The sequence below is a fragment of the Aquitalea sp. LB_tupeE genome (genome assembly GCF_013391415.1).
In the GTDB taxonomy this organism is placed as follows: domain Bacteria; phylum Pseudomonadota; class Gammaproteobacteria; order Burkholderiales; family Chromobacteriaceae; genus Aquitalea.
On record NZ_JACAXB010000028.1, the window covers coordinates 1 to 55899 of the forward strand.

Annotated in this window: 56 protein-coding genes (1 of these 56 only partly in view); 39 read left to right on the forward strand and 17 right to left on the reverse strand. The window is 59.0% G+C overall.

The window, feature by feature from the left end; translation table 11 throughout:
- From HWX34_RS14195 to kynB, 3 genes are all read right to left on the reverse strand, one after another.
- The coding region (locus tag HWX34_RS14195) for an amino acid permease (protein ID WP_178972860.1) at window positions 1-377 on the reverse strand (377 nt) is incomplete at its 3' end.
- 131 nt (window positions 378-508) lie between these two features.
- Window positions 509-1759 (reverse strand): kynureninase, encoded by a 1251-nt coding sequence (kynU, locus tag HWX34_RS14200; protein WP_178972861.1) that lies wholly within the window; start codon window positions 1757-1759, stop codon window positions 509-511.
- A 28-nt stretch (window positions 1760-1787) separates the two neighbouring features.
- Complete coding sequence (gene kynB, locus HWX34_RS14205) at window positions 1788-2426, reverse strand: arylformamidase (protein WP_304506141.1); 639 nt, start codon at window positions 2424-2426, stop codon at window positions 1788-1790.
- 132 nt (window positions 2427-2558) lie between these two features.
- On the opposite strand from kynB, the gene HWX34_RS14210 reads away from it, so the two are divergent.
- The 4 genes from HWX34_RS14210 to arfB all read left to right on the forward strand — a co-directional run bounded on the left by HWX34_RS14210 (window position 2559) and on the right by arfB (window position 5565).
- A complete protein-coding gene (locus HWX34_RS14210; protein WP_178972863.1) occupies window positions 2559-3029 on the forward strand; it encodes an Lrp/AsnC family transcriptional regulator in 471 nt (156 codons plus the stop codon).
- 166 nt (window positions 3030-3195) lie between these two features.
- Complete coding sequence (locus tag HWX34_RS14215) at window positions 3196-4440, forward strand: nitronate monooxygenase (protein ID WP_178972864.1); 1245 nt, start codon at window positions 3196-3198, stop codon at window positions 4438-4440.
- 137 nt (window positions 4441-4577) lie between these two features.
- Window positions 4578-5183, forward strand: coding sequence for a hydrolase (locus HWX34_RS14220; protein WP_178972865.1), 606 nt, complete (start codon window positions 4578-4580; stop codon window positions 5181-5183).
- A complete protein-coding gene (gene arfB / locus HWX34_RS14225) occupies window positions 5158-5565 on the forward strand; it encodes an alternative ribosome rescue aminoacyl-tRNA hydrolase ArfB (protein WP_178972866.1) in 408 nt (135 codons plus the stop codon). Before HWX34_RS14220 ends, arfB begins: the two co-directional genes overlap by 26 nt.
- A gap of 15 nt (window positions 5566-5580) precedes the next feature.
- Here the strand turns inward: arfB and HWX34_RS14230 are convergent, their stop codons facing one another.
- Both HWX34_RS14230 and infA read right to left on the reverse strand, forming a co-directional pair.
- The gene (locus tag HWX34_RS14230; protein WP_178972867.1) at window positions 5581-6780 is read right to left on the reverse strand and encodes an EAL domain-containing protein; all 1200 of its coding nucleotides are present in this window, start codon (window positions 6778-6780) and stop codon (window positions 5581-5583) included.
- Window positions 6781-7147: 367 nt separating this feature from the next.
- Window positions 7148-7411, reverse strand: a complete 264-nt coding sequence (infA, locus tag HWX34_RS14235; protein ID WP_045845245.1) for a translation initiation factor IF-1 — start codon at window positions 7409-7411, stop codon at window positions 7148-7150.
- Window positions 7412-8018: 607 nt separating this feature from the next.
- On the opposite strand from infA, the gene HWX34_RS14240 reads away from it, so the two are divergent.
- Both HWX34_RS14240 and HWX34_RS14245 read left to right on the forward strand, forming a co-directional pair.
- Complete coding sequence (locus HWX34_RS14240; RefSeq protein WP_178972868.1) at window positions 8019-9539, forward strand: amino acid permease; 1521 nt, start codon at window positions 8019-8021, stop codon at window positions 9537-9539.
- Window positions 9540-9754: 215 nt separating this feature from the next.
- On the forward strand, window positions 9755-10450 hold the full coding sequence (locus tag HWX34_RS14245; protein ID WP_255496773.1) for a MarC family protein: 696 nt from the start codon (window positions 9755-9757) through the stop codon (window positions 10448-10450).
- Here HWX34_RS14245 and HWX34_RS14250 read toward each other — a convergent pair.
- A complete protein-coding gene (locus tag HWX34_RS14250; protein ID WP_178972870.1) occupies window positions 10436-11029 on the reverse strand; it encodes an ACP phosphodiesterase in 594 nt (197 codons plus the stop codon). The genes HWX34_RS14245 and HWX34_RS14250 overlap by 15 nt on opposite strands.
- Window positions 11026-11616, reverse strand: coding sequence for a HutD family protein (locus HWX34_RS14255; protein WP_178972871.1), 591 nt, complete (start codon window positions 11614-11616; stop codon window positions 11026-11028). The genes HWX34_RS14250 and HWX34_RS14255 overlap by 4 nt, the downstream gene beginning before the upstream one ends.
- A 278-nt stretch (window positions 11617-11894) precedes the next feature.
- On the opposite strand from HWX34_RS14255, the gene yiaY reads away from it, so the two are divergent.
- The gene (gene yiaY, locus HWX34_RS14260) at window positions 11895-13025 is read left to right on the forward strand and encodes an L-threonine dehydrogenase (protein WP_178972872.1); all 1131 of its coding nucleotides are present in this window, start codon (window positions 11895-11897) and stop codon (window positions 13023-13025) included.
- A gap of 57 nt (window positions 13026-13082) precedes the next feature.
- Here the strand turns inward: yiaY and HWX34_RS14265 are convergent, their stop codons facing one another.
- The gene (locus tag HWX34_RS14265; RefSeq protein WP_178972873.1) at window positions 13083-13997 is read right to left on the reverse strand and encodes a LysR family transcriptional regulator; all 915 of its coding nucleotides are present in this window, start codon (window positions 13995-13997) and stop codon (window positions 13083-13085) included.
- A gap of 93 nt (window positions 13998-14090) precedes the next feature.
- On the opposite strand from HWX34_RS14265, the gene HWX34_RS14270 reads away from it, so the two are divergent.
- On the forward strand, window positions 14091-14867 hold the full coding sequence (locus HWX34_RS14270) for a TSUP family transporter (RefSeq protein ID WP_218645195.1): 777 nt from the start codon (window positions 14091-14093) through the stop codon (window positions 14865-14867).
- 72 nt (window positions 14868-14939) lie between these two features.
- On the opposite strand, the gene HWX34_RS14275 is transcribed toward HWX34_RS14270, so the two are convergent.
- Window positions 14940-15245: a glycine zipper domain-containing protein gene (locus HWX34_RS14275; RefSeq protein ID WP_178972874.1), complete on the reverse strand. Its 306-nt coding sequence runs from the start codon at window positions 15243-15245 to the stop codon at window positions 14940-14942.
- A gap of 290 nt (window positions 15246-15535) precedes the next feature.
- Window positions 15536-15865, reverse strand: a complete 330-nt coding sequence (locus HWX34_RS14280) for a DUF2249 domain-containing protein (protein ID WP_178972875.1) — start codon at window positions 15863-15865, stop codon at window positions 15536-15538.
- A 125-nt stretch (window positions 15866-15990) separates the two neighbouring features.
- On the opposite strand from HWX34_RS14280, the gene HWX34_RS14285 reads away from it, so the two are divergent.
- The 9 genes from HWX34_RS14285 (at window position 15991) to HWX34_RS14325 (ending at window position 24383) form a co-directional block, all read left to right on the forward strand.
- A complete protein-coding gene (locus HWX34_RS14285) occupies window positions 15991-16320 on the forward strand; it encodes a helix-hairpin-helix domain-containing protein (RefSeq protein ID WP_178972876.1) in 330 nt (109 codons plus the stop codon).
- Complete coding sequence (locus tag HWX34_RS14290) at window positions 16317-16955, forward strand: paraquat-inducible protein A (protein WP_178972877.1); 639 nt, start codon at window positions 16317-16319, stop codon at window positions 16953-16955. The genes HWX34_RS14285 and HWX34_RS14290 overlap by 4 nt, the downstream gene beginning before the upstream one ends.
- Window positions 16937-17578 carry a paraquat-inducible protein A gene (locus tag HWX34_RS14295; protein ID WP_178972878.1) on the forward strand — a complete coding sequence of 214 codons (642 nt, stop codon included), beginning with the start codon at window positions 16937-16939 and terminating at the stop codon, window positions 17576-17578. Before HWX34_RS14290 ends, HWX34_RS14295 begins: the two co-directional genes overlap by 19 nt.
- A complete protein-coding gene (locus tag HWX34_RS14300) occupies window positions 17565-19235 on the forward strand; it encodes an intermembrane transport protein PqiB (protein ID WP_255496779.1) in 1671 nt (556 codons plus the stop codon). Before HWX34_RS14295 ends, HWX34_RS14300 begins: the two co-directional genes overlap by 14 nt.
- Window positions 19232-19834, forward strand: coding sequence for a membrane integrity-associated transporter subunit PqiC (locus HWX34_RS14305; RefSeq protein WP_178972879.1), 603 nt, complete (start codon window positions 19232-19234; stop codon window positions 19832-19834). Before HWX34_RS14300 ends, HWX34_RS14305 begins: the two co-directional genes overlap by 4 nt.
- Before the next feature lie 259 nt (window positions 19835-20093).
- Complete coding sequence (locus tag HWX34_RS14310; RefSeq protein WP_178972880.1) at window positions 20094-21059, forward strand: DMT family transporter; 966 nt, start codon at window positions 20094-20096, stop codon at window positions 21057-21059.
- Window positions 21060-21484: 425 nt separating this feature from the next.
- Window positions 21485-22213: a pseudouridine synthase gene (locus HWX34_RS14315; protein ID WP_178972881.1), complete on the forward strand. Its 729-nt coding sequence runs from the start codon at window positions 21485-21487 to the stop codon at window positions 22211-22213.
- A 74-nt stretch (window positions 22214-22287) separates the two neighbouring features.
- Window positions 22288-23256: an alpha/beta fold hydrolase gene (locus tag HWX34_RS14320; RefSeq protein WP_178972882.1), complete on the forward strand. Its 969-nt coding sequence runs from the start codon at window positions 22288-22290 to the stop codon at window positions 23254-23256.
- A 68-nt stretch (window positions 23257-23324) separates the two neighbouring features.
- On the forward strand, window positions 23325-24383 hold the full coding sequence (locus tag HWX34_RS14325; protein WP_178972883.1) for a hypothetical protein: 1059 nt from the start codon (window positions 23325-23327) through the stop codon (window positions 24381-24383).
- Here the strand turns inward: HWX34_RS14325 and HWX34_RS14330 are convergent.
- Together HWX34_RS14330 and HWX34_RS14335 are read right to left on the reverse strand one after the other, a co-directional pair.
- A complete protein-coding gene (locus HWX34_RS14330) occupies window positions 24375-24755 on the reverse strand; it encodes a putative zinc-binding protein (protein ID WP_178972884.1) in 381 nt (126 codons plus the stop codon). The two genes, HWX34_RS14325 and HWX34_RS14330, sit on opposite strands and share 9 nt — an antisense overlap.
- A gap of 58 nt (window positions 24756-24813) precedes the next feature.
- Complete coding sequence (locus HWX34_RS14335; RefSeq protein WP_255496781.1) at window positions 24814-26031, reverse strand: alkaline phosphatase family protein; 1218 nt, start codon at window positions 26029-26031, stop codon at window positions 24814-24816.
- Between the two features lie 74 nt (window positions 26032-26105).
- On the opposite strand from HWX34_RS14335, the gene HWX34_RS14340 reads away from it, so the two are divergent.
- Window positions 26106-26453 (forward strand): YkgJ family cysteine cluster protein, encoded by a 348-nt coding sequence (locus HWX34_RS14340; protein ID WP_045845228.1) that lies wholly within the window; start codon window positions 26106-26108, stop codon window positions 26451-26453.
- A 218-nt stretch (window positions 26454-26671) separates the two neighbouring features.
- Here HWX34_RS14340 and HWX34_RS14345 read toward each other — a convergent pair whose 3' ends face one another.
- Together HWX34_RS14345 and HWX34_RS14350 are read right to left on the reverse strand one after the other, a co-directional pair.
- Window positions 26672-27853, reverse strand: coding sequence for an acetyl-CoA C-acetyltransferase (locus tag HWX34_RS14345; RefSeq protein ID WP_045845227.1), 1182 nt, complete (start codon window positions 27851-27853; stop codon window positions 26672-26674).
- 82 nt (window positions 27854-27935) lie between these two features.
- Complete coding sequence (locus HWX34_RS14350; RefSeq protein ID WP_370459755.1) at window positions 27936-29636, reverse strand: PHA/PHB synthase family protein; 1701 nt, start codon at window positions 29634-29636, stop codon at window positions 27936-27938.
- A gap of 446 nt (window positions 29637-30082) precedes the next feature.
- Between HWX34_RS14350 and HWX34_RS14355 the strand changes: the two genes are divergently transcribed.
- The 3 genes from HWX34_RS14355 to HWX34_RS14365 are packed head-to-tail and all read left to right on the forward strand — an operon-like array spanning window position 30083 to window position 32389.
- Window positions 30083-30736, forward strand: coding sequence for a fumarylacetoacetate hydrolase family protein (locus HWX34_RS14355; RefSeq protein ID WP_178972886.1), 654 nt, complete (start codon window positions 30083-30085; stop codon window positions 30734-30736).
- Window positions 30733-31143, forward strand: coding sequence for an RNA-binding S4 domain-containing protein (locus HWX34_RS14360; protein WP_178972887.1), 411 nt, complete (start codon window positions 30733-30735; stop codon window positions 31141-31143). The genes HWX34_RS14355 and HWX34_RS14360 overlap by 4 nt, the downstream gene beginning before the upstream one ends.
- 58 nt (window positions 31144-31201) lie before the next feature.
- Window positions 31202-32389, forward strand: a complete 1188-nt coding sequence (locus tag HWX34_RS14365; protein WP_178972888.1) for an MFS transporter — start codon at window positions 31202-31204, stop codon at window positions 32387-32389.
- On the opposite strand, the gene HWX34_RS14370 is transcribed toward HWX34_RS14365, so the two are convergent.
- On the reverse strand, window positions 32329-33108 hold the full coding sequence (locus HWX34_RS14370) for a helix-turn-helix transcriptional regulator (protein WP_178972889.1): 780 nt from the start codon (window positions 33106-33108) through the stop codon (window positions 32329-32331). The genes HWX34_RS14365 and HWX34_RS14370 overlap by 61 nt on opposite strands.
- A 240-nt stretch (window positions 33109-33348) precedes the next feature.
- On the opposite strand from HWX34_RS14370, the gene leuC reads away from it, so the two are divergent.
- From leuC to HWX34_RS14445, 15 genes are all read left to right on the forward strand, one after another.
- Window positions 33349-34755 carry a 3-isopropylmalate dehydratase large subunit gene (gene leuC, locus HWX34_RS14375; RefSeq protein WP_178972890.1) on the forward strand — a complete coding sequence of 469 codons (1407 nt, stop codon included), beginning with the start codon at window positions 33349-33351 and terminating at the stop codon, window positions 34753-34755.
- A 21-nt stretch (window positions 34756-34776) separates the two neighbouring features.
- The gene (locus HWX34_RS14380; RefSeq protein WP_178972891.1) at window positions 34777-34929 is read left to right on the forward strand and encodes an entericidin A/B family lipoprotein; all 153 of its coding nucleotides are present in this window, start codon (window positions 34777-34779) and stop codon (window positions 34927-34929) included.
- A gap of 26 nt (window positions 34930-34955) precedes the next feature.
- Window positions 34956-35600 carry a 3-isopropylmalate dehydratase small subunit gene (leuD, locus tag HWX34_RS14385; protein ID WP_045845220.1) on the forward strand — a complete coding sequence of 215 codons (645 nt, stop codon included), beginning with the start codon at window positions 34956-34958 and terminating at the stop codon, window positions 35598-35600.
- Window positions 35601-35613: 13 nt separating this feature from the next.
- Window positions 35614-36375, forward strand: coding sequence for a class I SAM-dependent methyltransferase (locus HWX34_RS14390; RefSeq protein ID WP_178972892.1), 762 nt, complete (start codon window positions 35614-35616; stop codon window positions 36373-36375).
- Between the two features lie 42 nt (window positions 36376-36417).
- The gene (leuB, locus tag HWX34_RS14395; protein WP_178972893.1) at window positions 36418-37482 is read left to right on the forward strand and encodes a 3-isopropylmalate dehydrogenase; all 1065 of its coding nucleotides are present in this window, start codon (window positions 36418-36420) and stop codon (window positions 37480-37482) included.
- 141 nt (window positions 37483-37623) lie between these two features.
- Window positions 37624-38730, forward strand: a complete 1107-nt coding sequence (gene asd / locus HWX34_RS14400) for an aspartate-semialdehyde dehydrogenase (protein ID WP_178972894.1) — start codon at window positions 37624-37626, stop codon at window positions 38728-38730.
- A gap of 139 nt (window positions 38731-38869) precedes the next feature.
- On the forward strand, window positions 38870-39871 hold the full coding sequence (locus tag HWX34_RS14405; RefSeq protein WP_178972895.1) for an aspartate-semialdehyde dehydrogenase: 1002 nt from the start codon (window positions 38870-38872) through the stop codon (window positions 39869-39871).
- Window positions 39872-40114: 243 nt separating this feature from the next.
- Window positions 40115-42370 carry a FimV/HubP family polar landmark protein gene (locus tag HWX34_RS14410; protein ID WP_370459750.1) on the forward strand — a complete coding sequence of 752 codons (2256 nt, stop codon included), beginning with the start codon at window positions 40115-40117 and terminating at the stop codon, window positions 42368-42370.
- A 153-nt stretch (window positions 42371-42523) separates the two neighbouring features.
- Entirely contained in the window at window positions 42524-45208 is a 2685-nt protein-coding gene (locus HWX34_RS14415) for a FimV family protein (protein WP_178972896.1), read from the forward strand.
- A gap of 202 nt (window positions 45209-45410) precedes the next feature.
- On the forward strand, window positions 45411-46199 hold the full coding sequence (gene truA, locus HWX34_RS14420; protein WP_178972897.1) for a tRNA pseudouridine(38-40) synthase TruA: 789 nt from the start codon (window positions 45411-45413) through the stop codon (window positions 46197-46199).
- Between the two features lies 1 nt (window position 46200).
- Window positions 46201-46824, forward strand: coding sequence for a phosphoribosylanthranilate isomerase (locus HWX34_RS14425; protein WP_178972898.1), 624 nt, complete (start codon window positions 46201-46203; stop codon window positions 46822-46824).
- Entirely contained in the window at window positions 46811-48013 is a 1203-nt protein-coding gene (gene trpB, locus HWX34_RS14430; protein WP_045845215.1) for a tryptophan synthase subunit beta, read from the forward strand. The genes HWX34_RS14425 and trpB overlap by 14 nt, the downstream gene beginning before the upstream one ends.
- 18 nt (window positions 48014-48031) lie before the next feature.
- A complete protein-coding gene (gene trpA, locus HWX34_RS14435) occupies window positions 48032-48820 on the forward strand; it encodes a tryptophan synthase subunit alpha (protein ID WP_178972899.1) in 789 nt (262 codons plus the stop codon).
- 83 nt (window positions 48821-48903) lie between these two features.
- Window positions 48904-49773: an acetyl-CoA carboxylase, carboxyltransferase subunit beta gene (accD, locus tag HWX34_RS14440; protein WP_178972900.1), complete on the forward strand. Its 870-nt coding sequence runs from the start codon at window positions 48904-48906 to the stop codon at window positions 49771-49773.
- A gap of 112 nt (window positions 49774-49885) precedes the next feature.
- A complete protein-coding gene (locus HWX34_RS14445; protein WP_370459752.1) occupies window positions 49886-51295 on the forward strand; it encodes an FAD-binding oxidoreductase in 1410 nt (469 codons plus the stop codon).
- Between the two features lie 364 nt (window positions 51296-51659).
- Here HWX34_RS14445 and HWX34_RS14450 read toward each other — a convergent pair whose 3' ends face one another.
- Together HWX34_RS14450 and tsaD are read right to left on the reverse strand one after the other, a co-directional pair.
- A complete protein-coding gene (locus HWX34_RS14450) occupies window positions 51660-53573 on the reverse strand; it encodes an ATP-binding cassette domain-containing protein (RefSeq protein ID WP_178972902.1) in 1914 nt (637 codons plus the stop codon).
- Between the two features lie 42 nt (window positions 53574-53615).
- On the reverse strand, window positions 53616-54641 hold the full coding sequence (gene tsaD / locus HWX34_RS14455; protein WP_178972903.1) for a tRNA (adenosine(37)-N6)-threonylcarbamoyltransferase complex transferase subunit TsaD: 1026 nt from the start codon (window positions 54639-54641) through the stop codon (window positions 53616-53618).
- A gap of 122 nt (window positions 54642-54763) precedes the next feature.
- Here tsaD and HWX34_RS14460 point away from each other — a divergent pair, with 122 nt between their 5' ends.
- The 3 genes from HWX34_RS14460 to flgC all read left to right on the forward strand — a co-directional run.
- Window positions 54764-55180 (forward strand): OsmC family protein, encoded by a 417-nt coding sequence (locus HWX34_RS14460; protein WP_131359267.1) that lies wholly within the window; start codon window positions 54764-54766, stop codon window positions 55178-55180.
- A gap of 256 nt (window positions 55181-55436) precedes the next feature.
- A complete protein-coding gene (gene flgB, locus HWX34_RS14465) occupies window positions 55437-55847 on the forward strand; it encodes a flagellar basal body rod protein FlgB (RefSeq protein ID WP_178972904.1) in 411 nt (136 codons plus the stop codon).
- Window positions 55848-55849: 2 nt separating this feature from the next.
- Window positions 55850-55899 carry the 5' end (the start) of a flagellar basal body rod protein FlgC gene (flgC, locus tag HWX34_RS14470; RefSeq protein ID WP_045845208.1) on the forward strand. It continues 361 nt past the right edge of the window, so the window shows 50 of its 411 coding nt (coding positions 1-50); its start codon is at window positions 55850-55852; its stop codon lies off the right edge, out of view.

The window sequence follows — 55899 nt, forward strand, 5'->3', positions numbered from 1 at the left end:
TTGGGGAACCAGTACTGCATGTATTCGGCCACCGCGGTGACTTCGGTTCCCACCGCCATGACGATGCAGGTCCAGTAACTGTAGCGCACCAGGAAACCGGCCAGCGGGCTGATGTAATGCTCGGCAAATGCACCAAACGAACCGGATGTGGCATGGGCGATGGTCATTTCCGCCAGGCAGCCCATCAGTAGCAGGGTAATCAGCCCGCCGATGGCGTAGCTGAGCAAGACGCTGGGGCTGGCAAAGCCGATGGCAAACTTGCTGCCCAGAAACAGGCCGGTGCCAATGGCACCACCGATGGCGATCATGCTCATCTGCCGGCCGCTCAGCCGGCGTTGCAGTCCGCTTTCGCGCTGCTGGATGTGGTCAAAACTCATGGTTTCTCCTTACCTTCCCTTGGTGGAGCGGCGCATTTCTCTTGGACGTGGCGCGGCCTGGATGCGCTCGGCTCCGCTGATGGTGTGTTGCAGGGTGAGAACCGCCAGCCGGGCGGCTGGCGGGGTGTGGCTCAGGTCACGGCGTGACGCTGCTTGAAGCGCGGCTGGTCCCAGCTGGCGCTGTCCAGGATGTCGCGCAGGATTTCCACGGCATCCCAGATATCGGTATGGCTCAGATAGAGCGGCGTGATGCCAAAGCGCAGCACTTCCGGCTCGCGGTAGTCACCGATCACCCCGCGGTCGATCAGTGCCTGCATCACGGCATAGCCCTCGGGGTGGCGATAGCTGACATGGCTGCCACGGCTGGCATGTTCGCGCGGGGTGATCAGCGTCAGCGGATGGTGGGCGCAGCGCTGTTCCACCAGCTGGATGAACAGGTCGGTCAAGGCCAGCGATTTCTCGCGCAGTGCCGCCATGCTGGTTTGCAGCGTGGCGTCCAGCCCGCATTCCACCAGCGACATCGACAGGATGGGCTGGGTGCCGCACAGAAAACGGCGGATGCCCTGGGCCGGCTGGTAATCGACTGCCATGTCAAACGGGCGCGAGTGGCCCCACCAGCCGGACAAGGGTTGCCAGAAGCCATCCTGATGGCGGGCCGCTACCCAGATGAAAGCGGGGGAGCCGGGGCCGCCATTGAGATATTTGTAGGTGCAGCCGACCGCGAAGTCTGCCTGGGCGGCGTTCAAGTCTACCGGTACCGCGCCTGCCGCATGGGCCAGGTCCCAGATGGTGAGCACGCCATGCTGATGGGCCTGGGCGGTGACGGCAGCCATGTCATACATGGCACCGGTACGGTAATTGACGTGGGACAGCAGCAATACCGCCACGTCTTCGTCCACTGCCTGTTCCAGCGACAGGTTGTCGTCGATCAGCCGCATTTCGTAGCCTTGCTGCAGCAGGTCTATCATGCCCTGGATCATGTACAGGTCGGTGGGGAAGTTGTCGCGCTCGGACACGATGACCTTGCGCTGCGGGGCTGCTTGCTGCTGGATGCGGATGGCGGCGGCCAGTGCCTTGAAGATATTGAGCGAGGTGGTGTCGGTAATCACCACTTCATCCTTGCTGGCACCAATCAGCCCGGCCAGCTTGTTGCCCAACCGGCGCGGCAGTTCGAACCAGCCTGCAGTATTCCAGCTGCGGATCAGGCCCACCCCCCATTCCTGGCGCAATACTTCCAGGCTGCGTCCCTCGGCACTATTGGGCAGCACGCCCAGCGAGTTGCCATCCAGATAGATGACATGGTCCGGCAAGCTGAATTGCTGGCGCAGGGCGGCCAGTTGATCCTGGCGGTCGGCGGCCAGGCAGTGCTCACGGGTCAGCATCGGTCTCTCCTTTGTGGTGCTGTGTTTGTTATCGGGGCAGGATTGTGCGCAGTACGGCGCGCACCGGACTGGCATCCAGGTTGATCAATTTCAGTGGCAGGGCGATCAGCTCGTAGTCGCCGGGTGGGGTCTCGTCCAGCCACAGGTTTTCCAGAATCGCCATGCCGTGGTGGGCAACGGCGTGATGGGCGTCCAGCGTCTTGCTGTCTGCCGCATCCAGCGAGGCGGTATCCACGCCGATCAGCCGCACGCCTTGCTGGCCCAGCCAGTGGATGAGTGCCGGGTTCATGGCACAGAACCCGGCATCCCATTGCTGCGGAAACTGCCGGTAACAGCGGATCAGCAGCCGTGGAGGCAGCGGGCCTGGCTGGTCTGCCAGTGCCTGCTGCAGCCGGAGCAGGGTGAGCAAGGGCGCGGCATCCAGGCAGTGCACCACGCGGCAGGGGCCAAGGTAGGCATCCAGATCAACCCGGCCAATGGGCAGACCGTCCGCCTGGTAGTGCAGCGGGGCATCGGCATGTGCACCACTGTGTGGCGACAAGGTCAGCCGGGCGACATTGACCGGGCAGTGTGCATCCAGCTGCCAGGCCGGGCTTTCCTGTAGCGGGGTGTCTCCTGGCCACACTGGCATGCCGGCATACAGCGGTGGGCTGATGTCATACAGCATGGTGCTCTCCATGGGTTAGGCAATTCATGTTAGCACCATGATTCTTTTGAAAAATTGCAATTTCAACTTGTGGTTCTGTAATATTTCGCAGAATATTCAACTAATTTGTTTACATAAGAAAGGAAATTGCAAATGCAGCTGGATGCCATTGATGTGCGGATTCTTTCTGCATTGCAGCACAACGGCCGGCTCAGCAATCAGGACCTGGCCGACCAGGTGGCGCTGTCACCATCGGCCTGTCTGCGCCGGGTGCGTGCGCTGGAGGAGGGCGGCTTGATACGCGGCTATCATGCCGAACTGAACGCGCTGGCCCTGGGCTTCGAGCTGGAAGCCATCGTGCAGGTGACGCTGGATCGTAGCCGCGATGACTGGCATGACGAGTTCTTGCAGCAGATCGAAGCGTTCGAGGAGGTGACTGCCGCCTTTGTGGTGACTGGCCCGTGCAATTACATCCTGCAGGTGCGCTGTCGCAGTTTGCCGGCGTTTTCCGAATTTATTGTCGAGAAGCTGAACAAAGTGCCTGGCATGCGTGATTTCAGTTCTTTTATCGTGCTGAAAATCGTCAAGGACACGCGCGACCGCTTGCCGTTGCGGCCCATCTGAACCGGATGGCAGTGGCCGTAACAATGTGGGCCTATGCTGTCTGATAAGCGACTGTCTGTCGTATCGGCTGTAACTTACCTGTGGTGTGAGCAAAAACTCTAGAAAAGTGGATTTTGTGGCGGAGGTTGGGGGATAATGCCGCCCAGCCAAACTGAGGTGCATCAAAATGAAGTGTGTTGACGATTTCCGCCTGCGTCTGGGCAAGCAAGAACTGGTTCCCATCATGGTGGGCGGCATGGGTGTGGACATCTCCACCGTCGCCCTGTCGCTGGAGGCTGCCCGACTGGGGGGTATCGGCCATATTTCCGATGCCATGGTACCCACGGTGACGGACCGTCGCTTCAACACCAAGTTTGTCAAAGACAAGCTCAAGCAATACAAATTCAACGTCGAAAACGCCGACAAGTCGGTGGTGAAGTTTGATCTGGACATCCTGGCCGAAGCCACCAGGCTGCATGTCGGCTCGGCCATGGAAGCCAAAAAGGGCGACGGGCTGATTTTCATCAACTGCATGGAAAAGCTCACCATGAACGCGCCCAAGGAAACCCTGCGCGTCCGCATGCAAACCGCCATGGATGCCGGTATCGACGGCATTACCCTGGCCGCTGGCCTGCATCTGGGTTCCTTTTCGCTGATTGAAGATCACCCGCGTTTCCGCGATGTGAAGCTGGGCATCATTGTTTCGTCCCTGCGCGCCTTGCAGCTGTTCCTGAAGAAGTCTGCCCGTACCGGTCGTCTGCCGGACTACGTGGTGGTGGAAGGCCCGCTGGCTGGCGGCCATCTGGGCTTTGGCATGGACTGGGCGCAGTACGATCTGGCCACCATCGTGGCGGAAATCCATGCCTGGATGCAGGCGGAAAAGCTGGATATCCCGCTGATTCCGGCTGGTGGCATCTTCACCGGCAGCGATGCGGTCGGCTTCCTGGAAAACGGTGCCAGTGCCGTGCAAGTGGCCACCCGCTTTACCGTCACCCGCGAATGTGGTCTGCCGGAAAAAGTACAGCAGGAATACTTCAAGGCCACTGAGGACGATATCGAGGTGAACCAGCTGTCGCCGACCGGTTACCCGATGCGCATGATCAAGTCCTGCCCGGCCATTGGCGATGGCATTCGTCCCAATTGCGAGGCTTACGGCTATCTCTTGGACGCCAATGGCAGCTGTTCCTATATCCAGGCTTACAACCGCGAAGTGGCCGCCCATCCGGGTGAGCGCCGCATCAAGGTGATGGACAAGACCTGTCTGTGTACCCACATGCGTAATTTCGATTGCTGGACTTGCGGTCAGTACACCTACCGCCTGAAGGATACGACCCGTCGCAATGAAGACGGCAGCTACCAGATTCTCAGCGCCGAGCATGTGTTCAAGGATTACCAGTTCAGCAAGGATGGCAAGGTAGCCCTGCCGGATTGATAAGGTACACAAACCCGGTCTGGCTGGACCGGTAGTGGAGAATGGCGAAACGCTGCGGCGCTTCGCCATTTTTCTTGTTGAAGCGGTACTGGCAGTAGTATTGTCAGAGCCTGTCTTGTCACTGTTTGAGGATTGCCATGACGGAACATCTGGACCCCGCCACCACCGCCCTGATTCTGATCGACTTGCAACAGGGCATCCTGGGTTTTGCCAAACAGCCTTATGACACCGAGCAGGTGCTGGAACATTCTGCTGCACTGGCCAAGGCGTTTCGTGCTGCCGGTGCACCGGTGGTACTGGTGCGGGTAGGCTGGTCGGCGGATGGCGGCGATGCCCTGCAACTGCCGACCGATCTGGTGCCACCGGCCACGCCGGTGCCGGATAACTGGCTGCAACAACCGGCCGAACTGGAAGTGGCGGCCAGTGATATCCAGATCATCAAGCGGCAGTGGAATGCGTTTTACGGCACCGAGCTGGATTTGCAGCTGCGCCGCCGTGGCATCCGCACCATTGTACTGGCTGGCATTTCCACCCATATCGGGGTGGATTCCACCGCCCGTTCCGCCTGGGAGCGCAATTACGCCGTGGTGCTGGCAGAAGATGCCATGAGCTGCCAGGTGCTGGAGTGTCACCAGTTTTCCGTCAAGCACATTTTCCCGCGCCTTGGCCGGGTGCGCAGTACGGCCCAGGTCTTGCAAGCCCTGGCAGCCGGGAAGGATGGCAGTGAGTCGTTATCCGCTTGATCCGAACCAGATTGAACTGACGGCGATCCGGGCGCAGGGTGCCGGGGGGCAGAATGTCAACAAGGTGTCTTCCGCCATTCATCTGCGTTTCGATGTGATGGCGTCCAGCCTGCCCGATCACATCAAGCAGCGGCTGCTGGCAATGGCCGATGCCCGGCTGAGCAAGCAGGGCATCATCATCATCAAGGCGCAGCAGCACCGCACACAGGAGTTGAACCGGGATGATGCGCTGGCACGGCTGCAAGCCATGGTGGATGCGGTTTCTCACCAACCCAAGGCCCGGCTGTCCACCCGGCCTACCTATGGCTCACGTCAGCGCAGGCTGGAGGGCAAGTCCCGGCGTAGCGGTATCAAGGCCTTGCGTGGCCGGGTGGATGACTGAAGCACCAAGGAAGGCTCAGGCGCGACGACTGGATTGGCAGCTGGGGAAAATGTGCTTGGCCAGTTCTTCAGCCGGAACCGGTTTGCACAGCAAAAAGCCTTGTAGTTCGATATCCGGATGGTGCGCACACAGGTAGTCCAGGTCCTGCGGGCTGTCTATGCCTTCCGCCACCATGCGCAGGCCCAGTTCACGTGCAATATTGGCCATGCCGGCAATGATGCTCTGGCTGCGCGCATCCTGATGGATGTCCTTGATCAGGATGCGGTCGAACTTCAGCTCGGTCAGTGGCAGGTTCTTGATGTGTTCCAGCGTGGTGTGGCCGGTGCCAAAGTCATCCAGTGACAGCTCGAAGCCACGCATGCGCAGGCGCAGCAAGGTTGCCAGCGTGTGGCCGAAATTGGTGAAGGCCATGGTTTCGGTGATTTCTAGCACGATGCGGTCAAACGCCAGGCCGCGCGATTCCACTTGTTCCACCAGCCAGTCCAGAAATTCCCGGTCATCCAGCAAGCGGCGCGACAGATTGATAGACAGTCGCAAGTCCTGTGTTTCCGGGCCGCGCATCAGCAAGTCCAGGCTGGTTTGCACGATACGGTGGGTCAGCAGCGAAATGAAGCCCTCGTGTTCCAGCATGCCAATGAACTGGTTAGGCCCCAAAATGCCCATGGTGGGATGACGCCAGCGCGCCAGGGCTTCGATTTGCACCGCCTTGCCCTGGCGCAAGTCGTAAATGGGTTGATAGAAGGCACAGAACTGGTTGTGGGCCAGCCCGGTGATGATGTCTATCAGCGGCAGGCTGCTTTTGTTGTCGATGATGTCCTTTGGCAAGTCCAGCAAGCGGGTGATTTCGGTCAGGAACAGATTGTCATCAATCGGTTTGGCCAGATGGCCAATACCGGTGAAGCCCAGCTCCTGCGCGGCACGCACGCTATTGGCCAGCAAGTCGGGCGAATGTCCGCTGATCAGCAGCAATGACGGAATGTGCGGTTGGCGCGACAGCTGTTCCACCAGCTCGATGCCATCCATGCCTGGCATGTTCAGGTCGGTAATCACCAGGTCCAGCCTGGGTATCTTGCGGCTGAGCTGGAATGCCCAGGTACCATCGGCGGCTTCGTGGATGATGGCATTGGGAATTTGCTGGCACAGCGCTTTGAGTAGCTTGCGCTGGCTGCTGCTGTCTTCGGCGAGCAGGATCTGTCTTGGCGGTTTGCGGTTCATGGCAGGCGCGCACGGCAGTGGATATTTCTCAATCTAAGCAGGTGTCATGCGATCTTTCCAGTTAAAAAACCGTGAAAGCTCAAGTCCTTTAAGGGAATTGCTGGCCTGTTATGCTGGCTTTAATGGATTGTTGAAAAATAATGGCAATACCATGAAGGCCAGTGTGTATATTCTGAACCCGAGAGATGAGTGCGGAGGCGGGAGAAAATGACGTACGCCCGGCATCTCGCCACAGGGTGGGCGAATGGTTCCGGGCGGTGCATGATGCAATGCGGCTGGCTGGACGGGCTTCAAGCCCGCAAGCAAGCGGCACAAGACTGCGCGACCTGCTCAGGTGGGCTGAAGGTCGCGAGACGAGATGACTTGCTTAGCGACGCTTGAAATGCTGCGGTGCCTGGCCGCCGACCGGTGCGGTCGGGTGGCGGAAGTTGATGCGACCCTTGGTCAGGTCGTACGGCGACATTTCCACGGTCACACGGTCACCCACCAGTACGCGGATACGGTGCATTTTCATTTTACCCGAGCCATAGGCCAGGATTTCCACATTGTTGTCCAGGCGCACGCGAAAGCGCGATTCCGGCAGCATTTCAATAACGACGCCTTGCAGTTCGATCATGTCTTCTTTGGACATTAACGATTCCTTTCAGTGTAACGGGGGGGCCAATAGCCCATGCGGCAGTCCCTCACGGAGCGCCGCATGATCTGCGATAACAGATTGCTTCTATCGATAACCAAGCAGGTAAGACTGGCAGCACACACGCTAGTGTGCCGTTACCAAGGCAAGGCAGACGGATTGAAACCCCGGTTGGGGAACGGTCCGGAAGGAGGCAGCGCGCATTATACGGCTAAATGGCTGATTTGTCAGCATAAATGAACAGTGAAGCTGCATTTGCTGCTGTATGCACTGTGTCAGCAGCAAAAACACTTATGCATCCGCAGCTTAGCCGCTGTTGTTTGCATGCCGCACCGCTTGTTGGCAACGGCTGTGGGCCTGGCCTGGAGGCATGCTGTCCTGCAGTGCAGGTGGTGCCGGCTAGTGGCAAGTTGGTAAAGACAAATACTTGATTTATGTCACAAAAGGAAAATTCAACATTCATATTCTTACAATTCAATACAAAAATGCACTGGATTATTCTTTCTTGAGCTGACATCCTGTAGGGTTTCGATTATCACGTTTTGCTGATATTCAAATCGAGGCAAAACGTTATCAGTTGTAAACTCTGTAGTAGGACAGACTTATGGAAAACAATAGAGAAGGCGAAGGACTCCGGCGCAGCCTGCAGGCGCGTCATTTGTCCATGATCGCCATTGGCGGCTCCATCGGCACCGGCCTGTTTCTGGCATCCGGCGCCACGGTAGCCTCGGCCGGGCCGGGTGGGGCCTTGCTGTCGTATGCCCTGATCGGGCTGATGGTGTATTTCCTGATGACCAGCCTGGGGGAAATGGCGGCTTTCATGCCGGTGTCCGGCTCTTTCCAGGTGTATGGCTCGCGTTTTGTCGATGCGTCCTTCGGCTTCGCCCAGGGCTGGAATTACTGGTATAACTGGGCGGTCACCATTGCGGTGGAACTGGCCGCGGCGGCCATCGTCATGCATTACTGGTTCCCGCATGTGCCGGGCGTGGTGTGGAGTGCGCTGTTCCTCGCCATCATTTTTGCCCTCAACTATTTCTCGGTGAAGGGCTTTGGCGAGGCGGAATTCTGGTGCTCCATGCTCAAGGTGGTCACCATCATTGCCTTTATCATTGTCGGTTTCATGATGATTTTCGGCATCATGACCAATCCGGACAGCAGCCGTTATGCGCCGGGCCTGAATGTGTTCATGCATGGTGACGGCCCCTTTGTTGGCGGTATGGCGGCGTTTGTCAGCGTGTCGATGATTGTGGGTTTTTCCTTTCAGGGCACCGAGCTGATCGGTGTGGCTGCGGGCGAATCCAGCCATCCGGCCAAAACCATTCCGCGCGCCGTGAAGCAGATTTTCTGGCGCATCCTGATGTTCTACATGCTGTCCATCCTGATCATCGGTTTCATCCTGCCGTATAACGACCCGATGCTGCTGAAGAATGATGTGCAGGACGTAGGTGCCAGCCCGTTTACCCTGGTATTCAGCCGAGCCGGTCTGGCGCTGTCCGCCAGCCTGATGAATGCGGTCATCCTGTCGGCCATTTTGTCGGCGGGGAACTCTGGCATGTATGCCTCCACCCGCATGTTGTACGTGATGGCGCATAACAAGATGGCACCGGCCTGGTTCGGCAAGCTCTCCGACAGTGGCGTGCCACGCAATGCCCTGTACGCCACTACGGTTGTGGCGGGCCTGTGCTTTCTTTCCTCGCTGTTTGAAAGCAATGCGGTGTACCTGTGGCTGCTCAACTCTTCCGGCATGACCGGCTTCATTGCCTGGCTGGGTATTGCCGTGTGTCATTACCGCTTCCGTCGTGCCTACGTACAGCAAGGATATGATCTGGCTGACCTGCCTTATCGTGCGCGCTGGTTCCCGCTGGGGCCGCTGTTTGCCTTTGCGCTGTGCATGTTGATCATGCTGGGGCAGAACTACGCTGCATTCACCAGTGCCAAGGTGGACTGGAACGGTGTGGTGGCCACCTATATCGGCATTCCGCTGTTCCTGATCCTGTGGCTGGGCTACAAATGGAAACATGGCAGCACGCTGATTGCGCTGGACAAGATTGCCCTGGCCGAAGCGCACGCCCAGCTGGAGCATTCCGAGCCCAAGGCCCGACTGGCCGGACAGATGGCTGACTGACAAGGAGATGACACTGGACGAGGCCCGGCTCTGCCGGGCCTTTTTCATGACCATGCCATGCTGCGCAACAAATTTTTTGGCGGCCTGCGCTGTATCCCGGCGATGTGCACGTTACAATCGCCGCGCATGGCACTGCACGACAAGATGCAGCACACGCGACACACCACCCCCACCAAGCAGGCCAAACCTGCCCGGAGAACAACAACATGGCCTTGATGTCACTTTTTTTCAGCAAGTACCTGTTTGTACTGGCTGCCTTGCTTCCCATCATCAATCCGCCAGGATTGGTGCCCATTTTCATTTCGATGACCGCGCGCAACAACAAGCAGCAGCGTGCCTTCCTGGCGCGCCGCATTGCGCTGTACTGCTTTTTGCTGCTGCTGGGCAGCATGTATGTAGGCAGCTTTGTGCTGGAATTTTTCGGTGTTTCACTGCCGGTGGTGCAGTTGTCCGGTGGCTTGCTGATTTCGCTGGCAGCCTGGCGCATGCTCAATGACAACCCGGCGGAGAGCAATCAGCCCTCCACCGAATCGGCCCGTCAGGAAAATCGGGATGAACTCAAGCAGCGGGCCTTTTATCCGCTGACTTTTCCGCTGACCGTAGGGCCGGGTTCCATTTCGGTGTCCATTACGCTGGGTGCGTCGATGTCGGTCGCCGGCAAGCCCATGGTCAAGTACATGCTGGTACCCATGGCCAGCCTGGCCGCCGTGCTGTCACTCGCCGTGCTGGTGTACATGTGTTATCGCCACGCCGACAAGCTGCTTGGCTATCTGGGGCAGACCGGCTCGGTGGTGTTCCTGCGTTTGTCGGCCTTCATCCTGATGTGTCTGGGGGTGCAAATCATGTGGGAAGGGGTGGAGCAGCTGTTTGTCGAGTTGATCCAGAACAACGCCGACTTACTGCACCGCTAGGCCAAAGCCTTGCTGCACGGCTTGCTGCAGTTGCGGATAAAACGCCAGGAAGTCTGTTTCCAGCGCAGCATAGTGTTGCAGTAAGTCGTCAATACCATGGGCAACCGGGTTGTCACGCCGGATACGGTGACGGGAAAAGCCGTGCAGCACGACGGCGATTCCTTCGGTTGCTGCATAAGACCCTAGCCAGTCCTGCGCCTGCATGCGCGGCAGAATGTCCAGCAGGCGGGGAGGCAGCCACTGGCGATGGGCTTGCAGTTCTGCATAACTGCGTGCAGTGAAGTCGGCCAGTGGCATGCTGGAAAATGACGTCCAGTGTCTTGCCAGGAAGTGGTCGTAAAAAATATCCACCAGAATGCCGGCATAGCGTCGTCGCGCGGGCGCAATGCGATTCTTGCTTTGCCTCACCAGCGGATGGCTGTCGGTATGGCTGTCGATCTGCCGGTGCAACAACATGCCCTGCTGCAAGGAGATGGGCAGGTGGCCGGCCTGGGATGGCTTGAGGAAGTCACCCAAGAGATTTCCCACCCGCGCCGCCGGGTTGTCCGGTGCCAGATGCAGGTGGGCCAGGTAGTTCATGCGGCACTCTGGCGATTGAGCCTTACCACGATAACGTCCGCCCGCTCTGCGCAGAACAGGGTGAGGCCCACTGCCATTTCTTGCCACAGGGCATCATGCAGTCCCAGCTGGCAGTGCCGGCCATCTTCACGGTACACGTCCAGTGTGCTGCCGGCTGCCAGCATCACCAGCAATACTTCATCATCACTGTGCACATGCTGTTTGCCTTGCACGGTCAAACGTTCTGTTTGTTGACGGTAACGGCTACGGCGGGTCATGACGTTGAAGTCGGACACCGGCCCGTCCTGTAATTGGCTGGTGATGGCCTCTTCCCCGGCAAAGGCCAGCGGCTGGCTGTGTTGCTGCAGCAGACTGCGGCTGCCATCGCCCCGCTGTAGCAACAGCCCCTTGCCATCCAGCAGCAATAGCTGGCGATCCACACCACTGAAATGCGAAAACGGGCCGTCGCTGGCCACACTGGCCATGCTGATGCGGTAGTCGAAATCTTCCAGTGTGGCACCCGGAGGGGAGATCAGGATCTGGCGCGTGGTACCACCACCGTTTTTCCACGCGGTGGTCGGATAGTCGCAGGCTGACAGGATGTGCATGGCAGGCTTTGGCAGGTAAAACGGCGATTATCCCCTCATGTTCCGGTGGATGCACCTGCTGTCTGGTAGGCCTGCTGGCAAGCTCTTGTTATGGCTGGTTTTTGTAGTGCGTCAACTACATGCAAAACGACTTGATCTGACGCAATATGCCATTTCGCTGGAGTGCCAAGATGGGATCAAACCTTACAGGCGCAGCAGGGCAGGGCCGGATGGCTCTGCTGACAGTTGCTTGCCAAACAGCAATGCTGCCTGCGCCACCCCACCTTAAGGAGATCATCATGGCTACCAGTGCTTTCTTCATTCCTTCCGTCAACCTGATGGGTGCCGGCTGCCTGCAACAGGCCGTCGACAGCATGCAGGCCCAGGGTTTCAAACGTGCGCTGATCGTGACCGATGCCGGTCTGGTCAAGACCGGTCTGGCAGATAAGGTGGCAAAGCTGCTGGCTGCTGCTGATATCCAGTCTGTCGTGTTTGATGGTGTACACCCCAATCCGACCAGTGCCAACGTCAATGCAGGTCTTGCGCTGTTGCAGGAAAAACAATGCGATGTGGTGATTTCGTTGGGTGGCGGTTCTCCGCACGACTGTGCCAAGGGCATTGCGCTGGTAGCGGTGAATGGCGGCAAGATTCAGGACTACGAAGGCGTGGACAAGTCTGCCAAGCCACAGCTGCCGCTGGTGGCCATCAATACCACTGCGGGTACGGCCAGTGAAATGACGCGTTTTTGCATCATCACTGATGAGGCCCGCCACATCAAGATGGCTATCGTCGACAAGCACACCACGCCGATTCTGTCCGTCAACGACCCGGAAACCATGGCTGGCATGCCGCCTTCGTTGACTGCCGCCACCGGCATGGATGCGCTGACCCATGCCATTGAAGCCTATGTTTCCACCATCGCCACGCCGATTACCGACGCCTGCGCCTTGAAGGCCATCAGCCTGATCGTGGCCTACCTGCCGCGTGCCGTAGAAAACGGTCAGGACATGGAAGCCCGCGAGCAGATGGCCTATGCCCAGTTCCTTGCTGGTATGGCTTTCAATAACGCTTCGCTGGGTTATGTACATGCCATGGCCCACCAGCTGGGTGGTTTCTATGACTTGCCGCACGGGGTGTGCAATGCCGTCTTGCTACCGCACGTGCAGGTGTTCAACAGCAAGGTGGCCGCCGCGCGCCTGGCGGATGTTGCGGTGGCGCTGGGGGTAAAGGCAGATGCTGCAGAGGCCATTGTAGCCATTCGTCAACTGGCTGCCCGCGTGGGTATTCCGGCTGGTCTGACCCAACTGGGGGTGAAAGAACAGGACATCCCGGTACTGGCTACCAATGCCCTGAAAGATGCCTGCGGCTTTACCAATCCGGTTCAGGCCACGCATGAGGAAATCTGTGCCATCTACCGTGCAGCCATGTAAGCATCGTCTGGTTTGATATCCAGCAGACAGGGCCGGCTTTGCCGGCTCTTGTTCATTTCAGCGGCTGGCAAAACCTGCGGCAGTGGCGGCGCTGCGGATGGCTTCCAGCACCAGTCTGGCCTTGCGCGGGATACGCCGGCTGGCGAATACCGCGTGCATCTGCGCATCCTCCCCCCGGCTGGACACAATGCGGTAATCCGGGCATAGCCGCACCAGCTGACCCTTGGCCACCAGTGGCTCGGCCAGCCAGTCGCCCATGCGTGCCACGCCCCAGCCAGCCAGCGCGGCCTGTAGCACCGCATTGCCAGAACTCACCCGGTGGCTGGCATTCAGGTTGAGGCTGACCTGATGGCTGCCCGAGACAAAATTCCAGGCTTTCAGGATGCGTGGCGCGGCATGAATCAGGATGGCGTGTTCACTCAGTTCTTCTGGCTGTAGCGGCAGGCCATGGCTGGCGACATAGGCCGGGCTGGCGTACAGGCGGCGTTGATAGGGCCATAATGGAAAGCCGATCAGCTCGCTGGAGGCGGGATAGGCACCGCGGATGCTGAAGTCCAGCTTCTCGCGGATGGGCTCCAGAATGGTGTCGCTGTACAGGATGTCAAAGCGCAGCTGCGGGTTGTGCTCGGCCAGTTGTTGCAGGATGGGCGGCAGGAAATGGCTGGCCATTACCTCGGGGGCGGAAAAACGCAGCCAGCCGCGCGGGGCGCTACCCAGTGCCGCCAGGTCGTCTTCCACCTCTTCCTGCAATTGCAGGATTTGCCGCGCGGTATCGTAGTAGGCCTCGCCTGCCATGGTGAGGCTGACTTGCTTTTGCGAGCGGGCCAGCAGACTGGTGCCCAGGTTTTCTTCCAGCGCCTGCACCGCACGGGTGGCGGTACTGGGCGAGGTACCCAGCTGACGAGCCGCCGAGACAAAGCTCTTGCGCTCTACCACGGCGCAGAAGACCTGCAATTCCCATAACAGCTTCATCTGGCATACCTGTATTGCAGAAATTGCAATACGGTATTGCAACAGCAAGGGCGGTGCAAGTCCTACAATGGTCAGCATTATCAGGAGGCTATCATGTTGTTGACCTTGGGGTTCTTGTGTTTCTTTTCTTTCATGGCCGGTTTGATTGACGCAGCCGTGGGTGGTGGTGGCCTGATCCAGACGCCGGCACTGTTCAATTTTCTGCCGCAGTATTCTGCTGCCACACTGTTTGGCACCAACAAGATGTCCTCGGCAGTGGGCACCTTGTCGGCCGCACGCTCTTATCTGCAACGGGTACGCCTGCCTTGGAAACTGGTGATTCCGGCGGCCATCACCGCCTTTGCCATGTCCTTTGCCGGTGCGGCTACGGTGAATGCGATCCCGAAGTCGGTGATTCGCCCGCTGGTGCTGGTGCTGCTGGTGTTGATGGCTATGTACACCTTGTGGAAAAAAGACTTTGGCAAGCTGCACAAACCGGTGACGATAGGTCGCCGTGAAATGGTCGTCGGCATGGCCATTGGCGGGGCCATCGGGTTTTATGATGGCCTGTTCGGGCCGGGCACGGGCAGCTTCCTGATTTTCCTGTTCATCCGCTTTTTTGCTTTCGACTTCCTGCATGCCTCGGCTGCGGCCAAGGTGGTGAACCTCACCACCAATGTGGCTGCGCTGGCGTTTTTCATTCCTACCGGCAATGTGCTGTTCCAGTACGCCATTCCGATGGCCGGCTTCAATGTGCTGGGTGCCATGGCGGGGTCCTGGGTGGCCATGAAGAAGGGGGCTGGCTTTGTCCGTATCCTGTTCCTGCTGCTCACCACGGTGCTGATTGGCAAGCTGGCCTGGGATATGGTGCAACCCTGGTTGCATGGCTAGGCTTAGTCTGCCGGCAAAAAAAGACCACGCATGATGGCGTGGTCTTTTTTTATCACGTTGCGCGCTGGGGGCTCAGTCGTGTTTGTCCCAGCCGCGATGACGGCCATGGTCGTGGTGGTGGCGATGGTGACGACGTTCTTCACCACGCGCCGGGGCTGCCGGGCTCTCCTCACGCTGGTTCTTGGTGGTAATGGCCACGCCGGTGGCACCGCCAACCGCGCTGCCGATGATGGCGCCATTGCGGCCACCTACTGCATTACCTACCGCGGCACCTGCTGCACCGCCTACTGCACCACCAAGAATCGCATCTGTTGTCGAGCCTGCCTGAGCGGCAGTGGCTGCCAGGCTGAGGGTAATGACCGAAATCCACTTGTTCATTTGCATGGTTTGCTACTTCCACTAAGTTAGTGGCGGCAGTCTAGTAACAGCGGGGCAAATCGGACAAGCGACGAAATGTTAGCAAGTATTGAAAAGCGTTTGCCATGTAATGACTTATGCATCAATTGGTGGTTGTTCGATTGCAAGTTATTGAATTGTATTGATTATTTATTCCATGCTCAGGCGGTGGTTTTATAACAATCTGTTACAGAGTCAGGCCGGGTAAACCGCTCGACCCTGCAACAGCCATTGTCATACTGTCAGTTTGTCATTGCCGGACAGCCTGCACATTACTGCCCGGAACAACCGCAACCACCGCCGCCGCCACAACCACCACTGCTAGCCGGTGCGGCTTCCTGTACCTGGTTCAGGCTGATCTGGAATTCAATCACAATCATCTCCGGCTGACGTTCGGCATAGCGGAAGGTGACTTGCTGGCCATAACGCTGGCGGACTTGTTCCAGCAAGGGCAGGGGGTCGTGATCGTTGACGAAGCGCATCACTTCGCCGTCGTGCAGCGATTCGAGCGCGCCAAAAATGGCTGCATGGCGAAAGCGTTTGGCAACGCCACGGGCGTCGAACAGGTAGCTGGTATTGAGTTGGGGGGAGAGCGTTGTCATGATGACTTCCTGCTTGAGGGTGGTGAAGCCCGGATTGTGTCGCCTCCGGGTATGACCCATCCTTGAGTCAGGATAAGAAAATCCGCATCGCCACCCCCCGCAGGCCAGCCAATCGGGAGCATCCTATGAATCCGCTGCGTTGCCCGCCGGCCAGTCTGGCCCGTACGCTGTTGCAGTTACCCAATGTCGGCCCTGCCATGGCAGCAGATTTGCGCCTGCTGGGACACACATCGCCGCACTCGCTCACCGCAGCTGACCCATACCGCCTCTATGCGCAACTGTGCCAGCAAACCGGTGTGCACCACGACCCGTGCGTGCTGGATGTGTTCATTGCCGTCTGTCACTACCTGCAACATGATGAAGCATTACCCTGGTGGCATTTCACCGCGGCGCGTAAGCAGAAACTGCCCGGTGATGCCGCCGCTGGCATCCCTCTGTACAATAAAGCGCCATGAACCTGCACCCATCCCGGCCAGATACCGCCTCCCCCTTGCTTGCTTGTCATGAGTGCGATCTGTTGCAAGCTGCGCCTGCCAATCGTGCACAGGGGGTGAGCTGCTGCCGTTGTGGTGGTCAATTATTGCCTGGGCCTGCCTACCGGCCCAGTACCTCGCTGGCTCTGGTGCTGGCGGGTTTGCTGGTGTTTGTGCTGGCCAATGCCTTTCCCGTAGTGGGCCTGGAAGCCGGGGGGGTGAAAACGGCGACCACCTTGCTGGGCACGACCTGGCAGCTGTCGCAGCAGCAAATGGAACCGGTGGCCTTGCTGGTGTTGCTGACCGGCGTGCTGACGCCGGGGCTGGAGCTGCTCTGCCTGCTGTATTTGCTCTTGCCCTTGTCGCTTGGCCATGCACCGCGCGGTTTTGCACGGGTAATGCGGCTGGTGCATGTGCTGCATCCCTGGGGCATGGTGGAAGTATTTCTGCTGGGTGTGCTGGTGTCGCTGGTGAAGCTGGCGCACATGGCCGAGGTGCATCCCGGTATTGGTTTGTGGTCGTTTTTTGCCCTGATCGTGCTGCTGGCCGGTAATGCCAGCCGTTTTGACCCGGGCATGCTGTGGGAGCGCTATCAGGCATGTCGCGACCGAACTTGAAAAGCGCAGCCAGTCAGGGTGTGTGGCGCTGCCATGCCTGTGGTCAACTGAGCCGGGTCAGCGCTCCGGCGGCAGCGGCAGTCAGCTGCCCGCGTTGCGGTGCCAGCCTGCACCAGCGCAAACCGCATAGCCTGCAATATGCCTGGGCTTTTTTGCTGGCAGCCATGTTGTGCTACATCCCGGCCAATTTGATGCCCATCATGCTGACGGAAATGCTGTCCGGCACCCAGCGCGATACCATCATGAGCGGGGTAGCCTATTTGTGGCGCAGCGGTTCCTGGCCGCTGGCCCTGGTGGTGTTCGTGGCCAGCGTGCTGGTTCCTTTGCTGAAAATTTTGTCCATGTTGCTGTTGCTGCTTACCGTGCACTGGCGTTCGCGCTGGGCACCCCGCCAGCGCACCCGCTTATACCGCCTGCTGGAAGTGGTGGGACCATGGTCGATGCTGGATATCTATGTGGTTGGCTTGCTGGTGGCTCTGGTGCAGCTGCAATCGCTGGCCACCATCAAGGCCGGGCCGGGTGCCATTGCTTTTGGCGCCGTGGTGGTACTGACCATGCTTTCTGCCATGCATTTTGATCCCAGACTGATCTGGGATGTATTCGAGGACGATGATGAGCGATAAGCCTTCCGCACAAACAGAAGAAACCCGCCCGCCAGAGAATGCTGCCGCGCAGGATGCCTTGCCCGTGGCGCTTGCCAGCCCGGCACGGCAAAGCCGCTGGTCGCCATCGATGGTGTGGCTGATTCCGCTGCTGGCAGCCTTGATAGGCGGGTATCTGGCGGTGCAGGCCATTCTGTCGCGCGGCCCCACCATTACCATTACCTTCCGTAGTGGTGAGGGGCTGGAGGCCGGCAAAACCCGTATCAAATACAGGGATGTGGATATCGGTGAAGTCACGGCCGTGCGTATCAGCCCGGATAGCAAGAATATTGAAGCCACTGCCCAGTTGAGCAAGGAGGCCGAACGCTTCCTGGCGCGCGACAGCCGCTTCTGGATTGTGCGGCCACGCATTGCCGGTGGTAGCGTCTCCGGCCTGGGCACCTTGTTGTCCGGTGCCTATGTCGGCATGGATGCAGGCAAAAGCAGCGAAATGAGCCAGCATTTCACCGGTCTGGATGTACCGCCCATCATTACCGGGGACCTGCCCGGTCGCCAGTTCGTGCTCAAGGCGGCAGAGCTGGGGTCGCTGGATATTGGCGCGCCGGTGTATTTCCGCCGGGTGCCGGTAGGGCAGGTGGTGGCTTATCAGCTGGACAAGAGCGGCAGCAATGTCGACATCACGGTGTTCATCAACTCCCCTTACGACCACTTTGTCACGGCGGATAGCCGTTTTTGGCATGCCAGCGGTATTGATTTGTCGATTTCAGCCAACGGGCTGAAGGTGAACACCCAATCGCTCAGCGCCATCATGCTGGGCGGCGTGGCGTTCGAAACACCGGTCAGCCCGACCGAGGACAAACCGGCCGCAGCCGGTGCGGTGTACACCTTGTCCAATACGCGTGAACAGGCCATGCAATCGCCAGATCATGAGGTAGTACCGCTGTTGCTGAAGTTCCAGCAATCGGTGCGTGGACTCACCGTGGGTGCGCCTGTCGATTTCCGTGGCATCGTGATTGGCGATGTCACCAGCATTGGCATGGAGTACGATGCACCGCGCAAAGACTTCAACATGCTGGTGAGCATCCGCATCTTCCCCAGCCGTCTGCTCAGCCTGTCACGCAATCTGACTGCGGAAAAACTGCACCAGCTGAAACTGGACAAGATGGTGGAACACGGCATGCGTGCGCAGCTGCGCTCCGGCAGCTTGCTCACCGGCCAGCTGTATGTGGCACTGGATTTCTTCCGCGATGCCAAGCCAGCCCAGTTGCTGCATCGTCAGGGCATGGATGTGCTGCCTACCATTCCTGGCGACCTGGAAGAGCTGCAAGGCGTGCTGCAACGCATTGCCCGCAAGCTGGACAAGGTACCGTTTGACAGCATAGGCCAGGAGCTGGATGGCACCATCAAGGAGCTGCACGCCACCCTGAATACCGTGCAACAGCTGGGCAACAGCCTGGATGGCAAGGTAGTGCCGCAAACCCTGCAAACCCTGCAGCAGTTGCAACAGACGCTGGACAGTGCCAGCCAGGCCCTGCAAGCCAATTCCCCCTTGCAGCAGGATGTGCGCAAAGCCGCGCAGGAAGTTACCGAGACCGCGCGCAGCTTCCGTGCGCTGAGTGATTATCTGGACCGTCACCCGGAAGCTCTGATCCGTGGCAAACAGGAGAATAAGCCATGAAAATGCGCAACCTTGCCCGTGGAATGTGTTTGTGTGCCGTGCTGCTGACGGCCTGCACCTCGGTGCCATCCCGCTTCTACCAGTTGCAGGCCACCAGCATGCCAGGCCAGAACCAGCGGCCCGGAGCGGTATTGCTGGTGGAGCAGGTTACGCTGCCGGCCGGGATGGACAGGCCACAATTACTGCTGGAGAACGCCGAAGGCCGCCCGCAGCTGCAAGAGCAGGATTACTGGACGGCCAGCCTGAGCCGCCTGTTGACCCAGGCTGTGGCAGGAAACCTGGCCGTGCAGCTGGGCTTGTCCACCATCTATGCAGCACCGCAACTGAGCCTGGGGCGGACCGACCTCAGCTTGCAACTGGATCTCCGTGAATTCCGCCTGCGTCATGGACAGGGCGCATCGCTGGCTGCGGCTTGGCGGCTGGTACAGCCCGCCTCGCACAAGGTGTTGCTGCAAGGTTATTTCAACCAGCAGCAGCCAGTGACTGTAGCGGGTAATGCCGCGCTGGTAGCTGCACAGCAGCAGTTGCTGGATGCGTTGAGCCGGCAAATTGGCGATGCCATGGCTGCACATCCGGACTATCTGCATCCAGCGGGGTGAGCATAGGGGCGGGCAGGCGCGTTGCTTTCCTGTCCGGCTGCTGAGGCGCGCTGGCGCACAGGGCTTGGCAGGATGGGGGAGATGCTGTGGATTTTGTTGGTTGTTTTGTGTTGATTGCTTGAAAGCCTGATTGACTGGTTTTTTGTTTTTATTTGTTGAAATTAATAGCATTAAAATTGTAATAATTAAGCATATTTTGGCTTAAGTTTATTTTGCGACTGGATAGAATGAACCGCATTCATTCTTTCTGACTTTTGCCATGTCATCGCCTGCCCCCATTTCACCTGCTACATCCGGTAATGCCTATTTGCTGCTGGTGCTGACCATGCTGTTATGGTCCACCAATTTTGTCATCGCCCGCGCCATTCATGGTCAGATCGGCCCTTTCGGGCTGGCGTTCGGCCGCTGGGCCATTGCCTTGCTCTGTCTGCTGCCATTTGGCCTGCCGCGACTCGGTCGGGCCTGGCCCTTGCTGCGACAACAATGGCGCAAAATGCTGCTGCTGGGGGTGTTTGGCATTGGTTTGACCAATACACTGGTGTATGTGGCGGTGCTCACCACCACGGCAACGAATGCCGTCATTCTCAATAGCGCAACGCCCATGATGGTGCTGGTGCTTGGCTCGCTGTATTTCCGGCAAAAGCTGGCCCGACGCCAGTGCTTGGGCATGCTGGCGGCCATGGCTGGTGCATTGCTCATCGTATTGAAAGGCGATGTGCTGAGAGTAAGCGCTTTCCAGTTCAGCCACGGAGACCTGCTGGTGTTGGCCGCGGGCTTGTGTTGGGCGGTGTATACCCTTGGACTGCGTACCTTGCTACCCGGGCTGGATGCCCTGGTGATGATGATGGTGCTGCTGCTGGTGGGCGAACTCATGTTGCTACCCGCTTTTGTGCAGGAAACCTGGCTGGCCGGTGGTTTTCATCCCCTGTCGCTGCCGGCCGGGGCGGCCTTGTTGTATCTGGGCATCTTCCCTTCGGTATTGGCTTTCCTGATGTATAACCGCGCCATTGCCCAGGTCGGCGCAGCCAAGGCCGCCGGATTTCTCTACCTGATGCCTGCGTTTGGCGCGGTGCAATCCATTGTTCTGCTGGGGGAGGAGCTGCATTGGTATCATGTTGCGGGCCTGGCAGCGATTTTTGGCGGTATCGTGTTGTCTTCGCTCAGTCGGAATGCAAAGGCCAACGAGCCTGTGCAGCGCGAGGCTACGCTGTCTGCCGCAGAGTGATGCGGAGTTGACTACGGATTTATACGGATGGTGCAAAACAGCATCAACCACTAAAGTACACATCGTTGGCAGTGCCCGTACTTATTGGATCTCCCGCAGTACCTGCCATCCTTAATTTTGTTTGTAGTTGAAGTACCTCTGGCTTTTGTTCCTCTTCAGTATTGGCTTAGCTCGGCCCGGTGATTCCTCCCCGTTTCACCGGGCATTTTCTTGTCCGTCTTTCGGTTTTTCTTTCTTGTCCCGATCATCAAATAGCTCTTCCGTGGCTGCCCGGCGGTGGTAAACATGGTCAGCCTGCGGTCTATCCCCTACAATAGCGCCAGATCAACAGCGGCTGTGCCGGTGGTGACGCGCTGCCCAGGATAATTTTGCACTGGCAGTGCGCAACCGGTGCTACCCGCTTTTTTTATTACAGGATGCTTTACATGGAACCCGTACGCCTTTCCAAGCGGATGGCCGAACTGGGTATTTGCTCCCGTCGCGAGGCGGACAGCTATATCGAACAAGGCTGGGTCAAAGTAGATGGCGAAGTTGCCGTGCTTGGCCAGAAGGTGCTGCCGCACAACACCATTGAAGTGCTGAAGAAGGCACAGGATGCCCAATCGTCACGCGTGACCATTTTGCTCAACAAGCCGGTGGGTTATGTGTCCGGCCAGGCCGAAAAAGGCTATTTGCCTGCTGTGACGCTGGTCAAGCCGGAAAATCACTGGTCGGAGGACCCCAGCAAGAAGCGCTTTATACCGGCACATCTGCGCGGCCTGGCACCGGCCGGGCGGCTGGACATCGACTCGGTGGGCTTGTTGATCCTGACCCAGGATGGGCGGGTGGCCAAGCACGTCATTGGGGAAAATTCTACGGTCGAGAAAGAATATCTGGTCCGGGTGACAGGTGAATTGAGTGAGCGCGGCCTGGCTTTGCTCAACCATGGCCTGTCGCTGGATGGCGAAGCACTCAAACCGGCAGAAGTGGTCTGGCAGAATGAAGACCAGTTGCGCTTTGTGCTGCGCGAAGGCAAAAAGCGCCAGATCCGTCGCATGTGCGAGCTGGTTGGTCTGCGCGTGGTAGGCCTCAAGCGTATCCGTATCGGCACCATCAAGCTGGGCAATCTGCCTACCGGCCAGTGGCGCTATCTGCGCGATGACGAGATGTTCTGATCCCTTCCGGCAAGATTTGGGAAGTGGAGTGCAACGGCGACTGATGGTCGCCGTTGTGCATTGCACGATACGACTTGGATTTGTCCGTCCACCATGACATCATCAAGAACATGAACCTGTTACTGATCTGTTTGCTCATCGGGCTGTCTGGCCTCGTCTTGTTGTGCGCTTATCCCTCTGCATGTGGACAGCGACTGTTGCGCGGTGGTTTGCGCTGGTCCGGCTTCCGGCAACGCCGACTGGCCCTGCCTGCAGGCGAACTGGCCTATCTGGAAGGGGGGGCCGGCCCCGCAGTCATGCTGATCCACGGCTTTGGCGGGGATGGCCCTACCAGTTGGGGGCGGGTGATGGCGGCATTGGCAAAACAGCATCAGGTGCTGGTGCCTGACTTGCTCTGGTTCGGTCGCAGTCATGCATCAGCAGTACCTGCGCTACAGGCACAGGCGGATGCTCTGGAAGTGCTGATCCGTGCCCGTGTTGCGGACAAGGTACAACTGGTGGGCTTGTCTTACGGTGGTTTCGTTGCCTTGGAACTGGCCCGGCGCATGCCGGAAAAGATTTCGCAATTGGTGATCATGGCCTCGCCAGGCATGGTCTACACCCCTGATGATCAGCAAGACCTGCTTGACCGGGCAGCGGTAAAGTCTGCAGAACAACTGTTTGTGCCCAGTGATGTGCAAGCATTGGCGCGCATGATGGCGCTGGTGGGGAGTCCACTGGCAAGGGCCCCACGGTTTTTACTGCAGGATGTATGGGCGTTTTATTACCGGCACCGCGCACCCCAGTTGCGTGCACTGATGCAGGAGCTGGCCACCGGCCAGCAGGCACATGTCGAGCGTCTCAGCCAGCCGCTGGCCATGCCGGCCGCAGTAGTGTGGGGGACTCAGGATGAAATCTTTCCCTTGCCCATCGGCCAACGGCTGGCCTGTTCGCTGAAGGCACCATTGTTCACCATCGACGGCGGAACGCATGTCCTGCCTGTCGTGTCTGCCTCGCAGACTGTCGCTGTGTTGCAGAACATTTTGCAGCAGATGCCAGCCTGACAGTGATCCTGTCACACTCCTGTATTGATCAGGCAGTGCGGCTTACCCGTTTGAAGGAGACTTGAGCGATGCTGGGCTGGTTGTGGCAAAAACTTGGGCTGGACAAGGCATCCCAGCAAGAAAAGGCAGCTGCCTTGCATGCCATCGAGATGGTGATAGACGGCTGTGACGGGCGTTTGCGCTTGTTGCCCGGGTATCAGCAACGCCTGTTGCCGGGTATCAGGCTGACGCTGGACTATCTCGCCGGACTACCCTGGCAGCAGATTGATCCGCTTGAACTGTCTTTGCGCAGTTTCAGTACCGACCGCCGTCTGGGCCTGCTGTTTTCCAGCCCGCTCAGCCTGCTGCTTTGTTTGAAAAGCAGCGAGCCCTTGCAGTCATTTTTCCTGTCCGCCAGCCAGGGCGACCAGGCCTGGGCCATCCTCAGCATGAGCCGGAGTGAAAGCATGCGCTTTGGCATGGTGGAGCACAATGGCGAAATCCGCAGCGATGTCGCCCAGCAGATTGTCAGTTTCGACCAGCATCGGCTGATCGAACCGTCTGCCTCGCCCGAAGACCTGCTGCAGAGTGCGCGTCGCCGTGGCCTGGCTGTGCTGGTAGCCGTGATCGACAGGCGTATCAAATTACTGCAGCAAATGCGGCTGGATTTGCAGACCGAACTGGACAAAATCCAGTTGAAGCTGGCTACTTTCGGGCATGCGGGCAGGGTGGTGATTGATGCGACCGGTGGTGCGGACAGCATGGCCAAGCTGTCACCGGAGGATGCCGAAATCCTGCGTCGGCGTGAATCGGAAATACAGCAGCAATTGCAGCCCTTGGCCCGGCTTGCCGAACTGGAAGGTATTCTGGATGTGGTCTGCGAAGTACTGGAGCAGCCCGCGCGGTTTTTTCACCTCGAAGCACAAACCATCTACCTGAACCGCATGGGTGTATTACATGAACGCCAGGATGCGGATGACGTTACCGCCTTGCGGTTCGAGCAGGTGGTGCTGGGGCAGTTGCAACCCATCTCCCGGGTGTTGATGCCGGTGCAGGTCCAGCGCCAGCAGGTGCAAGAGCTGGAGCAGCAGTTTGCCGATGAGCTGGCAGAATTGCAGCAGCAACAGATGCATGGCGGCTTATTCTGATTGGCCGGTGGCCAGCACCTCGGCACTGAGCTTGACGCGTGGCCAGATTTCCTCGGCCTGGCTGACGGCATAAGGCTGATGCTTGTACTTGACCACTCCTTGGTCTGACAGCAGCAAAACCCGGTTTGCCTGAACCCCAGCCTGACTCAGGCAAGCCTGGACACAGGAGAGGCGACAGCCATCCAGTGCCAGAATGGGGCGGCCCGACTGAGCCAGTTTCACCAGACCAGGGACGCCACCGCCCACGCCGGCAATACACGACATTTCAGCCAGACCTTCACGATCCAGCCGCAAGGCAAGGTCGTTTGCCATCTGCGCGGCGCTGGAGCAGCCGGAACAGGCGTAAACCAGTGGGAATTTGTTCGCTGTCATGCATGCATTGTGCTGTGCATGTCATGCAGCAAGGTATCCGTCGCAAGAGGAAGCCGGCCTAGCTCTTCCGGGGGAGGTGCAGGACCAGCGGCACCTTCATTTCTGCGGTGCTTACCCCGCCATGCTGGCCTGGCAGGTGCAGCGGTTTTTCCCAGGACAGGGTGTCGCGGATACTCCAGTCCTCGCGTGCCAGCAGGGTGACATCACCGCAACGGCTGGCCAGTTGAGGATGTGCTTCGCCGGGGCCAAATGCGCCATTTTCCAGCAACAGATTGCTGTCCAGCACCCAGCAGGCCTCTCCTAGCAGTTGTTGCGCATCATGCATGAAATCGTTTTTCAGCCCCGGTTTGACATGACAGAACACGGCCCGGCGCTCGCCGGACAATGGTTGTGCCAGCATGGCATATAGCGCGGGGAAGTCCTGGTCCAGGCTGATCATGCGCGTGCGCGGTGTGTCGATAAACCCATGATCGGCGGTGACCATGATGGCAGTGTCTGTCTGCTCCGCCACGTCCACCAGCTGGGCGAAGGCCGTATCCAGCTGGTCAAACAGAGAATGCACGGCAGGGGAGTGACAGCCCTGGCGATGCATCAGGCTGTCAAGCTGAGGCAGGTAAAGATAATGGAACGCGGGCACATCACTCTGCTGCAGGCAGCTCGCCAGCTGTGCAAACGCATCATCGATATCTCGATAGCCGGTGCGTTGCACGCTTCCTGCATGGTGCAGGCTATAGGGTGAATCGGCGATGTACTGCGGTTGCAGAATGTGTGCGGACCGGCCAAGTCGTGGTAGCAAAGGCGGGCAGACCAGTAACTGCCCGGCCAGTTGCTCCGGTAGCAGTGTGCTGTCATCCGGGTAGCGTACCGACATGGGCAATGGGGCAACAATGTGCTCCTGTCTGTCCGGTATTGTCTGGCAATGCAGATGCCAGCCAATCAAGCCGTGGCTGGCGGGTGGCTGGCCGGTCAGCAGTGTGGTGATGGCGGCAGCCGTGGTTGCCGGAAACACGCTGCTCAAGGTCGTGCACTGCTTGCGTTGCAGCACGCTGTCGGGGCCAAGCGTGCGCAATTGCTGCTCGCCCAGCCCGTCGATGAGCACCAGAACCACATGCTTGTGCTGGCCGATGCCTGACAGCCAGGGTTTAGATAATCTGGCATGTCCGCTCTGCGGCCCGCCAAGCTCATGGCTCAGGCTGGTCATCAGGTTGAGCAGGCTGCCACCTTGATAGTCGGGCCAATGGCTGCCGGGGCAAAAACGGCTCAGTGCAGAGGGCATGGGGGCTCGCATGACGGCTGAAATTCAGCCAGCTTACAGGCATACTGTGCCGACTTGAATCCCTGGTTTTTCATATGACCCAAGCCGAGCAAAACATCTGCCAGCGCTGCGGTGCCTGCTGTGCAGCCTTTCGCGTGAGTTTTCACTATTCCGAACTGGACACCGAGCCGGGAGGGCGTGTGCCGGCTCGCCTGGCCGATGAGGAGACTTCCACCATCATGCGCATGCGTGGAACCGACTATGCGCGTCCGCGCTGCATTGCCCTGGTTGGCAAGGTTGGTGAGTCGGTCAGCTGTGGCATTTACAGCGACCGCCCTTCGCCGTGTCGTGAGTTCGGCGCGCGTGCCAGCATTGGTGTGTATGAAGAAGCCTGTAATCGCGCTCGGGCTCAAAACGGATTGCCGCCATTGCAACTGGACTAAGTGCCACTATTCAGACTGGGAAAGAATTTTTCACCAGCTATCCTGAAACCATGCCGAACATGCGATCTGATCCAGCCGCTGTTTGGTGTCTTGTCTCCACCTCGGCCAGCCAGCAGGGCGGTTGACCGAAGCTGCCCCGGCCAGTATGCCGGGGCTTTTTTTGTGCCAATAAAAAACCGGGCCATGGCCCGGTTTTGTTGTCAGCACTGGGTGCTTGCTTAGCGACGTTCCACTGCCAGCGCCACGCCCATGCCACCACCGATACACAGCGTAGCCAGGCCCTTCTTAGCATCGCGACGCTGCATTTCGTGCAGCAGGGTAACCAGTACACGGCAGCCGGATGCGCCAATCGGGTGACCCAGGGCAATGGCACCACCGTTGACGTTGACCTTGTCGGCAGACCAACCCAACTCGCGTGCCACACCCAGGGCCTGGGCGGCAAAAGCTTCGTTGGCTTCCACCAGATCCAGCTCTTCCACGGTCCAGCCCGCTTTTTCCACGGCCTTGCGGGTGGCGGCAACCGGGCCGATACCCATGATTTCCGGAGCGCAGCCGGTGAGGGAGTAACCACGAATCACAGCCAGCGGCTTCAGGCCCAGTTGATCTGCCTTGGCAGCGGTCATCAGCATCACGGCAGCGGCTCCATCGTTAATGCCCGAGGCATTGCCGGCGGTCACGGTGCCGTCTTTCTTGAAGGCCGGACGCAGCTTGGCCAGGGTTTCGGCCGTGGTGCCGGCCTTGATGTATTCGTCGGCATCAACGGCAACCGGGTCGCCCTTGCGTTGCGGCACCAGCACCGGAACGATTTCGTCCTTGAACTTGCCTGCTTTCTGGGCAGCTTCGGCACGGTTTTGCGATGCCAGAGCCAGCGCATCCTGTTCTTCACGGCTGATGCCGTATTTTTCTGCCACGTTTTCCGCAGTAATGCCCATGTGGTACTGGTTGTACACATCGGTCAGGCCGTCGGCCACCATGGTGTCCACCAGCTGGGCATTGCCCATGCGGAAGCCGTCACGCGAACCCGGCAGGATATGCGGGGACAGCGACATGTTTTCCTGGCCGCCGGCAATCACGATTTCAGCATCGCCATTGGCAATGGCCTGGGCTGCCAGATGAACTGCACGCAGGCCGGAGCCGCATACCACGTTCAGGGTAGTGGCCGGGGTGGTGATCGGCAGGCCGGCCTTGAGCAAGGCCTGGCGGGCCGGGTTCTGGCCGACACCTGCGGTCAGTACCTGACCCAGAATCACTTCACTCACGTCTTCCGGCTTTACGCCGGTCTGGGCCAGCAGGCCCTTGATGACGGTGGCGCCCAGTTCGGGGGCCGGAACTTTGGACAGTGCACCACCAAAGCTGCCTACAGCGGTACGCAGGGCGGCAACAATCACGATTTCTTGCATAGCTAACTCTCCGTTATGGTTCTGCGGTGGGGGCCCCTGTCAGGAGCATGTGCCCGGCATGCGTGTGCCGGGCATCGGAAGATTATTGCAGGCTGGCTACCGTGCTGGGCATGGCTTTGGCCAGGACATAAGTGCCAGGTGCGGCTACCAGCGCCGGGAACTCCTTGCTGCCAGCCACTTTGGGCGCGGCAATCTTTTTGCCGGATTGCGGGGCCAACCAGCTGTCCCAGTCCTTCCACCAGCTGCCCGGACGGCTTTCTGCGCCTTCGAGCCAGACTTCCGGGTCGTCCACCAGGTTTTCATTCACCCAGTAGTTGCGCTTGTCCTTGGTGACCGGGTTGATGGAGCCGGCAATGTGGCCGGAAGCGCCCAGCACGAAGCGGCGCGACGGTGCGCCAGTCATGTACTTGATGCCGGAGAAGGCCGATTTCCACGGCACGATGTGGTCTTCACGGGCGGCAAATACATACAGCGGGATGTCCAGCTTGCTGATGTCGATGGGAACATCACACAGGGTGATGGCGTTTTTCTTCACCAGCGCATTGTTCAGGTAGAACTGGCGCAGGAAGAAAGTGTGCATCGGCAACGGCAGATCGACGGCATCGTTGTTCCAGTACAGGAGGTCAAACGGTGCCGGCGTCTTGCCCAGCAGGTAGTTGTTGACCACGTAGTTCCATACCAGATCGTTGGCGCGCAGGCTGGCAAAGGTACGGCCGATTTCCTTGCCGCTGACAATGCCGCCACTGGCCAGCTTGGCTTCGCGGCTGGCCACCAGGTTTTCGTCGATGAAGACCTTGATTTCACCCGGATCGGCATGATCAACCAGCGAGGTCATAAAGGTGGCGCTGTCGATCAGCTTGATGCCCTTGGCCTGCATCACACACAAGGAGGTGTTGAGGATGACGCCGCCGACGCAGAAGCCCAGGGCATTCATGCTGGGTTGCTTGGTGATTTTCTTGACGGTTTCGGCTGCGGCAATCACGCCTTTTTCGATATAGCTTTCCCAGGTGAAATGCTTCATTTCCGGGACAGCCGAACGCCAGCTGATCAGGAATACCTTGTAACCCTGGGCGACGAAGTGGCGCACCATGGAGTTGTCCGGCTGCAAGTCCATCAGGTAGTACTTGTTGATGCAGGGCGGAACGATGAGCAGCGGCTTTTCGTATACCTCGGTGGTGGTCGGGGTGTACTGGATCAGTTCGATCAGCTCGTTACGGAAAACCACCTCGCCCGGTGTAGTGGCGATGTTCTTGCCGATCTCGAACTTGCTTTCGTCCGACATCGAGATATGGCCTTTCTGGATGTCCTCGGCCATGTTCTTCATGCCTTCCACCAGGCTTTCGCCCTTGGTTTCCAGCGCCCGCTTGATGACTTCGGGGTTGGTCAGCATGAAGTTGGTCGGTGCCATGGCATCCAGATACTGGCGGGTGGCAAATGCCAGTTTTTCCTTGGACTCGTCTTCCAGTTGCGACTGGTCAACCAGCTCTGTCATCCACTTCGATGTTTGCAGATAGCTTTGTTTCAGGAAGCTGTAGAACGGGTGCTCGTTCCATTCCGGTGCGGCAAAACGGCGATCACTGCTGGCGGCAGGCGCTGCGGCGGCCTCGGCCGGTTTCTGGCCAAGGAATTGCAGCCACATGTTCATTTGCTGCTGGTAAAGATTGGTTTGCATGGCCAGCATCTGGTTGGTGTTGCTCACCATCTGGTTCCAGGCGCCGGAAATGGGATTGGCTGCTGCGTCCAGCGGCATGCCTGCGGTCATCGAATTGACAAACTGCTGCATCCACTGCTGGTTGGCCTCGGAGAGGCTGGAGAAGAAACTCTCCAGAGAAGCGGTCGTGTCCTGAGTCAAGGTACATCTCCTTAACGTGCCGTGAGAGGTGGGTGGATACGTGCTGCCCGGGTGGCCTGGTGGTGTTGCCACCGCCGGGGTACTCGCTGACTGTAACAGGACTGTATGACAATTTCACCGGCTGGCGGTAAGCCGACATGAAAAAATCCATGCTGGGTGTCGGGCTGTTGCGGCAACGCACAATTCATGTCCATGTCCTTAACCCAATACCACAGCCTGTTCTGGGCGTATGTCATGGACAGGCCACCGCTTCAGTCATGGCGGCCGGCATGGTAGCAGGAAATGCTCTTGTGATGACATACGTATAATCATTAATCAGCTCCCGCAAGCATGTCACATCTGGGATAATTGAGCGCTTGAACTGTAAGGAGTGCATCATGGCCGTTGTCATGCTGGATGGCGCAGCGCAGCAAGTCAGCAATATTTTCTGCATTGGCCGCAATTACGCGGCACATGTGGCCGAATTGGGCAATCAACTGGAAGAAGAGCCGCTGGTGTTCCTCAAGCCGACTTCCGCGCTTACCTTGAGCGGGCAGCCCATGTGTTTGCCTGCCTATTCTGCTGATGTGCACCATGAGTGCGAGCTGGTGCTGCTGATCGGCAAGGGTGGTTCTGACATTGCTGCTTCCGATGCGTTGTCTCACATTGCGGGTGTGGGCATAGGCCTGGATCTGACCGCGCGTGATGTGCAAAGCGAGGCGAAGAAAGGCGGCAAGCCCTGGACCAAGGCCAAGGGTTTTCCTCATGCGGCTTGTGTGTCCGACTTTGTCGCCGTTTCCACTGTGGATGTCAGCCAGCCCTTCAGCTTTAGCCTGCTGGTGAATGGCGAAACCCGTCAGCAAGGTGATACCAGACTGATGCTGTATCCGCTGGCCACCATCATCCATTATCTGTCGCAGACTTACGGCCTGACGGCTGGTGATCTGATCTACACCGGCACGCCACAAGGTGTCGCAGCCTTGTATGCTGGCGATGTGCTGCACTTGCAGCTGGACGGTGTGGTAAGTGCTGACTGGACGGTGGCTGCATGAGCCGCCAACGCGAGCAGGACGAAGACGACAGCAAGGTGCGGCTGGACAAATGGCTGTGGGCTGCGCGTTTTTACAAGACGCGCCAGCTGGCGCACGAGGCGCTGGAACTGGGCCGGGTGCTGGTGAATAGCGAGCGGGTGAAGGCTTCGCGCATTGTGCGCGAGGGTGACGAACTGTTGCTGCGCATCAACCAGCTGGAATACCGGATTACCGTGCTGCAACTGGCCACCCAGCGTCGTCCGGCCAAGGAGGCGGTGCTGATGTATCAGGAAGATGAAGCGGGCAAGGCTGAGCGCGAAGAGCGCATGTTGCTGCTGAAGGCCGAACACGCCAGCTTTCCCCATGGCGAAGGCCGCCCCACCAAAAAGGCCCGGCGTGACATCTCACGCTTCAAGGGCTCCCTGTAATGACCATGCCACCGTTCCAGATGCCGGACGGTGGCAGCCCTTGTCTGATTGTGTATTGATGTCTGCCTCATCTGCTGTTGCTGCGCCCTCCCTGCGTCCTTTTGCGCTGTTCTATTTTGCCTATTTCGCCTTTCAGGGTTTGTTCGGCCCCTTCTGGGGCTTGTATCTGGAATCGCTGTCCTTTTCTGCACTGCAAATTTCCGTGCTGATGGCACTGTCCACGCTGGCGCGTATTGTGGCTCCCGGTTTCTGGGGTTGGCTGGCAGACCGTCAAGGGCGGCGGCGGGCCATTATCATCAGTACCTCCTTGTGTTCGGCACTGGCGTTTGCGCTGGTGGGGCTGGGCCATGGTTTCTGGTGGATTTTCACCAGTCTGGCGGTATCGCATTTCTTTTGGGCCGGGGCCTTGCCGCTGGTGGAAGCCAGTACGGCCTACCTCACGCGCGCCCAGCCGGGCAGGTACAGCCGGGTGCGGGTATGGGGGTCGATTGGTTTTGTCTGCCTGTCCATGGTGGGCGGTTATGTGCTGGACCTGATTCATCTGGTCAATCTGCCATGGGCCTTGCTGCTGCTGGCATTCATCGTGCTGGCCGGCTGGTTTGTGCCGGATGTCAGCAATCCCCGTCAACATCAAGCGGCCGGGCCGATCTGGCAGACCTTGCGCCAGCCGCGCGTACTGGCTTTGTTTGCCTGTTGTTTCCTGATGGCTTACGCCCATGGGCCTTATTATACTTTTTATTCCATCGGCCTGCGCCATGCCGGTTATGACAAGGGTGCCATCGGCTTGTTGTGGTCGGTGGGGGTGATCAGTGAAATCCTGGTGTTCTTGCTGATGTCGCGCATCATGGGGCGCTTTTCTCTGGCCTCGCTCTTGACCGCTGTATTGCGCTTTGTGCTGATTGCCTGTGCGGTGGAGCAGCCGGTGCTGGCGGTGCTGGCGCAAAGCATGCATGCGCTGACCTTCGGTCTGCACCATGCCACTTCGGTGGGGCTGATTCAGCGCTTGTTTGCCCAGCAGCATCAGGGCCGGGCGCAGGGCTTGTATATCATTGCTTCGTTTGGTGTGGGCGGCAGTTCCGGTGGTCTGGTCGGCGGTTTGTTGTGGCCGCATGGCGGCATGTTGCCAACGTTTGGCATGTCGGTAGTGGCCGCAGCGCTGGTTGCGGCCGGAACCCTGCGTCAAACCTACAGCAGCATGATCAGCTTGAGTTCCGGTGCTGCAGCCAGATTCAACGTCAGCTGCTGATACACCAGGCGGCCGCGCTGCGGGTGATTGAAGGCGCGCTCGCCGCCTTCGCGGCCTTGCACGTCATGCTGCTGCCACAAGGTATCGAATTCCACACTGCCCTGGCGCAGGGTGTCCACCCATTGCCGGATGCTGTTTTCCTCCAGGCGCTCGCCTGCATCGGCGCGAAACTCTGCCACCATGCGCCGCGCCCGCACCGGCCAGTCTTCCACTAGTTGGCGTGACTCGCTGCGCAAAAACATGAAATCCAGCAGATTGTGTCGTGCCAGTGGCTGATCCAGCCAGCCACTGAATAGTTCCGCCGCCAGCGTATTCCAGGCCAGCGCGTCCCAGTTGGCATCTAGTACATATGCCGGTGCACCGATGACATCTACCGCGTCACGCAAGGCCTGGCGTGATTGCGGGTTGCGTTCGACAGGCCGGTCCTGTGGGTTTTTCAGTCCGGCCAGCTTGAACAGGTAATCGCGCTCGGCATGGGTCAGCAGCAGGGCATCGGCCAGACGTGACAGGGTGGGCGCGGATACCGACTGGCTGCGGCCCTGTTCGATCCAGGTCAGCCAGGTGGGGCTGATGCCACACAGGGCGGCCACTTCCTCGCGCCGCAAGCCCTTGGCACGGCGTCGGCTGCCCGCTGGCAAGCCGGCCTGTTGCGGGCTGACCCGTTCACGATGGGCACGGATGAATTCGCCCAGCGGGCTGGTGATCTTGGGCTGACTCATGAAGGCTCCTGTCCGGGTTTCTGCTTTAGCGTAGTAGTTATAGTACTAGTATAAATGCTTATCTTGTACTAGGAAAAAAGCTGCGCGATGATGTGTGCCAACAGCAGCCGATTTCTGTAGCGCACCACGGCCAGGGCAAGCAGGACAGCCTTGTGGCGGTAATGATCAGCGTGACAGAATGGCTGCCTTGTATCCGGCAAACCGGCGGTGTTGCAACCGCCATTTCACGAGCAGGAAGCCATGACAGCACAAACTCTTTACGACAAGCTCTGGTCCAGCCATGTAGTGCGGGAAGAGGCCGACGGCACGGTTCTTCTTTATATCGACCGCCATCTGGTGCACGAAGTGACCAGTCCGCAAGCCTTTGAAGGCCTGAAACTGGCTGGCCGCGGCCTGTGGCGTGTGGATTCGGTGGTTTCCACCGCCGACCACAACACCCCGACCGATCACTGGGACGAAGGCATCAAGGACCCGATCTCCCGCCAGCAAGTAGAAACTCTGGACGCCAACATCAAGTCCTTCGGCGCGCTGGCTTACTTCCCGTTCAAGGACAAGGGGCAGGGTATTGTGCATGTGATGGGGCCGGAACAGGGCGCCACCCTGCCGGGCATGACCGTGGTTTGCGGTGACAGCCACACCTCCACCCATGGTGCCTTCGGTGCGCTGGCACATGGCATCGGCACTTCGGAAGTGGAGCACGTGATGGCCACCCAGTGCCTGGTTGCCAAAAAGTCCAAGAACATGCTGGTGAAGGTGAATGGCCCGCTGCCTGCTGGTATTACCGGCAAGGACGTGGCGCTGGCGATTATTGGAAAAATCGGCACTGCCGGCGGTACCGGCTATGCCATCGAGTTCGGTGGCGAGGCCATTCGCAGCCTGTCGATGGAAGGCCGCATGACCTTGTGCAATATGGCTATCGAAGCCGGTGCCCGCTCCGGCATGGTGGCGGTGGACGAAAAAACCATCGACTACGTCAAGGGCCGCCCGTTTGCGCCCACCGGCGCACAGTGGGACGCGGCCGTGGCTTACTGGAACACCCTGCATTCTGACGAGGGCGCGCATTTTGACGCCGTGGTAGAGCTGGAAGCCAGCGACATCAAGCCGCAAGTGACCTGGGGTACTTCCCCGGAAATGGTGACCGATATCGACGGCATCGTACCGGACCCGGCTGCCGAAACCGACCCGGTCAAGAAGGGCAGTATTGAACGCGCGCTGGCCTATATGGGTCTGACTGCCAATACCCCGGTGAAAGACATCCCGGTCGACATTGTGTTTATCGGCTCCTGTACCAATTCCCGCATCGAAGACCTGCGTGAAGCTGCTGCAGTGGCGCGTGGTCGTACCAAGGCTGCCAGCGTGAAGCAAGTGCTGGTGGTGCCGGGTTCCGGTCTGGTGAAGGCGCAGGCCGAGGCCGAAGGGCTGGACAAGATTTTCATCGCGGCAGGTTTCGAATGGCGCGAGCCGGGTTGCTCCATGTGTCTGGCCATGAATGCCGACCGTCTGCAACCGGGCGAGCGTTGCGCTTCCACCTCCAACCGCAACTTCGAAGGCCGTCAGGGGCAGGGTGGACGTACCCATCTGGTCAGCCCGGCCATGGCAGCTGCGGCGGGCGTGACCGGCCATTTTGTTGACATCCGTCAGCTTTAATTCTGCGAAAGGAATTCATCCATGAAAAAAATTGCACTCAGCCTGTTTGTGACCATCCTGCTGTCTGCCTGCAATACCGTGCACGGCGTGGGTGAAGACCTCAAACAAGGCGGCCAGGCTGTCGGCCACGGCATTCAGAAGGCCGGACAGGCCATCGAACACGCTGCCCAATAAGGGCGGCATGCAGCGGAAAGAATCTCATGAAAGCATTCAATAAACTGGACGGGCTGGTGTGCCCGCTTGATCGTGCCAATGTCGATACCGACGCGATCATCCCCAAGCAGTTTCTCAAGTCGATCAAGCGTTCTGGCTTTGGCCCCAACCTGTTCGATGAATGGCGTTATCTGGACCACGGTGAGCCGGGCATGGACAACAGCGTGCGTCCGCTCAATCCGGACTTCGTGCTCAACTTCCCGCGCTATGCCGGTGCGCAAGTGCTGTTGGCACGGGAAAACTTCGGCTGTGGTTCCAGTCGCGAGCACGCACCGTGGGCGCTGGACGACCAAGGCTTCCGCGTGGTGATCGCCCCCAGCTTTGCCGACATCTTCTTCAACAACTGCTACAAGAACGGCCTGTTGCCTATCGTGCAGCCGGCTGAAGTGGTGGACCAGCTGTTCCGCGAATGCGAAGCCAGCGAAGGCTACCGCCTGACGGTGGATCTGCAAGCGCAGACCATCACCACCCCGTCCGGCCAGTCGTTTGCCTTTGACATCACCGAGCACCGCAAGCACTGCCTGCTGGGTGGTCTGGATGAAATCGGCCTCACCTTGCAGCACGCGGAAGAAATCAAGTCCTACGAAGCGGCACGTCGTCAGTCGCAACCCTGGTTGTTCCATCAGGCCTGAACCGGAGAATGACATGAGCCAGAGCGCACACGCAGAACACGTCCAGCAACAATTTGGTGCCCAGGCGGCCGCCTACCTGCACAGCCAGGTACACGCCCAAGGGGCCGAGTTTGCCCAGCTACAGCAAGCCGTGCGTGAGCATGGCGCGGCGCGGGTGCTGGACCTGGGCTGCGGTGCCGGCCATGTCAGCTTTCAGGTGGCTGAGCACGCCGCCGGCGTGGTGGCTTACGACTTGTCGGCCAGCATGCTGCAAGTGGTGGCGGACGAGGCGGCGTCGCGTGGCCTCGGCACGCTCACCACACAGCAGGGCGCGGCTGAGCAACTGCCATTTGCCGATGGCGAATTCGACTTCGTGTTCAGCCGCTATTCCGCCCACCATTGGGGTGATCTGGGTCTGGCGCTGCGTGAAGCGCGCCGGGTGCTCAAGCCCGGTGGCAAACTTGCCTTCATCGACGTGATGTCGCCCGGCCAACCCCTGTTGGATACCTATCTGCAAGCGGTTGAAGTACTGCGCGATACCAGCCATGTCCACAACTACGCCATGGCTGAATGGCTGGCCGCCTTGACTGCTACCGGCTGGCAAGTGCAGCAGGTGATGCGGCAAAAGCTGCGACTTGAATTTGGCGTGTGGGTGGAGCGCATGCGCACGCCACAAACCCTGCGCGAGGCCATTCGCCTGTTACAGCAGTCTGTTGGCCAGGAAGTACGCGACTACTACGCCATCGAGGCTGACGGTAGCTTTACCGTCGACGTGATTGTGCTGTGGGCGGCGTAAACAATTCAAAAACAAGCAAATACCGAAATCAAAGGATAAATCATGAAAATCGCCGTATTGCCGGGTGACGGCATTGGTCCGGAAATCATTGCTCAGGCACGTCGTGTGCTGGATGTACTGCGTCAGGACGGCCTGCCGATCGAGCTGGAAGAAGCCCCGCTGGGCGGTGCCGGCTACGACGCCTATGGCGTGCCGTATCCGGAATTCACCCAGAAGCTGTGTCGTGCCGCCGACGCCGTGTTGCTGGGTGCGGTTGGCGGCCCGCAATACGACACGCTGGATCGCCCGCTGCGTCCCGAGCGTGGCCTGCTGGCCATCCGCAAGGACCTGAACCTGTTTGCCAACCTGCGTCCGGCCATCCTGTACCCGGAACTGGCCAATGCCTCCACCCTGAAGCCGGAAGTGGTGTCGGGCCTGGACATCATGATCGTGCGCGAACTCACCGGTGACATCTACTTCGGTCAGCCGCGCGGCATGGGTGTGAACGAGCAGGGCGAGCGCGAAGCCTTCAACACCATGTGCTACAGCGAAAGCGAAGTGCGCCGCATCGCCCACGTTGCCTTTGGCATTGCCATGAAGCGCAACAAGAAGTTGTGTTCGGTAGACAAGGCCAATGTGCTGGAAACCACCGAGTTCTGGAAAGAAATCATGATCGACGTGGCGCGCGAATACCCACAGGTAGAGCTGAGCCACATGTATGTGGACAACGCCGCCATGCAGCTGGTGCGCAACCCCAAGCAGTTTGACGTGATGGTGACCGGCAATATCTTTGGCGACATCCTGTCCGACGAAGCCTCCATGCTCACCGGCTCCATCGGCATGTTGCCGTCGGCTTCGCTGGACCAGAACAACAAGGGCTTGTACGAGCCTTCGCATGGTTCCGCACCGGACATCGCCGGCAAGAACCTGGCCAACCCGCTGGCCACCATCCTGTCTGCCGCCATGATGCTGCGCTACACCTTTGCCCAGGAAGAAGCCGCCCAGCGCGTGGAAAATGCGGTCAAGAAGGTATTGGCCCAGGGCTACCGTACCGGCGACATCTTCGAGGCAGGCTGCCAGAAAGTCAGCTGCTCCGGCATGGGTGACGCAGTGGTGGCAGCGCTGTAAAAAAACTTCACCCTGATAGGGTTGACCCCATTGCCACCTGCGCTATCGCGCTGCACAATGGGGTAATAAAAATACTTGGCCCGCTGGCGCTTGCGTTAACGGGCCAATCGCAACTTTAGAGACAGATCCCAGGAGAAACCCGTGAAAGTAGGCTTTGTAGGCTGGCGTGGCATGGTTGGTTCCGTGCTGATGCAACGTATGCGTGAAGAGAACGATTTCGCTGTCATCAACGAACCGGTGTTCTTCACCACTTCCAATGTCGGTGGCAAAGGCCCGGACATCGGCCGTGATGTACCGGCGCTGAAAGACGCCAAGAACATCGACGAACTGAAGGCCATGGACGCCATTGTCACCTGTCAGGGCGGAGACTACACCAGCGACATCTATCCGAAACTGCGTGCCGCCGGCTGGACTGGCTACTGGATCGACGCGGCTTCCACCCTGCGCATGGCTGACGATGCCGTCATCGTGCTGGACCCGGTCAACCGCAACGTGATTGACAGTGCACTGGCCAAGGGCGTGAAGGACTACATCGGCGGCAACTGTACCAACTCCATCATGCTGATGGGTATGGGTGGCCTGTTCCGTGAAGGTTTGGTGGAGTGGGTTTCCTCCATGACCTACCAGGCAGCCTCCGGCGGTGGTGCCAACCACATGCGCGAACTGATCAAGGGCATGGGCGTGGTGCACGCTGCCGTGGCTGACGAACTGGCTACCCCGTCGTCTGCCATTCTGGAAATCGACCGCAAAGTGGCTGCCGCCATCCGCGAAGATGTGCCGACCGAATTCTTCGGCGCCCCGCTGGCTGGAGGTCTGATCCCGTGGATCGACAAGCAGCTGGACAACGGTCAGTCCAAGGAAGAATGGAAGGGCCAGGCCGAGGTCAACAAGATTCTGGGTAACGAAGCCGTCATCCCGGTGGATGGCCTGTGCGTACGTATCGGTGCCATGCGTTGCCATAGCCTGGCGCTGACTGTGAAGCTGAAAAAAGACCTGCCGCTGGAAAAAATCGAAGCCATCATCAAGTCCGGCAACGATTGGGTGAAGTGGGTGCCGAACGACCGCGAAATCAGCGTCAAGGAACTGACTCCGGCTGCCATCACCGGTGGCCTGGAAGTGGGTGTGGGTCGCGTGCGCAAACTGAACATGGGTGGCGAATACCTGTCCGCTTTCGTGATTGGTGACCAGCTGCTGTGGGGCGCGGCCGAACCGCTGCGCCGCATGTTGCGTATCCTCATCGAACGCTGATTCGGGTTAAAATAGTCACAACGCTTTTTTTCAGACGGTAACTTGCCGTTGTCGACTACACTGCAAAGGGCGCTTCATGCGCCCTTTGCTATTGGCTGAGGTAATATCAGCCTTTTCAGGAATGTAAGGATTTATTCGGATGATGCAGCTTGCTGTAGTAGGTGCCGCTGGCCTGGTTGGCCAATCTGTTCTCGAACTGCTGGCCGAACGCCAGTTCCCGGCAGAACGCGTGTTTGCCGTTGATGGCCCGGAACATGAGGCGTCTACCGTTTCGTATGGCAATCTGGAACTGGACATCCGTCAGCTTGATGAATTCGGTTTCGAGAATGTGGCACTGGCCATTTTTGTGGCAGGCAGCGATGTGGCGCGCGAATATGTTCCGCAAGCCCGCGCCGCAGGCGTGACCGTCATTGATTTCAGCGATGCTTATCGATTGGATACGGAAGTCCCGCTGGTGGTCCCCTCGGTCAATGGCAGCCAGCTTGAAGGGCTGGAAGCTGGTGCGCTGGTCGCTGCGCCCAATTGCACCGTCACCCCGCTGGCGATGGCCCTGCAACCCTTGTTGCCATTGCAACCGCGTCGTCTGACGGTTGCCACTTATCAGTCAGTATCCGGAGCAGGGCAGAAAGCGCTGGAAGAATTGGCCGAGCAGACCACGGCATTATTTTCGCAGCGAGAGTCTGAAAATAAGGTATTTGCCAAGCGAATCGCTTTTAATGTGCTGCCGCAGATTGGTGATGTTGATCCCGAAGGTATTTCCGATGAAGAACGCTCACTGATTAATGAAATACGCCGCCTGTTGCAGCAGCCTGAACTGCAGGTGGAAGCCAGTTGTGTGCGCGTGCCGGTATTCTTTGGTCATGCCTGGTCGGTAAGCCTGGAGGTGGCCGGTGATATTGATCTGGCCCAGGTGCGCAACCGTTTGTTGGCCGCTGGACTGCAATTGATTGCGGCAGATCAGCATGGCGGTTACATCACCCCGATGGAAGCAACCGGTAATGATGGTGTATGGATTAGCCGTTTGCGCAAAACCGGAAATTCCATCAGTTTCTGGCTGTCTGCCGACAATGTTCGGGTCGGTGCTGCACTCAACTGCGTTCTGCTGGCCGAGTCCTTGTATAAAGCAGGACTGTTTGAATAAATGTAAAGCCCCGGGTTAGCCGGGGTTTTCTTGTTATGTTATCTAGCTAAAAGCTTGGCTAGGGCCTAATATGGCACTAGTTGCCAGTTTTGTGCCTGTGCGGGTAGAGCAGGCGAAATAAAATCAAGATAAATGAGTGCCGGAAGGTAGACTGTGAATAATCAGGCAAAATTCAAGCTGAGCGTACTGGCAGTAGCCATGCTGTGTTCGGCAAATGTATGGGCCGGTCTTGGCAGGATTAATGTGCGATCCTACCTCGGGGAGACCTTTCACGCAGATATCGAGTTGACCGGCGTGCGCGCAAGCGAGCTGGAAACGGCTCGTATCGGGTTGGCCAGTCCGGATACGTTCCGGGACTTGAATGTCGATTACAGCGGCAGCATGTCGGCACTGCGCTTCCATGTTGTCCCGTCTGCACGCGGTGCAGTCATCCGGGTAAGCTCTGCCACACCTATCAACGACCCTTACCTGCGGTTTGTGGTAGAAGCCAAGACCAGTTCTGGCCGCTCCGTCCGTGAATACACAGTGTTGCTCGACCCCGCCAGCTATAATGCGCCGCAAGCCAAGTCCATCGTGCAGGACATGCCGCAGTATGCCGAAGACAATCTTTCCAGTCGCTATGCCGGCAAGCAGGCCAAGGCTGCTCGCGCCGTCACGCCCGGCGTGGTGCAAACCCGCTCCGGTTCCACCCTGCGTGGCATGGCAGCTCGCATCAAGCCCGCTGGTGCCACGACTGAACAAACCATGGCGGCCCTGGTTCAAGCCAACCCGCATGCGTTTAATGATGGCAATCCCAACAAGCTGAAAGCCGGTGTCACCATGAAGGTGCCTGCGGCCGGCAAGATCAAGTCACTCAGCACCGAGCAAGTTAATGGCATCCTGCACGCGGATGCTGCAACTGCACCGGCTGCCGCCCAGACTCCGGCTGCAGCGCCAGCTGCGGCTGTTGCCAAAGCGCCGCCAGCAGCCAAGGGCAAGAATGGTGATGTACTGAAACTGGTGCCTGCAGAGGCTGCCGGTGGGCAGCCGGATGGCAAGCTATCGGTGCTGGAACAACAGGTGTCTGCACGTGAGCAGTCGCTGAAAGATGCAGAAGCGCGTATTGCCGCCCTGGAGCAGCAGCTCAAGTCGCTGCAAAGCGGCAAACCGATTGCATCGCAAGCTGCTGCTGCGGTACCGGCTGCATCGGCTCCTGTAGTGGATGCCACTGCCAGTTCGCCGGCAGTGGCTCCGGCCCCGGTGGCCGCGCCAGAGCCCAAGCCTGTCGTTGCGCCTAAACCGGTAGTACCTCCTCCTCCGCCGCCGCCGGAGCGTTCCTGGCTGGATGGTCTGATTGACAACCTGCCGCTGATTGGTGGTGGTGTCGCTGGCGTCGGTCTGCTAGGTGCTTTGGGGGTACTGATCTCCCGTCGGCGCAAGGCTGCATCCGGTTCCTCCTTGCAGCTTTCCACTCAGGCCAGCAATGCTGTGCTGGGTCGTTCCGCTGTGGGTAGTGGCCCCAGCTCGGTCAGCGGCGGTCATTCTTTCATGACCAACTTCACCCAGTCATCCGGTGCCATCGATGCTGCAGAGGTCGACCCGGTAGCCGAGGCTGAAGTGTATATGGCTTATGGCCGCGATGCGCAGGCTGAGGAAATCCTGAAGGATGCGCTGGCCAAGGATCCGTCCCGTCAGGAAGTGCGGCAGAAACTGTTGGAGCTTTATGCCGCCCGTCCGGATACCGCCAATTTCGAGAAGCTGGCGCGGGAATTCCATGTCAGCACTGACGGCAAGGGCCAGGCATGGGCCAAGGTGGCGGCCATGGGGCTGGGTATCGACCCGACCAATGCGCTGTATCAATTGTCTGCTGATGAAGTGTCTGCAGAAACACCCGCACCCTCCAGTGATGGTTTGATCGATCTGGATCAGGAATTGTTTGGTGCTGCCGAGCCTGTCGCTGCCAGCCCGGCTCCCGAGCCGGTTGCTGCGACGCAAGCGGCGGAAGACCCCCTGCGTGCGGCACTGTTTGAAGAAGAAACGGTGGCAGCCAAACCGGCCGAAACCTCCAATATGCTGGACTTCGACCTGGATGCCGAGCTGGCAGCACCGGCACCGGCTGCTCCCGCAAAACCGGCAGCAGAACCGGAAGCCGAAACCAATCTGCTTGATTTCGATTTCAATCTGGATGGCCCGCTTAGCGAGCCTGATGTCAGCAAGGCTGAACCGCAGCCGGCAGCTGCAGCACCTGCCGTCAATGATGGATTCGAGTCCTTGTATGAGGACATGGTAGCGGCTACGCCTGCACCGGCAGCATCTGCGGTTTCCGCTGTCGAGCCTGCTCCTGTCGCTGATGGCATGCTGCTGGATGATCCGTTGTCTACCAAGCTCGATCTGGCCAAGGTGTATCTGGACATGGGTGACCGCGATGGTGCCCGTGAAGTATTGCAAGACCTGGTCGGAGAAGCGCAAGGAAGCCTGAAAGAGGAAGCCGAGGCTTTACTGGCCAAGATCAGTGCATGATGTCAGAAATGTGCTGGCAGGTTCAGTTTGTGTAGCGGGCGGTATCATCGTGCCGCCCGGCATTTTCTGTTTGCCTGATGCAAGCACACGTTTAAGCCGGGTAGTTCATTCGTAATAAAACCTGCCAGAGCAGGAATCAGGGAAGTCCGCATCATGGCTTCAACACATCGCATGACCTTGCTGGCCCTGTTGCTGGCCGGGATGGGTGCCACAGGATCGGCGCTGGCAGGCTTGGGGCCCATTCATGTCTTGTCTTCCGAAGGCCAGCCCTTCGAGGCAGAAATCCCGGTGGTGGATGAAGATCCGCAAGGGAATGTGCTGGTGGGCCTGGCTGATCGTAACAAATATCCCTTGGTTTCTACCTACAGCCAATCGGCACCGGTACTGAAGTTCTCCGCCATTCGCAAGCCCGATGGCAGTATCCAGAAGATTCTGGTCAAGGGTCCCAGCCGTTTCGATGAACCCTTGCTGCGCTTTGCCGTGGAAATGAGCTGGCCTGCCGGGCGTCTGGTGCGTGAGTTTGAAGTGGATTATCTGCGTGATGGTCCGCCACGCAAGGACAAGCAGCCAGGTCACGACGATACTGTCAAGAAGTCGGTTGTGGCACCGGACCAGATGCCGCGCCTGGGCAGTCTGGGCCTGGGGCAGCTGAAAGTGAACTCCAAGCTGGGTGAGCCACTGGTGGCCGAGCTGGAGTTGTTTGGCACTGCGGCCAGGCAAACCGACAATATCCATGTGGCCTTGACGGCTGACAGTTTGCAAGGCAGCCCCAGTGCCGAGCAGAGCCAGCTGATTGCTTCCATCTCTCACCAGCTAAGCCGTGTGGCTGACAAGGCCGTATTGCAGTTGCGCAGCACCAGGCCGCTCAATGAGCCTGTCCTAGCCTTCCGGCTGGACGTGGGGGCGGCCAATGTACATGCCCAGAAGCGCTACACCCTGCTGCTTGATCCCAACGGCTATACGGTTGAAGAACATGCAGTTACCCCCGCGCCGGAAAGCAAGCAGGCCGCCGCTCAAGTGCAACCCTTGAAGGTGTACCGCGTACGCCATGGCGATACCCTGTCGCGCATTGCTTCCCGCATGAAAGGTGGCGGCTCGGCCGCGGAAACGGCAGGGCGCTTGTACGAGGGCAATCCTGATGCCTTCATCGGCGGTGATGTCAATCGCCTGCGTGCAGGTACTGCATTGAAATATCCGGCGGCATGGCATTTGGCCGCAGCACCGGGCAGTCATCAGCTGAAGCAAGCCGGGGCTGAAGAAAAGCCCCTTGGCAAGCCGGTGGCTCAGGCTGCCGCACCGATCGCCGCGCCAGCCGCTGCGTCGCATGAGGCTCCGGCCAAGCCGGTCGTACCGCCTGATGCAGTAAGCCTCAAGCCCATGGTAAAAGTGCCGCCTGCAACGGCCAAGCCAACGGCATCGGCACCAGCCACGTCCGCACCACAAGTTTCCGCCGTCAAGGGTGTCAGTCCGGGCGCTGCGATCAATGAACAGGAAGCCCGGCTGAAAAATATCCTGCAACGTCAGGACCAAGTCTTGCAGCAGGCGCAACAAAAAGCCCAGGAACTGGAACAAAAGATTCGCATGATGCAGCTGGCCAAGGCTGCAGAAGCCAGTGCTGCGGCCATTGCTGCACAAAACAAGCCGGTGGCCAGTCAGGCTGCTGCCGAGCCCGCAGCCAGTCATGCAAGCACGTCTGCGCCGCAAGCAGCACAGCCAGCAGTCGCTTCTGCACCGCATGCCGAAGCCAGCAAGGCAGTGACACCAGCCAAGCCTGTCGTCAGCAAGGCTCCTGAGGCGGAAAAACCAGCCAGCTTCCTGGTGGATGATGTGCTGACTGTCTTGCACGATAATGCAGTCCCCTTGGCTGGTGGTGCTGCGGTGATCGGATTGTCCGGACTGTTGCTGGCTCAGCGCCGGCGCCGTAACAAACAGGAAACCGCCCAGCCACCTGGCGAGCCTTTGCCCGCAGCGGATAATCCGTCGATGTTGACCATGGGTCCCTTGACCACGCTGATGAGCGGCATCAAGCGGGGAGAGGGTATCGATCTTGCGTCGGTTGACCTGATTGCCGAGGCCGAGGTTTATCTGGCTTATGGTCGGCTGGATCAGGCGCTGGACATTCTGCGCGAAGGCCTGGTGCGTGAACCCATGCGGCAGGATTTGCGCTACAAACTGCTGGAAGTGCTGGCCATGATGCCGGACAAGGACGGTTTCATTGCCGAGGCCACCACGGCGCGCGGCATCTTCGGCAAGGACAGTACGCTGTGGATGCGGGTGTGCGAGCTGGGTCGTACCCTGGCACCGGAGCACCCCTTGTTCGATATGCAGCCAGTCGCGGTGGCCAGCCCGATCGACCTGCAACCGGTGCGACTGACGTCAGCCAGTGCTGAGCATGCCCCGGATACTGCCGTGGCAGCTGAAGGCGGGATTGATCTGGCTGCCGAACTGGGTGCAGTGGAGCCGCCTCCCGAGCCGGTGCTGGATACGGAATTCCTGCAAAAGCCGGCGGCAGGCCCGGCCCCCTTGCCGCCGGCTGCCGAGCATAACGACCCGCTGAGCGGCCTTGATGCTTTTGCATCTTTGGGTGAGCAGGAGCTGGAAAATGCGGTGAAGCAGGCCCCTGAACCCATGCTGGACATGGATTTCCTGGCCGACCTGCCCGCATCGCCAGCACCGGAAACGCCGGAAGCGCCGGTCAGCAAGCCGACGCCGCCAGCCGCAGCACCCACTTCGCAGTCCGAAGCCAATGACAAGATGGAACTGGCCAAGCTGTATCTGGAAATGGGCGACAAGGAAACCGCCGAAGCGCTGATGAAGGAAGCCGGGCAGACCGTCTAGCTATTTGATGCAGCGAATGGACGCGGGGATGCAGCAGCATCCCCGTTTTTCATGGCCCTTCCGGCAACTGCACGGCACATGGCTTCTTGCATGTCAGCATGGCGTAAACCCCGCAGGATAGGGTAGAGTTGATGCTTTGTCGTCCTGCTTACAGCGGTATGTCTGCTGATTGCAGGTGGTTTAGCAAGCAAGGTGTGTGGGCATGAGAATAGCGCTCGGCATCGAGTATGACGGTCGGGCATTCTCCGGTTGGCAGACTCAGCCGCATGGCAATACCGTTCAGGACAAACTGAACCAGGCCATCAGCCGGATTGCCGGTCATGAAATTACAACGCTGGCCGCTGGCCGTACCGATGCCGGTGTGCATGCCGCCATGCAGGTGGTGCATTTTGATACGCAAACGGTACGCCCGCTGACGGCATGGGTGCGTGGAGTGAATGCCCTGTTGCCGCATGAAGTGGCGGTGGTGTGGGCGCGCGAGGTATCAGACGACTTTCATGCGCGCTTCTCTGCATTTTCGCGCTCCTACAGTTATTTCCTGCTGACCCATCCGGTACGGCCCTGCCTGCTGGCCGGCAAGGTGGGCTGGTATCACCAGCAGCTGGATGTGGACGCAATGCGCCGTGCTGCACAGTGCTTGCTGGGTCAGCATGATTTTTCCAGTTTTCGCGCAGCAGAATGCCAAGCCAAGAGTCCGCTCAAAAACTTGCAGCAGCTGGATATCAACGAACAGGGCGGTTTGATTCGCTTCGACCTGATGGCCGATGCCTTCCTGCACCATATGGTGCGCAATATCGTTGGCGCGCTGCTGTATGTGGGCAAGGGCAGCCTGGATGAGGCCGACTTGCAAGCCCTGCTGGCGGCACGCGACCGTACCCGGGCACCGCCCACCTTCATGCCGGATGGCCTGTACCTGACCGGTGTGGGCTACCCCGGAGCGTTTGAGCTACCGACGCAGGCTGAGCCTGCCCGACTGGCTTTGTGGAGATGAAGTGACAGTAAGAATAAAGATTTGCGGTATTACTCGACCGCAAGATGGGGTCGAAGCCGCCCGCCTGGGTGCCGATGCCATCGGCCTGGTGTTTTATCCGAAAAGCCCGCGCAATGTCAGCATCGCCCAGGCGCAGGCGGTGATTGCCGCCTTGCCACCTTTTGTCAGCGTGGTGGCCCTGTTTGTGAACCCGGAACGCAGCTGGGTGGAAGAAGTGCTGGGCGCCTGCAGTATCGATATCCTGCAGTTTCATGGTGAAGAAAGTGCGGAATTCTGTCGTTCTTTCCAGCGGCCTTATCTCAAGGCGGTACGGGTAAAACCTGGCCTCGACCTGAGCGCCGCGGCAGCCCAATACCCGGATGCGCGCGGACTGTTGACCGACGCCTTTGTCGAAGGCGCGCACGGTGGCACCGGTACCACGTTTGACTGGACCTTGCTGCCGGAAAACCTGCCTCTGCCGTTGATTTTGTCCGGCGGGCTGGACGACAACAATATCGGACAAGCCGTGGCCGCAGTGCGGCCGGCGGCGGTGGATGTTTCCAGCGGAGTGGAAGCAGCCAAGGGAATCAAAGATGCTGCCAGGATGGCGGCGTTCATATCAGGAGCAAGGCATGGAGCGGTATGATCTTCCGGATGCAAAAGGCCATTTCGGCCCGTATGGTGGCGTCTATGTTGCCGAAACCTTGATGGCGGCACTGGACGAGCTCAAGAACGAATACGAGCGCGTCAAGGCCGACCCCACCTTCTGGGAAGAGTTTCGCCAGGAGCTGAAACACTACGTGGGCCGTCCCAGCCCCATTTACCATGCCAAGCGCTGGTCAGAGCAACTGGGCGGTGCGCAGATCTTCTTCAAGCGTGAAGACCTCAACCACACCGGCGCCCACAAGATAAGCAATGCCATCGGTCAGGCCCTGCTGGCCCGTCGCATGGGCAAGAAGCGCGTGATTGCCGAAACCGGTGCCGGCCAGCATGGCGTGGCCACCGCCACCGTGGCCGCCCGCTATGGCATGGAATGTTTTGTCTACATGGGTTCCGAGGACATCAAGCGCCAGTCGCCCAATGTCTTCCGCATGAAGCTGCTGGGTGCCACCGTGGTGCCGGTGGAGTCTGGCTCCAAAACCCTGAAAGACGCGCTGAACGAAGCCATGCGCGACTGGGTGACTAATGTCGACAGCACCTTCTACATTCTGGGTACGGCGGCAGGTCCGCATCCTTATCCGATGATGGTGCGGGACTTCCTGTCGGTGATCGGCGAAGAATCCAAAGAGCAGATGCCTGAGCTGACCGGTCGCCAGCCGGATGTCGTCGTGGCCTGCGTGGGTGGCGGTTCCAACGCCATCGGCATGTTCTACCCCTATATCAATGTGGACGGTGTGCGCATGGTCGGCGTGGAAGCTGGTGGTCATGGCATTGACAGCGGCATGCATGCGGCACCCTTGTCCGGTGGTGCCGGCGTGGGCGTGCTGCACGGTGCCAAGAGCTATCTGATGCAGGATGCCAACGGCCAGGTTGTCGAGACCCATTCGGTATCGGCCGGTCTGGATTACCCTGGTGTTGGTCCTGAACACAGCTATCTGAAAGATATTGGCCGCGCCGAATACGTTGCCATCGACGACAAGGAAGCGCTGGCTGCTTTCCATGACTGTTGTCATCTGGAAGGCATCATCCCGGCGCTGGAATCCAGCCATGCACTGGCCTGGGCGGCCAAGGTAGCGCCCACCATGGGCAAGGACAAGGTGATTCTGGTCAACCTGTCCGGCCGTGGCGACAAGGACATCAATACCGTGGCCGGCCTGGCCGGTATCACGCTCTAACAAGGCGAAGGAAGGCTTATGTCACGTATTGCTGCATGTTTTGCCGCCCTTGAGGGCAAGAAGGCGCTGATTCCCTTCATTACCGCCGGGGACCCGCATCCGTCCCGCACTGTCGAGCTGATGCACGGTCTGGTGGATGGTGGTGCCGACATCATCGAACTGGGCGTGCCGTTTTCCGACCCGATGGCCGACGGCCCGGTGATTCAGCGCGCATCGGAACGGGCACTGGTGCACAAGGTGGGCCTGCGCGATGTGCTGGCCATGGTGGCGGAATTCCGCAAAACCAACACCACGACGCCAGTGGTGCTGATGGGTTATCTCAACCCGGTGTTCGTCATGGGCTATGCGGCGTTTGCCACTGCTGCCCGTGAAGCGGGTGTGGATGGCGTACTGACCGTGGACTGCCCGCCGGAAGAAGCGGCCGATCTGTCTGCCGCGCTGATTGCTGCCGACCTGGACCCGGTATTCCTGATCGCCCCTACCACGCCAGAGGCACGGGTGCGCGAAATCGCCCGTCACGCACGTGGTTATGTCTATTATGTGTCGCTCAAAGGCGTCACCGGTGCAGGAAATCTGGACATTGACGACGTAGCGCGTAAAATTGCCGCCCTTAGAGCACATATTCAGGTTCCCATCGGCGTTGGCTTCGGCATTCGCGATGCCGCCACAGCCAAGGCTATCTCCGTGACGGCCGATGCGGTGGTGGTGGGGAGCCGACTGGTGCAGGAAATCGAGGCGGCTACAGAACAAACTGCCAAAGAGCGGTTGACCGGTCTGGTAGCGGAATTGAAAGCTGCCATTCTTTAAGGAACACGCAAACGGGGTGACATCACCCCGTTTTACTGACAACCCGGCTGGTCTGGCCGGGTTGTGTTGAGCAAGGAGTCAGCATGAGCTGGTTGAACAAGCTCCTGCCGCCGAAGATCAAGCGCGATTCCCGCGCTGACAAGCCTTCAGCGGTACCGGAGGGGCTGTGGAGCAAGTGCCCGGCATGTGAAGCCGTACTGTATTACACCGACCTGGAGAGCAATCTGCAGGTTTGTCCGAAATGTAATCATCACCATCCGCTGAATGCCCGTCAGCGGCTGGACATGTTGCTGGATGACGAAGGCCGCCGCGAAATCGGTGCCGAGGTCAAACCGGTGGACATTCTCAAGTTCAAGGATGGCAAGCGCTATCCGGACCGCCTGGCTGCCGCACAAAGCAGCACCGGCGAAGACGACGCACTGGTGGTGATGCAAGGCAGCATCCACTCCATGCCGGCCGTGGTGGCCGCCTTTGAATTCCGTTTCATTGGCGGTTCCATGGGTTCGGTGGTGGGTGAGCGCTTCGTGCGTGGCGTACAAGCCGCCATCGAAGCCAAGGCACCCTTCATTTGCGTGGCAGCATCCGGTGGCGCACGCATGCAGGAAGGCCTGAACTCGCTGATGCAGATGGCCAAAACCAGTGCCGCGCTGCAACTGTTGACTGATCACCAGCTGCCTTTCATCTCGGTACTGACCGATCCCACCATGGGTGGCGTGTCCGCCTCCTTCGCCTTCCTGGGTGATGTGGTGATTGGCGAGCCGGGTGCGTTGATCGGCTTTGCCGGCCCGCGCGTGATCGAGCAGACCGTGCGCGAAACCTTGCCGGAAGGCTTCCAGCGTTCGGAATTCCTGCTGGAAAAAGGTGCCATCGACATGATCGTCGATCGTCGCGAACTCAAGCGCAAGGTGGCCGAACTGGTGGCCATGCTGCAAAAGCAGCCTGCTGTTGCCTGAGTCATCATCGTGCCAAATGAAGCCGCTTCCTCTGGAAGCGGCTTTTTTCATGTCTGCCAGCTGTGCTAGGCTGCCGACATTGCTTGCCCTCTCCACCTTAGAAAGCCTTGCCGTGCTTAGCCCCAATCAGCTCTCCAGCCTGCAACACATCTTCCCCGCCGACCGCCTGCATCTGGATGCAGCCACCTGCGAACGCTATGGCCAGGACTGGACGCGCTACACCACACCGCAAGCCGCTGCGATTGTGTTTCCGGTCAGCATCGACGAAGTACAGGCCGTGGTGCGCTGGGCCAATGTCCACGGGGTGGGGATTGTCCCCTCTGGCGGCCGTACCGGCCTGTCTGGTGGCGCTGTCGCCACGCAGGGTGAGATAGTGGTGTCCATGGACCGGATGAACTGCATGGACGGTTTTGACCCACTGGCGCGCACTGTGCGCTGTCAGGCGGGAGTGGTCACTGCCGCCTTGCAGCAGTTTGCTGCCGATCATGGCTTGTATTATCCGGTGGACTTCGCTTCCAGTGGCTCCAGCCAGATTGGCGGCAATATTGCCACCAATGCCGGTGGTATCCGGGTGGTGCGCTACGGCATGACCCGCGAGTGGGTAGCCGGCCTCACGGTGGTGACTGGTAGCGGTGACGTACTGGAGTGCAATCTGGGTCTTACCAAGAACAATACCGGCTATGATTTCCGCCATCTGTTTATCGGTTCTGAAGGTACGCTGGGGCTGGTGGTGGCTGCCACCATGCGGCTGACCGACCCGCCACCGTTCACCACCGTGCTATTGCTGGCCTTGCCCGGGCTGGCAGACATCATGGCGGTGTTTCACGCCTTTCGCAGTGCGCTCACGCTGCAAGCCTTCGAATTCTTTTCCGATCTGGCACTGACCCATGTGCTGGCAGCCGAGCAGTCGGCAGCGCCACTGGCAGAGCGGCAGCCATTCTATGTGTTGCTGGAGCTGGAAACTGTTACCCCGTTGCAGGACGAGGCAGTCTTGCAGGTGTTTGCTGACTGCATGGCGCAGGGGTGGGTGTGCGATGGCGTCATCGCCCAGTCACAGCAGCAAGCCAAAGCCTTGTGGCGCTTGCGTGAGGGCATCAGCGCCGCCATCACGCCGTATACGCCCTACAAGAATGACATTTCGGTGGTGCTGAGCCGCTTGCCGGAATTCGTCGCGCGCCTGCAAGGTTTGCTGGCACGTGATTATCCGGACTTTGAGGTGCTGTGGTATGGCCATATCGGCGATGGCAACCTGCACATCAATGTGCTGAAACCGGCCAGTTGGGCGCTGGCAGATTTTCGTCATGCCTGTGAACAGGTCAATGAGCAGGTATTTGCCCTGGTGGCGGAGTTTGCCGGCAGCATGTCAGCAGAACACGGCGTGGGCTTGCTCAAGCGAGATTATCTAGGCGTAACGCGTTCGGCGGCAGATATCGCTCTGATGCGCGGTGTGAAAGCAGTTTTTGATCCGAACGACATCATGAATCCTGGCAAGCTGTTGCAGCTGGATGGATCGGATACATGAGCTGGCGGTGAAGTTGATGTGGAAAAGAAGTGGCAATGAAGTTTTTATGCTTATGGAATTTTAATTATAATTAATGCAATTAAATTGCTAATACATATTATATATAATTAATTAAAAACAATGACTTAGCTGAATATTTCAATATCCTGGCTTGCCTTGTTTGCAGACTTGTCAAATTAGGCATTGAATCTTGCTGATCTGCCTTTTTTCTAGGCAGCGCCAGCAAGTGGCTCATGGCAAAAGACTTTTTTTATTTGTTCAGTACTTATCCACAGAGTTATCCGCTGATTGTTGTGGATAATTGCAGCCCGCTGCAAGGGTGTGACCGTGGCTGGCTGGTCACAACCCTTGGTAGGCAATGGTTTCAGTCTGCCTGTACGCTGCTCTCCAGCGCTTCCAGCTCTTCTTGCAACAGCATCCAGTCTTCTTCCACTTGCGCCAGTTCGCTGCTGACCACGCCCAAGCGTTTAACGGCTTCGGCCAGCTTGCTCTTGTTGGCGTCGCTATAAGCGTCTTCACCGGACATAAAAGCATCCAGCTGGTTTTTTTCCGTGCTCAACTGCTCCAGTTGCTTCTCCAGCTTGGCCAGTTTGCTCAGCAAGGGCTTTTTCAGCTGGGCCAGTTTCTGGCGGGCTTCGGCCTCCTGGCGCTTCTGCTCCTTGCGGTTGACCGACTGGGCATCGCCGCTGGATGGCTTGTTGCCTTCGGCCAGCTGGGCCAGACGCCACTGACGGTAGTCTTCCAGATCGCCATCAAACGGCTTGACCGTGCCATCGCTCACCAGCCAGAACAAGTCAGTGGTGGATTCCAGCAGGCTGCGGTCGTGGGATACCACGATCAGTGCGCCGGAGAAGTCCTGCAAGGCCAGCGTCAGCGCGTGGCGCATTTCCAGGTCCAGGTGGTTGGTGGGTTCGTCCAGCAGCAAGAGGTTGGGCTTTTGCCAGACGATCATCGCCAGCGCCAGACGGGCTTTTTCGCCACCGGACATCGGGCCGACCAAGTCGGTTGCCGTGTCGCCACGGAAATTGAAACCGCCCAGAAAGCTGCGCAGTTCCAGCTCGCGCACCGTGGGTGCCAGGCGCTGCATGTGTTGCAGTGGCGATTCATCTTCGCGCAGGGTTTCCAGCTGGTGCTGGGCAAAATAGCCTATCTTCAGCGTTTGCGCCTTGATCACCTCGCCGGCCTGCTGTGGCAAATCACCCGCCAGCAGCTTCACCAGCGTGGATTTACCGGCACCGTTCACCCCCAGCAGGCCAATGCGGCTGCCAGCTTCCACTGACAGCGACAGGCCGCGCAAGATGGTGGTGCTGCCATAACCAATATCCACCTTGTCCAGTCGTAGCAATGGATTGGGCAGGTTGTCCGGGCTGTCAAAGTGGAAATCGAACGGCGAGGCCACGTGCGCCGGGGCAATGCGCTCCAGCTTTTCCAGCGCCTTCACCCGGCTTTGTGCTTGCCTTGCCTTGCTGGCCTTGGCTTTGAAACGGGTGATGAAGGATTCCAGATGGGCGATCTGGCGTTGCTGCTTGTCATATTCGCCCTGCTGGCGTGCCAGCTTTTCCGCCCGCATGGTTTCAAACTGGCTGTAATTGCCGGTGTACAGCGTCAGGGTCTGGTTGGCCACTTCGGCAATATGGCTGCAAATGCTGTCAAGGAAATCGCGGTCGTGCGAGATGATCAGCAAGGTGCCCGGATAGCTTTGCAGCCAGTCTTCCAGCCACAGTACGGTTTCCAGGTCCAGATGGTTGGTAGGTTCGTCCAGCAGCAGCAGGTCGGAGCGGCACATCAGCGCCTGGGCCAGGTTCAGCCGCATGCGCCAGCCACCGGAAAAACTCTTTACCGGGTTGCGGTGTGCTTCCACGGCAAAACCGAGGCCGGTCAGCAGTTTGGCGGCACGCGCGGGGGCGGAGTAGGCGTCGATGCGGGCCAGTTCGCCATGCAGATGGCCAATGGCGCTGCCGTCGTCGCGTGCTTCGGCAGCGGCCAGTTCGGTTTCCAGCTGGCGCAATTCCTGATCGCCATCCAGTACATAGTCGATGGCGGCGGTGTCCAGTGCTGGGGTTTCCTGCGCCACATGGGCCATCACCCACTGTTTGGGAATGTCGGCATCACCGGCATCAGCATGCAATTCGCCCTTGAGCAGGGCAAACAGGCTGGACTTACCCACCCCGTTGGCTCCGACCAGGCCGGTTTTGTAACCAGGGTTCAGGGTGAGGCTGGCGTCGATCAGCAAGTCTTTCAGCCCGCGACGCAGGCTGAGGTTTTTCAGTTGGATCATGTTGGGTTTCTGCGCGGCACAGCGTGCTGTGCCGACGGGACATTAAGCAGCGGGAAGCGTGGACAAATCCCAGCGTGGTTTGATGGAGTAGCTGCCGGGTGCCGTGGCATGTTGCAAGCGCATGGCACCGGCAAAGGCAATCATTGCGCCATTGTCGGTACACAGCGCCAATGGCGGGTAGAACACCTCCAGCTTGCGCTTTGCGGCAGCCTGATCCAGCGCAGCACGCAGTTGCTTGTTGGCACCAACGCCACCGGCCACCACCAGCTTTTTCATGCCAGTCTGTTTTAGTGCCTTGAGCGATTTGCTGACCAGCACCTCGACAATGGCTTCCTGAAAGGCCCGGCAAATATCCTTGCGGGTTTGTTCGTCAATCTGGCCGTGTTCGGCTTCAACCTGCTTGCTGAGGGTCAGTACGGCAGTTTTCAGGCCGGAGAAGCTCATGTCCAGATTGTCGCTGTGCAGCATGGGGCGTGGCAGATTGAAGCGGGCCGGGTCGCCTTCTTCGGCCAGGCGCGATAGCAGCGGGCCGCCGGGGTAGGGCAGGCCCAGCAGCTTGGCGGTTTTGTCGAAGGCTTCGCCTGCGGCATCGTCCAGTGTTTCGCCCAGCACTTCATACTGGCCGATGCCGTGCACCGCCATCAGCTGGGTGTGACCGCCGGAAACCAGCAGCGCAATAAACGGAAAGTCCGGGCGCGGGTCGGCCAGCAGCGGCGACAGCAAGTGGCCTTCCAGATGATGGACGCCGATTACCGGGATATCCAGGCCGAAGGCCAGCGCATTGGCCACGCTGGCACCCACCATCAGCGCACCGCCAAGGCCGGGGCCCTGGGTGTAGGCAATGGCATCCACATCGGCCAGTGTTTTGCCGGCATCAGCCAGGCAGGCTTCGGTCAATGGAATGACGCGGCGGATGTGGTCGCGGCTGGCCAGTTCAGGCACCACGCCACCGTATTCGGCGTGCATGGCCATTTGCGTATGTAGTTGGTGGGCAATCAGGCCCGCCGTGAGGTCGTACAGTGCAACGCCGGTTTCGTCGCACGATGATTCGATTCCAAGTACCAGCATGATGGCTTTATAACGGGGCAATCTTTCCATTTTACCGGCTAATCTTTGTCTGCCCAAATCGGGAATGATAGTCTGTGCCAATCATGCGCATCTGCGCGCAACAAAACAGGAAGGGACTGGCAGTGAAAGCAAGACTGAAATGGGTGGACGGCGTGTGTTTCATGGGTGAAAGCGGCAGCGGCCATGCCGTGGTGATGGACGGTGCGCCGGAAGGCGGTGGCCGTAATCTCGGCCCGCGTCCAATGGAATTGCTGCTGCTGGGCACCGCTGGCTGTACCAGTTATGACGTGATTTCCATCCTGAAAAAGTCGCGCCAGCAAGTGACGGACTGCTGGGTAGAGATGGAAGCGGAACGCGCTGATACCGAACCCAAGGTATTCACCAAGATTCATTTCCATTTTGTGGTGACCGGGCGTGAGCTGAAGCCGGAGGTGGTGGAGCGTGCCATCAAGTTGTCGGCGGAAAAATACTGCTCGGCTTCCATCATGCTGGGCAAGACAGCCGACATCACCCACGATTTCGAGGTGCGTGAGGGCTGATCTCCGCCTGACGCCTGGCTGTCTGTGCGCAGCCCGGACGTGAAAACCGCCGCTATCTGACAGGAAGCGGCGGTTTTGTTTTGCCGGCGGCGGCAGTCGGCGAGACGCGGCGGCAAAACTTGCCGCCTTGCCAGACTTTTACTGTCCGTACTGGGCGGCAACGCAGGCCTCCAGTCAATAAAATCAGGTATCTACGGTTTGCAAATGGGCTGGCATGATTCCTGCTATCACAGTGCACATTCAGGGAGGCATGGTCATGTTGGACAAGATTGGCAAGGAATTCGATTTTCAGCAGCGGGCGCTCAATCTGCGCGCATACCGCCAGGAAGTCATTGCCAGCAATATTGCCAATGCCGATACCCCCAATTACAAGGCAGTGGATTTTGATTTCAAGCAGGCCTTGCAATCGGCCCAGGGCAGTCAGAACAAGCTGGCCATGAATGTCACCGATGCGCGCCATTTGCCGGGTGATGCGGCTGGTGCAGCCGGCAAGCCTGCCATGCAGTATCGCAATGCGGTACAGCAAAGCCTGGACGGTAACACGGTGGACATGGATGTGGAGCGCGCCGCCTTTGCCGATAACGCCCTGCAATACCAATCCACGCTGACCTTCCTGAGCAAGCGTATTTCCACGCTGAACAGCGCCATTACCGGTGGAGGCCAGTAAGCATGTCTCTTGCCAATATCTTTGCCATTTCCGGTTCGGCCCTCACCGCCCA

Excerpts from the sequence above, each read along its gene's own strand:
- HWX34_RS14285 (WP_178972876.1), top strand. The coding sequence starts at position 15,991 with ATGAATCCGCTGCGTTGCCCGCCGGCCAGTCTGGCCCGTACGCTGTTG.
- HWX34_RS14300 (WP_255496779.1), top strand. The coding sequence starts at position 17,565 with ATGATGAGCGATAAGCCTTCCGCACAAACAGAAGAAACCCGCCCGCCA.
- HWX34_RS14220 (WP_178972865.1), top strand. The coding sequence starts at position 4,578 with ATGACGGAACATCTGGACCCCGCCACCACCGCCCTGATTCTGATCGAC.
- HWX34_RS14280 (WP_178972875.1), bottom strand. The coding sequence starts at position 15,865 with ATGACAACGCTCTCCCCCCAACTCAATACCAGCTACCTGTTCGACGCC.
- HWX34_RS14340 (WP_045845228.1), top strand. The coding sequence starts at position 26,106 with ATGACCCAAGCCGAGCAAAACATCTGCCAGCGCTGCGGTGCCTGCTGT.
- HWX34_RS14405 (WP_178972895.1), top strand. The coding sequence starts at position 38,870 with ATGATGCAGCTTGCTGTAGTAGGTGCCGCTGGCCTGGTTGGCCAATCT.
- HWX34_RS14370 (WP_178972889.1), bottom strand. The coding sequence starts at position 33,108 with ATGAGTCAGCCCAAGATCACCAGCCCGCTGGGCGAATTCATCCGTGCC.
- HWX34_RS14215 (WP_178972864.1), top strand. The coding sequence starts at position 3,196 with ATGAAGTGTGTTGACGATTTCCGCCTGCGTCTGGGCAAGCAAGAACTG.
- HWX34_RS14210 (WP_178972863.1), top strand. The coding sequence starts at position 2,559 with ATGCAGCTGGATGCCATTGATGTGCGGATTCTTTCTGCATTGCAGCAC.
- HWX34_RS14415 (WP_178972896.1), top strand. The coding sequence starts at position 42,524 with ATGGCTTCAACACATCGCATGACCTTGCTGGCCCTGTTGCTGGCCGGG.
- HWX34_RS14335 (WP_255496781.1), bottom strand. The coding sequence starts at position 26,031 with ATGCCCTCTGCACTGAGCCGTTTTTGCCCCGGCAGCCATTGGCCCGAC.
- HWX34_RS14330 (WP_178972884.1), bottom strand. The coding sequence starts at position 24,755 with ATGACAGCGAACAAATTCCCACTGGTTTACGCCTGTTCCGGCTGCTCC.
- HWX34_RS14365 (WP_178972888.1), top strand. The coding sequence starts at position 31,202 with ATGTCTGCCTCATCTGCTGTTGCTGCGCCCTCCCTGCGTCCTTTTGCG.
- HWX34_RS14310 (WP_178972880.1), top strand. The coding sequence starts at position 20,094 with ATGTCATCGCCTGCCCCCATTTCACCTGCTACATCCGGTAATGCCTAT.
- HWX34_RS14265 (WP_178972873.1), bottom strand. The coding sequence starts at position 13,997 with ATGAAGCTGTTATGGGAATTGCAGGTCTTCTGCGCCGTGGTAGAGCGC.
- kynB (WP_304506141.1), bottom strand. The coding sequence starts at position 2,426 with ATGCTGTATGACATCAGCCCACCGCTGTATGCCGGCATGCCAGTGTGG.
- HWX34_RS14380 (WP_178972891.1), top strand. The coding sequence starts at position 34,777 with ATGAAAAAAATTGCACTCAGCCTGTTTGTGACCATCCTGCTGTCTGCC.
- trpA (WP_178972899.1), top strand. The coding sequence starts at position 48,032 with ATGTCACGTATTGCTGCATGTTTTGCCGCCCTTGAGGGCAAGAAGGCG.
- trpB (WP_045845215.1), top strand. The coding sequence starts at position 46,811 with ATGGAGCGGTATGATCTTCCGGATGCAAAAGGCCATTTCGGCCCGTAT.
- arfB (WP_178972866.1), top strand. The coding sequence starts at position 5,158 with ATGGCAGTGAGTCGTTATCCGCTTGATCCGAACCAGATTGAACTGACG.
- truA (WP_178972897.1), top strand. The coding sequence starts at position 45,411 with ATGAGAATAGCGCTCGGCATCGAGTATGACGGTCGGGCATTCTCCGGT.
- flgB (WP_178972904.1), top strand. The coding sequence starts at position 55,437 with ATGTTGGACAAGATTGGCAAGGAATTCGATTTTCAGCAGCGGGCGCTC.
- infA (WP_045845245.1), bottom strand. The coding sequence starts at position 7,411 with ATGTCCAAAGAAGACATGATCGAACTGCAAGGCGTCGTTATTGAAATG.
- HWX34_RS14270 (WP_218645195.1), top strand. The coding sequence starts at position 14,091 with ATGTTGTTGACCTTGGGGTTCTTGTGTTTCTTTTCTTTCATGGCCGGT.
- leuC (WP_178972890.1), top strand. The coding sequence starts at position 33,349 with ATGACAGCACAAACTCTTTACGACAAGCTCTGGTCCAGCCATGTAGTG.
- HWX34_RS14275 (WP_178972874.1), bottom strand. The coding sequence starts at position 15,245 with ATGAACAAGTGGATTTCGGTCATTACCCTCAGCCTGGCAGCCACTGCC.
- kynU (WP_178972861.1), bottom strand. The coding sequence starts at position 1,759 with ATGCTGACCCGTGAGCACTGCCTGGCCGCCGACCGCCAGGATCAACTG.
- HWX34_RS14350 (WP_370459755.1), bottom strand. The coding sequence starts at position 29,636 with ATGCAGCAGTTTGTCAATTCGATGACCGCAGGCATGCCGCTGGACGCA.
- HWX34_RS14355 (WP_178972886.1), top strand. The coding sequence starts at position 30,083 with ATGGCCGTTGTCATGCTGGATGGCGCAGCGCAGCAAGTCAGCAATATT.
- HWX34_RS14290 (WP_178972877.1), top strand. The coding sequence starts at position 16,317 with ATGAACCTGCACCCATCCCGGCCAGATACCGCCTCCCCCTTGCTTGCT.
- HWX34_RS14295 (WP_178972878.1), top strand. The coding sequence starts at position 16,937 with ATGTCGCGACCGAACTTGAAAAGCGCAGCCAGTCAGGGTGTGTGGCGC.
- HWX34_RS14250 (WP_178972870.1), bottom strand. The coding sequence starts at position 11,029 with ATGAACTACCTGGCCCACCTGCATCTGGCACCGGACAACCCGGCGGCG.
- HWX34_RS14325 (WP_178972883.1), top strand. The coding sequence starts at position 23,325 with ATGCTGGGCTGGTTGTGGCAAAAACTTGGGCTGGACAAGGCATCCCAG.
- accD (WP_178972900.1), top strand. The coding sequence starts at position 48,904 with ATGAGCTGGTTGAACAAGCTCCTGCCGCCGAAGATCAAGCGCGATTCC.
- HWX34_RS14245 (WP_255496773.1), top strand. The coding sequence starts at position 9,755 with ATGTCACTTTTTTTCAGCAAGTACCTGTTTGTACTGGCTGCCTTGCTT.
- HWX34_RS14240 (WP_178972868.1), top strand. The coding sequence starts at position 8,019 with ATGGAAAACAATAGAGAAGGCGAAGGACTCCGGCGCAGCCTGCAGGCG.
- HWX34_RS14230 (WP_178972867.1), bottom strand. The coding sequence starts at position 6,780 with ATGAACCGCAAACCGCCAAGACAGATCCTGCTCGCCGAAGACAGCAGC.
- HWX34_RS14255 (WP_178972871.1), bottom strand. The coding sequence starts at position 11,616 with ATGCACATCCTGTCAGCCTGCGACTATCCGACCACCGCGTGGAAAAAC.
- HWX34_RS14360 (WP_178972887.1), top strand. The coding sequence starts at position 30,733 with ATGAGCCGCCAACGCGAGCAGGACGAAGACGACAGCAAGGTGCGGCTG.
- HWX34_RS14450 (WP_178972902.1), bottom strand. The coding sequence starts at position 53,573 with ATGATCCAACTGAAAAACCTCAGCCTGCGTCGCGGGCTGAAAGACTTG.
- HWX34_RS14315 (WP_178972881.1), top strand. The coding sequence starts at position 21,485 with ATGGAACCCGTACGCCTTTCCAAGCGGATGGCCGAACTGGGTATTTGC.
- yiaY (WP_178972872.1), top strand. The coding sequence starts at position 11,895 with ATGGCTACCAGTGCTTTCTTCATTCCTTCCGTCAACCTGATGGGTGCC.
- HWX34_RS14390 (WP_178972892.1), top strand. The coding sequence starts at position 35,614 with ATGAGCCAGAGCGCACACGCAGAACACGTCCAGCAACAATTTGGTGCC.
- leuD (WP_045845220.1), top strand. The coding sequence starts at position 34,956 with ATGAAAGCATTCAATAAACTGGACGGGCTGGTGTGCCCGCTTGATCGT.
- leuB (WP_178972893.1), top strand. The coding sequence starts at position 36,418 with ATGAAAATCGCCGTATTGCCGGGTGACGGCATTGGTCCGGAAATCATT.
- HWX34_RS14345 (WP_045845227.1), bottom strand. The coding sequence starts at position 27,853 with ATGCAAGAAATCGTGATTGTTGCCGCCCTGCGTACCGCTGTAGGCAGC.
- tsaD (WP_178972903.1), bottom strand. The coding sequence starts at position 54,641 with ATGCTGGTACTTGGAATCGAATCATCGTGCGACGAAACCGGCGTTGCA.
- HWX34_RS14305 (WP_178972879.1), top strand. The coding sequence starts at position 19,232 with ATGAAAATGCGCAACCTTGCCCGTGGAATGTGTTTGTGTGCCGTGCTG.